Origin of the sequence: Prevotella micans F0438 (assembly GCF_000243035.1) — a bacterium.
GTDB lineage: Bacteria > Bacteroidota > Bacteroidia > Bacteroidales > Bacteroidaceae > Prevotella > Prevotella micans.
In genome coordinates this window covers 704,219-761,889 of the sequence record NZ_JH594521.1, presented here as the reverse complement: position 1 = coordinate 761,889, position 57,671 = coordinate 704,219, and the positions used below count along the sequence as shown (strand labels likewise).

At 46.3% G+C, this 57,671-nt stretch carries 46 protein-coding genes, 1 tRNA gene and 1 other RNA gene (1 of these 48 cut by a window edge); 18 read left to right on the top strand and 30 right to left on the bottom strand.

What is annotated here, in order from left to right:
• The 7 genes from HMPREF9140_RS03140 to HMPREF9140_RS03110 all read left to right on the top strand — a co-directional run.
• Positions 1-617, top strand: partial view of a hypothetical protein gene (locus HMPREF9140_RS03140; protein ID WP_006951694.1) — the 3' portion only. The gene continues 547 nt to the left of window position 1, outside the view; the window shows 617 of its 1,164 coding nt (coding positions 548-1,164); its start codon lies off the left edge, out of view; its stop codon occupies positions 615-617.
• A gap of 42 nt (positions 618-659) precedes the next feature.
• On the top strand, positions 660-1,124 hold the full coding sequence (locus tag HMPREF9140_RS03135; protein ID WP_006951693.1) for a hypothetical protein: 465 nt from the start codon (positions 660-662) through the stop codon (positions 1,122-1,124).
• 366 nt (positions 1,125-1,490) lie between these two features.
• Positions 1,491-2,210: a cell division ATP-binding protein FtsE gene (locus tag HMPREF9140_RS03130; RefSeq protein ID WP_006951692.1), complete on the top strand. Its 720-nt coding sequence runs from the start codon at positions 1,491-1,493 to the stop codon at positions 2,208-2,210.
• Between the two features lie 19 nt (positions 2,211-2,229).
• Positions 2,230-3,558, top strand: a complete 1,329-nt coding sequence (locus HMPREF9140_RS03125; protein WP_018571916.1) for an aspartate kinase — start codon at positions 2,230-2,232, stop codon at positions 3,556-3,558.
• The gene (locus HMPREF9140_RS03120) at positions 3,555-4,739 is read left to right on the top strand and encodes a glycosyltransferase family 2 protein (protein ID WP_006951690.1); all 1,185 of its coding nucleotides are present in this window, start codon (positions 3,555-3,557) and stop codon (positions 4,737-4,739) included. Before HMPREF9140_RS03125 ends, HMPREF9140_RS03120 begins: the two co-directional genes overlap by 4 nt.
• Before the next feature lie 3 nt (positions 4,740-4,742).
• Positions 4,743-5,882 carry a glycosyltransferase gene (locus HMPREF9140_RS03115; protein WP_006951689.1) on the top strand — a complete coding sequence of 380 codons (1,140 nt, stop codon included), beginning with the start codon at positions 4,743-4,745 and terminating at the stop codon, positions 5,880-5,882.
• Positions 5,883-6,747: 865 nt separating this feature from the next.
• Entirely contained in the window at positions 6,748-8,949 is a 2,202-nt protein-coding gene (locus HMPREF9140_RS03110) for a sodium-translocating pyrophosphatase (RefSeq protein WP_006951688.1), read from the top strand.
• Between the two features lie 511 nt (positions 8,950-9,460).
• Here HMPREF9140_RS03110 and HMPREF9140_RS03105 read toward each other — a convergent pair.
• The 8 genes from HMPREF9140_RS03105 to lysS form a co-directional block, all read right to left on the bottom strand.
• Entirely contained in the window at positions 9,461-11,875 is a 2,415-nt protein-coding gene (locus HMPREF9140_RS03105; protein WP_006951687.1) for a TonB-dependent receptor, read from the bottom strand.
• Between the two features lie 265 nt (positions 11,876-12,140).
• Positions 12,141-12,548, bottom strand: a complete 408-nt coding sequence (gene folB / locus HMPREF9140_RS03100; protein WP_006951686.1) for a dihydroneopterin aldolase — start codon at positions 12,546-12,548, stop codon at positions 12,141-12,143.
• 74 nt (positions 12,549-12,622) lie between these two features.
• Positions 12,623-15,187, bottom strand: a complete 2,565-nt coding sequence (locus tag HMPREF9140_RS03095; protein WP_006951685.1) for an adenosylcobalamin-dependent ribonucleoside-diphosphate reductase — start codon at positions 15,185-15,187, stop codon at positions 12,623-12,625.
• A 591-nt stretch (positions 15,188-15,778) separates the two neighbouring features.
• Positions 15,779-18,595 (bottom strand): M6 family metalloprotease domain-containing protein, encoded by a 2,817-nt coding sequence (locus HMPREF9140_RS03090; protein WP_006951684.1) that lies wholly within the window; start codon positions 18,593-18,595, stop codon positions 15,779-15,781.
• Positions 18,596-18,691: 96 nt separating this feature from the next.
• Complete coding sequence (locus HMPREF9140_RS03085) at positions 18,692-19,459, bottom strand: HAD family hydrolase (RefSeq protein ID WP_006951683.1); 768 nt, start codon at positions 19,457-19,459, stop codon at positions 18,692-18,694.
• Positions 19,460-19,731: 272 nt separating this feature from the next.
• A complete protein-coding gene (locus HMPREF9140_RS03080) occupies positions 19,732-21,090 on the bottom strand; it encodes a glucose-6-phosphate isomerase (RefSeq protein ID WP_006951682.1) in 1,359 nt (452 codons plus the stop codon).
• Between the two features lie 7 nt (positions 21,091-21,097).
• Positions 21,098-22,093: an NAD(P)H-dependent glycerol-3-phosphate dehydrogenase gene (locus tag HMPREF9140_RS03075; RefSeq protein WP_006951681.1), complete on the bottom strand. Its 996-nt coding sequence runs from the start codon at positions 22,091-22,093 to the stop codon at positions 21,098-21,100.
• A 115-nt stretch (positions 22,094-22,208) separates the two neighbouring features.
• Positions 22,209-23,948, bottom strand: a complete 1,740-nt coding sequence (gene lysS / locus HMPREF9140_RS03070; protein ID WP_006951680.1) for a lysine--tRNA ligase — start codon at positions 23,946-23,948, stop codon at positions 22,209-22,211.
• Between the two features lie 259 nt (positions 23,949-24,207).
• Here lysS and HMPREF9140_RS03065 point away from each other — a divergent pair, with 259 nt between their 5' ends.
• Positions 24,208-24,705 (top strand): zinc ribbon domain-containing protein, encoded by a 498-nt coding sequence (locus HMPREF9140_RS03065; RefSeq protein WP_006951679.1) that lies wholly within the window; start codon positions 24,208-24,210, stop codon positions 24,703-24,705.
• Between the two features lie 2 nt (positions 24,706-24,707).
• Here HMPREF9140_RS03065 and tsaA read toward each other — a convergent pair whose 3' ends face one another.
• The 10 genes from tsaA to rnpB all read right to left on the bottom strand — a co-directional run bounded on the left by tsaA (position 24,708) and on the right by rnpB (position 32,033).
• Complete coding sequence (tsaA, locus tag HMPREF9140_RS03060) at positions 24,708-25,364, bottom strand: tRNA (N6-threonylcarbamoyladenosine(37)-N6)-methyltransferase TrmO (RefSeq protein ID WP_006951678.1); 657 nt, start codon at positions 25,362-25,364, stop codon at positions 24,708-24,710.
• Positions 25,365-25,477: 113 nt separating this feature from the next.
• Complete coding sequence (locus tag HMPREF9140_RS03055) at positions 25,478-26,143, bottom strand: hypothetical protein (protein ID WP_006951677.1); 666 nt, start codon at positions 26,141-26,143, stop codon at positions 25,478-25,480.
• A gap of 54 nt (positions 26,144-26,197) precedes the next feature.
• Entirely contained in the window at positions 26,198-26,986 is a 789-nt protein-coding gene (locus tag HMPREF9140_RS03050; protein WP_006951676.1) for a glycosyltransferase family 2 protein, read from the bottom strand.
• Positions 26,983-28,257 (bottom strand): glycosyltransferase family 4 protein, encoded by a 1,275-nt coding sequence (locus tag HMPREF9140_RS03045; RefSeq protein WP_006951675.1) that lies wholly within the window; start codon positions 28,255-28,257, stop codon positions 26,983-26,985. Before HMPREF9140_RS03045 ends, HMPREF9140_RS03050 begins: the two co-directional genes overlap by 4 nt.
• Positions 28,258-28,291: 34 nt before the next feature.
• Positions 28,292-29,143, bottom strand: a complete 852-nt coding sequence (locus tag HMPREF9140_RS03040; RefSeq protein WP_244858979.1) for a DUF6261 family protein — start codon at positions 29,141-29,143, stop codon at positions 28,292-28,294.
• Positions 29,144-30,319: 1,176 nt separating this feature from the next.
• Positions 30,320-30,390, bottom strand: a tRNA-Cys gene (locus HMPREF9140_RS10455).
• Positions 30,391-30,483: 93 nt separating this feature from the next.
• Entirely contained in the window at positions 30,484-30,672 is a 189-nt protein-coding gene (locus HMPREF9140_RS10130) for a FeoB-associated Cys-rich membrane protein (RefSeq protein WP_006951672.1), read from the bottom strand.
• An 18-nt stretch (positions 30,673-30,690) separates the two neighbouring features.
• Positions 30,691-31,101, bottom strand: coding sequence for a YkvA family protein (locus HMPREF9140_RS03035; RefSeq protein WP_006951671.1), 411 nt, complete (start codon positions 31,099-31,101; stop codon positions 30,691-30,693).
• Positions 31,102-31,140: 39 nt separating this feature from the next.
• Positions 31,141-31,566 carry a hypothetical protein gene (locus HMPREF9140_RS03030; RefSeq protein ID WP_006951670.1) on the bottom strand — a complete coding sequence of 142 codons (426 nt, stop codon included), beginning with the start codon at positions 31,564-31,566 and terminating at the stop codon, positions 31,141-31,143.
• A 74-nt stretch (positions 31,567-31,640) separates the two neighbouring features.
• Positions 31,641-32,033: RNase P RNA component class A (rnpB, locus tag HMPREF9140_RS10020), an RNA gene on the bottom strand.
• 295 nt (positions 32,034-32,328) lie between these two features.
• On the opposite strand from rnpB, the gene HMPREF9140_RS03020 reads away from it, so the two are divergent.
• From HMPREF9140_RS03020 to HMPREF9140_RS03005, 4 genes are all read left to right on the top strand, one after another.
• The gene (locus HMPREF9140_RS03020) at positions 32,329-33,798 is read left to right on the top strand and encodes a trypsin-like peptidase domain-containing protein (protein ID WP_006951669.1); all 1,470 of its coding nucleotides are present in this window, start codon (positions 32,329-32,331) and stop codon (positions 33,796-33,798) included.
• Between the two features lie 208 nt (positions 33,799-34,006).
• Positions 34,007-34,828: an outer membrane protein assembly factor BamD gene (locus tag HMPREF9140_RS03015; protein WP_006951668.1), complete on the top strand. Its 822-nt coding sequence runs from the start codon at positions 34,007-34,009 to the stop codon at positions 34,826-34,828.
• A gap of 25 nt (positions 34,829-34,853) precedes the next feature.
• Complete coding sequence (locus tag HMPREF9140_RS03010) at positions 34,854-35,189, top strand: DNA-directed RNA polymerase subunit omega (protein ID WP_006951667.1); 336 nt, start codon at positions 34,854-34,856, stop codon at positions 35,187-35,189.
• Between the two features lie 9 nt (positions 35,190-35,198).
• Positions 35,199-35,651 carry a DUF4293 domain-containing protein gene (locus HMPREF9140_RS03005; protein WP_006951665.1) on the top strand — a complete coding sequence of 151 codons (453 nt, stop codon included), beginning with the start codon at positions 35,199-35,201 and terminating at the stop codon, positions 35,649-35,651.
• An 85-nt stretch (positions 35,652-35,736) separates the two neighbouring features.
• On the opposite strand, the gene HMPREF9140_RS03000 is transcribed toward HMPREF9140_RS03005, so the two are convergent.
• The 8 genes from HMPREF9140_RS03000 to HMPREF9140_RS02965 form a co-directional block, all read right to left on the bottom strand.
• Positions 35,737-37,035: a DUF2851 family protein gene (locus tag HMPREF9140_RS03000; RefSeq protein ID WP_006951664.1), complete on the bottom strand. Its 1,299-nt coding sequence runs from the start codon at positions 37,033-37,035 to the stop codon at positions 35,737-35,739.
• Positions 37,036-37,157: 122 nt separating this feature from the next.
• A complete protein-coding gene (locus tag HMPREF9140_RS02995) occupies positions 37,158-38,915 on the bottom strand; it encodes a M6 family metalloprotease domain-containing protein (protein WP_006951663.1) in 1,758 nt (585 codons plus the stop codon).
• An 815-nt stretch (positions 38,916-39,730) separates the two neighbouring features.
• Positions 39,731-40,504 (bottom strand): lysophospholipid acyltransferase family protein, encoded by a 774-nt coding sequence (locus HMPREF9140_RS02990; protein ID WP_006951662.1) that lies wholly within the window; start codon positions 40,502-40,504, stop codon positions 39,731-39,733.
• On the bottom strand, positions 40,501-41,667 hold the full coding sequence (locus HMPREF9140_RS02985) for a metallophosphoesterase (RefSeq protein WP_006951661.1): 1,167 nt from the start codon (positions 41,665-41,667) through the stop codon (positions 40,501-40,503). The genes HMPREF9140_RS02990 and HMPREF9140_RS02985 overlap by 4 nt, the downstream gene beginning before the upstream one ends.
• A 10-nt stretch (positions 41,668-41,677) precedes the next feature.
• Complete coding sequence (locus HMPREF9140_RS02980; protein WP_006951660.1) at positions 41,678-43,021, bottom strand: dihydroorotase; 1,344 nt, start codon at positions 43,019-43,021, stop codon at positions 41,678-41,680.
• A gap of 3 nt (positions 43,022-43,024) precedes the next feature.
• Positions 43,025-43,867, bottom strand: a complete 843-nt coding sequence (locus HMPREF9140_RS02975) for a DUF4369 domain-containing protein (RefSeq protein WP_006951659.1) — start codon at positions 43,865-43,867, stop codon at positions 43,025-43,027.
• Positions 43,868-43,969: 102 nt separating this feature from the next.
• Positions 43,970-44,401, bottom strand: coding sequence for a hypothetical protein (locus tag HMPREF9140_RS02970; protein WP_006951658.1), 432 nt, complete (start codon positions 44,399-44,401; stop codon positions 43,970-43,972).
• Positions 44,385-44,621, bottom strand: coding sequence for an FtsB family cell division protein (locus HMPREF9140_RS02965; protein ID WP_373852565.1), 237 nt, complete (start codon positions 44,619-44,621; stop codon positions 44,385-44,387). Before HMPREF9140_RS02965 ends, HMPREF9140_RS02970 begins: the two co-directional genes overlap by 17 nt.
• A 307-nt stretch (positions 44,622-44,928) precedes the next feature.
• Here HMPREF9140_RS02965 and rsmI point away from each other — a divergent pair, with 307 nt between their 5' ends.
• Positions 44,929-45,639: a 16S rRNA (cytidine(1402)-2'-O)-methyltransferase gene (gene rsmI, locus HMPREF9140_RS02960; RefSeq protein WP_025073378.1), complete on the top strand. Its 711-nt coding sequence runs from the start codon at positions 44,929-44,931 to the stop codon at positions 45,637-45,639.
• Between the two features lie 21 nt (positions 45,640-45,660).
• The gene (locus tag HMPREF9140_RS02955) at positions 45,661-46,575 is read left to right on the top strand and encodes a Cbp1 family collagen-binding glycoprotein adhesin (protein ID WP_006951655.1); all 915 of its coding nucleotides are present in this window, start codon (positions 45,661-45,663) and stop codon (positions 46,573-46,575) included.
• A gap of 727 nt (positions 46,576-47,302) precedes the next feature.
• Here the strand turns inward: HMPREF9140_RS02955 and HMPREF9140_RS02950 are convergent.
• Positions 47,303-50,317, bottom strand: a complete 3,015-nt coding sequence (locus HMPREF9140_RS02950; protein WP_006951654.1) for a PEP/pyruvate-binding domain-containing protein — start codon at positions 50,315-50,317, stop codon at positions 47,303-47,305.
• Positions 50,318-50,585: 268 nt separating this feature from the next.
• Here HMPREF9140_RS02950 and gdhA point away from each other — a divergent pair, with 268 nt between their 5' ends.
• Entirely contained in the window at positions 50,586-51,923 is a 1,338-nt protein-coding gene (gdhA, locus tag HMPREF9140_RS02945) for an NADP-specific glutamate dehydrogenase (protein WP_006951653.1), read from the top strand.
• A gap of 110 nt (positions 51,924-52,033) precedes the next feature.
• A complete protein-coding gene (locus HMPREF9140_RS02940; RefSeq protein WP_006951652.1) occupies positions 52,034-52,789 on the top strand; it encodes a septal ring lytic transglycosylase RlpA family protein in 756 nt (251 codons plus the stop codon).
• Positions 52,790-53,272: 483 nt separating this feature from the next.
• Here the strand turns inward: HMPREF9140_RS02940 and HMPREF9140_RS02935 are convergent, their stop codons facing one another.
• From HMPREF9140_RS02935 to HMPREF9140_RS02925, 3 genes are read right to left on the bottom strand one after another with little or no spacing between them, the layout of a single operon-like run.
• Complete coding sequence (locus tag HMPREF9140_RS02935; protein ID WP_006951651.1) at positions 53,273-54,064, bottom strand: TatD family hydrolase; 792 nt, start codon at positions 54,062-54,064, stop codon at positions 53,273-53,275.
• 7 nt (positions 54,065-54,071) lie between these two features.
• Positions 54,072-55,043, bottom strand: coding sequence for a polyprenyl synthetase family protein (locus tag HMPREF9140_RS02930; protein WP_006951650.1), 972 nt, complete (start codon positions 55,041-55,043; stop codon positions 54,072-54,074).
• A 17-nt stretch (positions 55,044-55,060) separates the two neighbouring features.
• The gene (locus tag HMPREF9140_RS02925; RefSeq protein WP_018571923.1) at positions 55,061-55,855 is read right to left on the bottom strand and encodes an energy transducer TonB; all 795 of its coding nucleotides are present in this window, start codon (positions 55,853-55,855) and stop codon (positions 55,061-55,063) included.
• Positions 55,856-55,991: 136 nt separating this feature from the next.
• Here HMPREF9140_RS02925 and porQ point away from each other — a divergent pair, with 136 nt between their 5' ends.
• Together porQ and cmk are read left to right on the top strand one after the other, a co-directional pair.
• Complete coding sequence (gene porQ / locus HMPREF9140_RS02920; RefSeq protein ID WP_006951648.1) at positions 55,992-56,936, top strand: type IX secretion system protein PorQ; 945 nt, start codon at positions 55,992-55,994, stop codon at positions 56,934-56,936.
• Between the two features lie 10 nt (positions 56,937-56,946).
• Positions 56,947-57,651: a (d)CMP kinase gene (cmk, locus tag HMPREF9140_RS02915; RefSeq protein WP_006951647.1), complete on the top strand. Its 705-nt coding sequence runs from the start codon at positions 56,947-56,949 to the stop codon at positions 57,649-57,651.
• Positions 57,652-57,671: the final 20 nt, after the last annotated feature.

Genomic DNA, 57,671 nt, shown 5'->3' with positions numbered 1-57,671 from the left:
TCTACACTCTCTGCTCCGGTCTTGATAAATATTACAAAGATTGCGACGAGCGCGAAAACCATGGCGATGTGGTCAAGCACTATATTGCCATGTGGACCTATTTCGCCTCCATGTATGGTGGAACATGGCAAAGTTTGATGAATAACGACCTCAAATCAGGCGTTTTCCAAGATGTACAGGGTCGTTTGCGCTGGAATGACGACCAGATGATTGTTGCATTCGGAATGAATGAAGACGGCACACTGAGCACTCCGGTCTACACGAAGAACTTCAAGACACAAGCTCCTACGCCGTCCACCAACCAGATTAAACTTGAAATCAAATCAGTGGCCTATCGCAAAGTGATACTCAAAGCCACCACTACCAATAACGATAGCTATTATCTCGGTGTGCAACCGGCCAGCTATGTCGACAGATTCTCAAGTCGCGAGGAAATGATAAACCACCTCTGCTACGAGTCGACAGTAGAAAACCAGAACTTCAACGGCGACACCGAAACCGAGTTCAATCCCTTTAAACCCGATCAAGATTATTATGCAATAGCCGTCGGACTGGATGACAACGCCCCCTCAACCGCGCCTATCGTTATAAAATTCCATCATCCTGCCAAAAACTAACCCCTCGTGTAATTGATGAAAACAATTCAAAAGAAAAGACAAATGAAAAAGATTATAGTTTTAGCAATGGCTGCATTGGTTTCAACTGTATCGTTTGCCCAGACAGACAACAATGAAATCATACGCATACACAAAAAGGACAACACGCAAAAAGGCGTACTCCTCAATCAAATCAGTAACATCACCTTCGAGAAAATTGAAAAGCTCGAAATGACAGTTGATGTAGAAACTGTCACCGATAAGGAAATGATAATTGACTTCCAAATGCCCGCAAAGTGCAAAAAATGGTATCTCAAAATTTCGAACGAAGAACTAACCGGAACCGAATCCGAAATCAGAAAAAATATCATCGAAGCACATAACAATGAGTTTACCTCCGGACAGTATCTGAAGTTTCAGAATGTTACTCCGTCGACCGACTATTATTTTTACATGCTTTTGTTCGACGAAGACGACATGCCTGCAGGTATAACAATGAAAAAAGTCACTACTCCCGCAGCTCCCTAAATAGCAGGGCCCACAACGGGAAAAACATACTAATTGTCTCCAACTGCTGAAAAAATCATTTGGTGACTCACAGCTCCAAAGTGAGCAGGTGCTCCGAAGCCTAAAAACTTCGCGAGCACTTTTTTTGTAAACTAAGCACAAGCATTATTTAATGGAAAGAATATCCAATTAAGCCAATAAGTCGCAAAACAAATTTGCATCGACCTCGCAGGATACCTGCAAAAGCAAAATAAATTTACATACCATACCGTAGTTCCAGTTGGAGCCGGATGTACGATAGGTTTTTATATCGAGTTCGCGGTAATTCTGTAACTTTGCGTGCGGTCGTTAAGACCATAATCACCATCCTATAAAACAGAAAATAAAATGCTAGTAGACTACAGAAAAGTAAACATATACCAAGACGAACGTAGGGTATTGAAAGACGTAGATTTCCAAGTGAACAACGGCGAGTTTATATATCTCATCGGCAAAGTGGGATCGGGTAAGAGTTCGCTGCTGAAAACAATATATTGTGAGCTTGACCTTGACCGGGATGATGTCGAGAAAGCCGAAGTGCTGGGACATTCGCTCACGCCTATAAAACGAAGTCATGTTCCGTCGCTGCGCAGGCAGATGGGCATAATCTTCCAAGACTTCCAGCTACTGCACGACCGCACGGTGCAGAAAAATCTAGAATTTGTGCTCAAGGCAACCGGGTGGCAAAATAAAGCCGAAATGGACCAACGCATCGACGAAGTACTGCATGAAGTAGAAATGGTTGAAAAGACTCACAAAATGCCCAGCGAACTTTCGGGCGGCGAACAACAACGCATTGCTATCGCACGCGCACTGCTCAACAAACCGAAGATGATTATAGCCGACGAGCCGACAGGAAATCTCGACCCGGAAACAGCAGCAAATATTGTTCGGATTCTGAAAACGGCAAGCAACGACGGAACAGCCGTCATCATGTCGACCCACAATATTCACCTGCTCAAACAATTCCCCGGCGAAGTTTATCGGTGCAAGAACGGTGAATTCCATCGAGTAACTAGCAGCCATGACACCGATGACCTGATTGAAAACGATTCGATTAACGAATAAGCACACACCAGTCAAATAAATGAAAGTAATGAAGTTCGGAGGCACCTCAGTTGGCTCTCCGGCACGAATGAAAGAAGTAGCCCGGCTCGTGACCCAAGGTGGCGAGCCGGTTTTTGTGGTGCTTTCGGCCATGAGTGGCACAACAAACGAGCTAGTCGAAATGTCGAATCGGCTCTACAAGAAAAACACTGAAGGCGCCCACGAAATAATCGATAATCTCGAACAGAAATATCTTGTCCACATCAACGAGCTCTATTCCACGGAAGAATACAGACATGCTATGCGCCTGTTTCTAAATGAAAGAATGAACTATCTGCGCTCGTTCACTGACGACCTCTTCACATCGTTTGAAGAAAAAAACATCGTAGCGCAAGGCGAGATTCTTTCAACCACAATGATTACAAATTTCCTTTGCGAACAGGGTATTAAGGCCGCGCTGATTCCTGCGCTCGATTTTATGCGAACAGATAAGAACGCAGCCCCCGACCAGTTCTACATAAAAGAAAAACTTGCGACGATAATGACCAGACAGCACGACAAGCAAGTTTACATAACACAAGGATTCATCTGTCTGAACGCTTATGGCGAGGTCGACAATCTGCAGCGAGGCGGATCAGATTACACTGCATCGCTCGTTGGAGCCGCTCTGCCTGCCGACGAAATTCAGATTTGGACCGACATCGATGGTATGCACAACAACGACCCTCGCGTGGTTGAAAACACCGCTCCCGTTCGCCAGTTACACTTCGAGGAAGCCTCCGAACTGGCCTTCTTCGGAGCGAAGATTCTTCATCCAACCTGCGTTCAGCCGGCAAGCGTGGCAGGCATTCCCATAAGGCTCAAAAACACCATGCAACCCAACGCTCCGGGAACGATAATAAACAATCATCTTGAGCACGGTAAGGTCAAGGCCGTAGCAGCGAAAGATAACATCATTGCCATAAGGGTGGAATCGAGTCGTCGACTAGGTTCGGCGAGTTTCCTACGCAAAGTGTTCGAGGTGTTCGAAAGCTATCAAACACCCGTCGACATGGTTGCAACCAGCGAAGTGGGCGTATCGATGACTATCGAAAACACAAATCGACTGAACGATATACTCGACGAGCTAGGCAGCTATGGCTCCGTAAGTGTCGAAAGAAACATGTGCATAGTTTGCGTGGTGGGCGATCTAAACCGAAACACCCTCGGAAACATAGCCCTCATAACAACCGCGATACAGAGAATACCAGTACGAATGATTAGCTATGGCGGCAGCGACTACGCCATTTCGTTCCTCATCAGCCAGGATGATAAGGCCGAAGCACTGCGGTCGCTTTCGAAAGTATTGTTCCAAAACAAAGAATCATGACAGACCTTTATAATTTCCTATTCGAAAACATAACCCTGGGCAACGCCGTTCTGGACGGCCTAACCATTCTTATTCTGGCAGTAACACTTTTGATTGCGCTACTGTCATGTTTCCTCAACCCATTCTTCCGAGCCGGAGTCCGAGCCGAAGAAGAAACTCCTGCCCCAGCCCGGCCATTGTCGATTGTTCTCACGCCAATCAACGACGCCATCGTGCTTGAGAAGAATCTGAAACACTATCTCGAGCAAGATTATCCCGAGCCTTACGAAGTGATTGTTGTAGCCCCGCAGGAAGACAAGGAAACGGCCGACATCCTGAAAAGATATGCCTCGAATCCGAAGCTCTACACAACATTCGTACCGCAATCGTCGCGCTACATGAGTCGCAAGAAACTCGCCATTACACTAGGTGTCAAAGCCGCAAAACACGAGTGGGTTGCGATGGTCGACATAGCCTGCCATCCGCAATCATCAGCCTGGCTCGCATCGCTCGTCGCCCATTGTCACGACGGGAAGAACCTCGTGGTAAGCCACACGAAATACGACTACGACACGCCCGACTTCCGTCGCTTCGAGCGCATATACACCGACCTCTACGTTCAGCGCGAATATCGTTCCGGACGACCCTACCGATGCACCGACGGCGCCCTGCTGTTCCGCAAAAACGAATTCATAGACGAAGAAGGATTCCGCGGAGACCTAAAATATCTGCGAGGAGAGTTCGACTTCATGGTCAACAAATACGCCAAACGCCACTCGCTCGCCATCGACACATCCGACGACGGAACACTCATCGAAGAAACTCCAACCGATAAAGAATGGCGCAACCGACACCTTTTCTACATGGAGAATCGTAAACACCTCGAACGCAGTCTCCGCCATCGAATCCGATTCAACTTCCACCAAATAGCCATGCGCCTCGGTTATCTCTCCGTCTCGGCCGCCCTAGCTTTCGCCATCCTAACAGAACGATGGATACTCGCTGCCGGAGTCGGAATCATCATGTTGCTCATCTTCATCATCAGAACCACCATTGCCCGCAAAGCAATCGAGCGTGCCGACGAAAGCATCCCAGCCGGAAAAATTGTACCCTACGAATTGCGCATCCTCTGGCACAACATCGCCTGCATGGTCAGATACAGACGTGCCGACAAGAACGACTTCATATCGCATAAAATCTAAAACATGCGCATCCTTCACTACATCGACAAAATCGAGCCCGGCAATTTACTCTCCGACCATCTGCTTCACCAGGTCGAAATAGAAAACTCTATAGCCAACTCGAAAATCGCCTGCCGGAAGGATAAATTCTCTAAGATTCTCAAAGAATTTCAGCCCGACATCGTGAACATCCACACCTGTTGGCAACACGCGAGCGCCCGACGAGCAAATCGAGCCCGAAGCCAAGGAGCAGCCGTGATTATTTCGCCCCACTGGGAACTATCCGAACTTAGCCGAACAACCGAGCGTTACATATCCAAATTCTTCAAGACACAGCTCTATCAACGCCGAATGATTCGGCAGGCCGACGCCCTTCTCGTCTCATCGGAACACGAACGCACCCAACTCCACAAACTCGGCTGGAACAAGCGTATCGACGTCATCCCCGCCCCCGTTTTCCACCACCACATAAGCGACAAAGAAACCATCGAACAACTGGCCGCATTCCAACAAAAAATCAGCGACACCCGCTACCGGTTATCCATGACACCCAAAGAACTCCAAGCCGTGACCAGTCTACTACACGCCGGAATAATTGAATCGGAAATGAAACTCGACGAAAATCGACTCAAAACTCTCCGCAACCTCCTACCCGACCAGTGGAAACGCATAATGCTCTTCGCAGCCGACGAAGAAATTGCCGACATCATCGCCCTCGGAGCCCACCGCCTCCACCTCCAGACACCCGACATTACCCGCGTAAACCGCTATCCCCTTCGCCACAGCAAGCAACGCGGTTCGCTCAACGACGAAAGCCTAAACATCGAAAATCCATTCATCAAAGAACGCCTCGAAGACATCACCCTCGACCACGAAACCAACATAAACAGCATAGCCACAATGCTCATAAACGCCAAACGGCTCATCCGCAAACGCCGATTCTCCCTACGCCACCTCTGCGACCTTTACAGAGCCGTGCGCTATCTCGATTACGACGAGTACCGCCTCAAAAAAACACTCTCCAAAATGATGATTCTCCGGTTCGCCCAACGAATCACCAGTATCCTCGCCAGCGAACTCCTTCTCGAAGAAGGTTTCATGCCCCTCATCCCCCGTAACGACCGCAAAACAACCCACATCAAAAGGATTATGTCAATCGTCTAACCCGAAAGAATCAACTCGGGCGCCAGCCCGCATACAGGGATAGCCCCGTGTCTGTCCGATACTCCTGCCAATTCGGTCTATCGACCGCATAACATATCTTCGTCTTGTTCGGACGTGGTATTAATTCTGTACTGTTCGAATGGGCGGACAGACACGGGGTCTGTCCCTACATGCATCCTATCGGCCGAGCGGGAGTCCAACCTAAACCAAGGTCTCGTAATACTTTCAGCGCCACAAAAACTTTCTCCGAAAGCGAGCCCCAGTATTCTTTCCTTCAATTTCCTGTATATAAAACCGAGTCAACTTCTCGAGCATCTAATCCACACCCATTTGAAACCCAGCCGCAGATTCTATAGCATTATCATAGTCCTATTATAATGTAAAAACAAATTATTTCATCTATCATATTACTACGATGGTGTAAAAACAAATTTATTACATCATCGTAGCGCTATTTTGATGCGTAAATAAATTAGATGCATCATCGTAGCACTATTTTGATGCATTAATAAATCAGATGCATCATCGTAGTGCTATTTTGATGCGTAAATAAATTAGATGCATCATCGTAGTGCTATTTTGATGCATTAATAAATCAGATACATCATCGTAGTGCTATTTTGATGCATCAAAAATTATTTTACATCAAAATAGTGCTACGATAAATGAAAAATAAAGTTCTCTCGGTTTCCACAAGGTTATGAAGACTCAAAATAAACGGTGGCTCATCATCAACCAAGAGAAAAAGAGACCGGAAAAGAATTTTGTGAACTTCTACTGGGATGAAATATAATAATCTCAATCGGGAGACGTTGTTTGTGCGGTATAATTCTTATGTTACTAACCAATTTAAATATTTAAATCTATGAATATTCCAGAAGTATTTTGGATTGTGCCCATTGCATCGGTAGTGGCGCTGGGCATGGCGTTGTTCTTCTTCTCGGCGATGATGCGCGAAGAAGAGGGAACAAAGAGAATGATTGAAATTGCGACACATGTTCGCAAGGGCGCAATGGCCTATCTTAAGCAACAGTACAAGGTTGTTGGCATCGTGTTCGTAGTGCTTGCGATTGTGTTTGCTTTTATGGCTTATGTGCTGAAGGTTCAAAATCCATGGGTGCCGTTTGCGTTCCTTACGGGCGGATTGTTTTCGGGGCTATCAGGCTTTTTCGGAATGAAAACGGCTACCTATGCTTCGGCACGTACGGCTAATGCGGCTCGAAAGGGACTGGATGCGGGTTTGCGTGTGGCTTTCCGCAGCGGAGCCGTGATGGGTCTGGTAGTCGTTGGACTCGGATTGCTCGACATCGCGCTGTGGTTCTTGGTGCTGAGCGCGGTTTATGGCGACCAGGATATGAGCTTGATTACCATCACGACAACAATGCTCACCTTCGGAATGGGTGCCTCGACACAAGCATTGTTCGCCCGAGTGGGCGGCGGAATCTATACCAAGGCTGCCGATGTGGGCGCTGATTTGGTAGGAAAAGTTGAAGCGAATATTCCGGAAGACGACCCGAGAAATCCAGCGACGATTGCCGATAATGTGGGCGACAATGTGGGCGATGTAGCCGGTATGGGCGCCGATTTGTATGAGAGCTATTGCGGCAGTATTCTTTCTACTGCGGCTCTCGGAGCCACTGCCTTTGCGCTGAATGCCGACATGCAGCTGCGAGCCGTAATTGCACCGATGGTTATTGCAGCCGTAGGAATATTCCTGTCGCTCATTGGCGTCTTCATGGTTCGAACTAAGGAAGGCGCATCGATGCGCGATTTACTCCGGTCGTTAGGTTTGGGTACCAACGTTAGTGCGGTGCTCATCGGTGTGGCTTCGTTCGCTATTCTCTATTTCCTGAAGATGGAAAACTGGCTGGGTCTATCGTTCTCGGTTGTCACCGGACTGGCCGCCGGAGTAATAATCGGACAAGCCACGGAATACTACACCTCGCAAACCTATCGCCCCACGCATGGCATAGCCAAAGCCAGCGAAACGGGTTCGGCCACGGTTATCATCAAAGGCATCGGCACGGGCATGATTTCAACCTGCATACCGGTTCTCACCATTTCGGTGGCCATCATGCTAAGCTATCTATGCGCAAACGGATTCGACATGTCAATGAATGCAAGCTCGATTAGCCACGGACTCTACGGAATCGGTATCGCAGCCGTAGGAATGCTTTCAACCCTGGGCATCACGCTGGCTACCGATGCCTACGGACCAATTGCCGACAACGCCGGTGGTAACGCCGAAATGAGCGAGCTCGGACCTGAAGTAAGACAGCGCACCGACGCACTGGATGCACTGGGCAATACCACCGCGGCCACAGGAAAAGGATTCGCCATCGGAAGCGCAGCATTGACAGCCTTGGCATTGCTGGCATCGTATGTTGAGGAAATCAAGATTGCGATGATTCGGATGGTCGACGGCGGACGGCAGTTTGTCGATGCAGCCGGTAATGTGTTCGACCCATCGAAGGCCACGATGCCCGATTTCATGCAATTCTTCCAGGTAACACTGATGAACCCTAAGGTACTCGTTGGAGCCTTCATCGGCGCCATGGCAGCGTTCCTGTTCTGCGGACTCACGATGGGAGCCGTTGGTCGGGCAGCTCAGTCGATGGTCGAAGAAGTACGTCGGCAATTCCGCGAAATAAAGGGTATTCTCGAAGGCAAAGCAACTCCCGACTATGGCAGATGCGTGGAGATTTCAACCCGTAGCGCACAGCGCGAGATGATTGTTCCAAGCTTGTTGGCCATCGTTATTCCCATCGTTACGGGGCTTGTGCTGGGCGTTGCCGGTGTGTTAGGATTACTTGTTGGCGGACTCGCTGCCGGCTTCACTCTGGCCGTGTTCATGGCTAATGCCGGTGGTGCGTGGGACAATGCGAAGAAGCACGTCGAAGAAGGCAACTTCGGCGGAAAAGGTTCAGACTGTCATCGTGCCACCATCGTGGGCGATACGGTTGGCGACCCATTCAAGGACACCTCCGGGCCGAGTCTGAACATATTGATTAAACTAATGTCTATGGTTAGCATTGTCATGGCCGGGCTAACCGTCGCTTTTCTTTAGGCCATCCTCCATTTCCATCCCGTAGAAACATTTGTCTGCGGGATGGAAACTTTTTCACGTTCATTCATCATAGACCACGTAAGCTCTAAAGCAACGCGAGTTCGGTTTAAGAGGAGTTCCCTATCTGCCGAGCAGAGGGGAGGTAGGCAGGATTAAGCCTCAAAGAAAGCGATGGATAATAAACCGAACTTACATCAAAGTAAGACTAGACAAGTTCTGAAGTAGGACTAGACAAGCTCCGAAGTAGGACTAGACAAGCTCCGAAGTAGGACTATACAAGCTCCGAAGTAGGACTATACAAGCTCCGAAGTAGGACTAGACAAGCTCCGAAGTAGGACTAGACAAGCTCCGAAGTAGGACTAGACAAGCTCTGAAGTAGGACTAGATATACACCTATCCTACATCAGTCCGGGACTGATGTAGGATGACATCGGGACTGATGTAGGATCAGTCCCGATGTCATCCTATTTCGGAACTATTGCCGCCTGATAAAATTAGAAAAGGTGGATATTTAGAAATCGATGGTTAATCGGGCGTTGAGCTGACGGCCGGTGAGATAGTTCGGCACGGCAAACTGTTGACCGGTTACATCGGTTACCCAGTAGTAGGAGTTCACGTTGTTTATTCCGAGCAGGTTGAGGCAGTCGAGACCTAACCACATATTGCGGATGAGCGAGGGCTTTGAACTGTCGGTGTTATCGATGAGCCGATAGCTCATGCCGATGTCGACCCGTCTGTAGACCGGAGCGCGGAACGAGTTATGCTCGAGTTCGCGATGTGGTGCCGAGAAAGGCAAGCCATCGGCATAGGCCACCTTGAGCGACATGCGCCAGCGGGTTGTACCGGGGAAATAATCGGTGAAGAAGAGGTTCACGGCAAATCGCTGGTCGGTTGGTAGCGGAATCGAGCGTCCGTTCAGCTTCATTCGCGTATTCATGATGCTGAACGTAAGCCACGAGTCGGCACCTGGCACAAATTCGCCATAAAGTTTAAGATCCAGTCCGGCAGCATGCCCGGTAGCTTTATTGTCGCCATAGTAGGTTACCTTGACATTGTTCACCGAGTAAGGAATGAGGCGTGCGAGTGCCTTATAATACAGCTCGGCCGAGAATTTGAACGGTCGGTTAACCATTCTGAATCGATAATCCATCGACGCAATGAAGTGCAAAGAACGTTGCGCACGGATGCGTTTGTTGAGCAAGGCATAGGTAACCCCGTTCACAACCGTTGTGTCGCGCAATTCTTTGTAGAAAGGGGCCTGATAATAGAGTCCGGCGGCAAGTCGGAAGGTTAGGTCGCGATTCCATCCGGGGGTTATGGTGAGCGATGCACGTGGCGAGAAGAGTGTTTCGCCGTTGAAGTCCCAATGCGATGCCCGGATACCATAGTTCAGGATGAAGAGCGTAGGAACCGAGTCGCGCGACTGGAATCTCCATGTATCTTGCAGATATGATTCAATTCTTTTAGCGTTGAGCCTGTTCTGCGCCCTAAGCGAGTATATTAGCTCGAGGTTGGATGGCGTGTAGGGAATAGTGTAGCCAGCGGAATCGCGGTGTTCGTATTCGGCTGCGCTCTCCTTAATCCGCTCGAACTTATAGCCCAGCGCGGCCTCGATGTCGTGTTTCGCAGTTCGATGTCTAATCATGAGTTTCAGGTTTCGTACGTTGGCACTAAGGTAGTCGCGCGAGTGCTGCATGTATGTTCCCACGCCAAGATTCTCGGATGTTTCGGTCTGCGTGAGCCAGTATTGCCCCTGTATATCATATCGTTCTTGCTCCTTTGTCGAGAACGCCGACGCGAGGAGCGATAGGTCGGTTTTCGATGTAATATGGCGCGTTATTCCGATTGAGCCGAAATAGGTTCTGAAGAGGTCTTTTTCTTTTCCGTCGAAATAAACCTTGAACGATTTCACGTTGTAGAGTGTTCCGAAATTAGTTTGGCGGTCTTCCGGTTCGAATTCATATCGGTTATCGGATATGTTTCCGATTATGTCGACCTGCCACCGTTTGTTCGGACTCCAGGAAAGATATGTTTGATAGTCGATGAACGACGGTCTGTATTCTCCACGTGTTTGCAGCGAGCCCAGCAAATAGCGGTTTGTTTTATAGCGCAGGCCATTGGTCCACGTGAGCGTTTTTGCTGCCAAGCCTAGATATGCGCTTGCTCCGAGGAGCGATGCCGATATCGACGCCTCGGTACGTTTGGGGCGCTTGTATGTTATGTCGAGTGCCGAGCTCATTTTGTCGCCATATTTCGCTTCGAATCCACCGGTTGAGAATCCCACTTGCTCAACCATGTCGGGGTTTATCACAGATAGTCCCTCTTGCTGTCCGCTTCTCACGAGGAAGGGGCGGAACACTTCGATATTGTTTATATAGACCGAGTTCTCGTCGAATGTTCCGCCACGTACGTTGTATTGCGACGACAGTTCGGAGTGTGTCGACACGCCAGCCTGCGTTTGAATCATTTCTTCGACGGCATTGCCCGATGTAGATGGTGCTTGTTTAGTGGTTTTCAGATCGAGGTTCTCAGTTGTTCCGTGCCGACGTGTTTTCCCTTCGACTACCACTTCCTGGAGTTCGTTGTCGTCGGCAAGCTGTATAAGTAGGGTTTGTTTTCCGCGTGGTTTTCTCAGTACACGTGTTTTGGTTTTGTAGCCAATCATGGAGAATCTCACTACGACAGAGTCGGCACTTTCAAGCTGCATATTAAATTCGCCCTGCAGACTGGTCATAGCCAGCTTGCCCTGCGACACAACCATGACCGATGCCAATTCGATTGGGCTACCGTCTTTGTCGGTCACCTTACCTTGCAGAGTGAACGACTGTGCTCCGGCCTCCTCGACAATAATGAATATGATAGAAAGTAGTATGAATCTTAAAGCATTTCTGTAATCCATGCCCCCTATAACGCCTCTCCGTTTCATTTATTGCGCCATGAGCAGGTTCGGATAGTCACGGAACGGGCGGGACAGCGAATCATTCCTCATTGGGACATCATTACAGGTCGGACAGAGACGGGGTCTGTCCCTACATGTAGCCTACCGAACGAATTTGAACTTTTACAAGTAACGCTGTGGAAACAGGGCGAGCTCCTCCTTGTTCCGAGACCTCGGAAGTATCACCTTTTTCGTTTTTCTCTCCTTCAGAGGATATCTTTCCGTTTTTACATTCTTCCCTCCAGGGGGGGCGCTACTTTCCCGTCTCGGTGTTAGTATAAGGCTCTAGTTGAGTTCTTTTAAGATGCAATTCCACGCTCGCCCCGGCACAATCGGCCCCCATTGGCGGATTCAGTTTTGTTAGTGTCAAGTCGATTGATTCTATCTTCGGATATTGTTCTTCGAGCGCATGGACGATGTTACCCGCTGCATGTTCGAGTAGTCTTGTTGGGCGAGCAATAGTTTGTCTTACGGTTTCAAAAACATCAGCATAGTTGAGCGTGTCTTCAACATCGTCGGTTTCGATAGCGCGAGTAAAGGGATAACCCAGCCGGAGGTCAAGAAGATATTCATTGCCCACCTTGCGCTCTTGTTCGCCCACACCGATAAAGGCATGGAAACGAACCGAACGCAAGTGAATGTATGTTGATTGGAGTTTCATAATCTGTCAGTTTATAAAAATCGACTGCATCGGGGGAAGATGCAATCGATTTGAATTTTATATGAATGGGAATTTCATCCACATTTCGAGGCGCCACAGCTGGTGCAGATGAGGCAACCTTCTTGATAAACGAGCGATTCGTGACCGCAAACAGGACATTGCTGACCGGAAACGCGTGTGCCATCAGAGACATATTTCTTCAGTGCACGCTCCACACCATTTTTCCACGTATTGATGCTTTCGTTTTTGAGCTGTAGCGAACCGACGAGCTTTATTACATGCTCGATGGGCATTCTGTAGCGCAACACGCCAGAGATTAGCTTAGCATAGTTCCAATATTCGGGATTGAACTTTTCGGATAGACCTTCGACTGTGGTTTTATAACCTCGTTTGTTTTCAAACTGGAAATCGTAGCGACGACTGCCATCTAGATTGGTTTGCTTGATTATCTTGCCTTTCACAACGCTCTTGGGAAGAGCTATACCCTCATCGTCGTCTTGAAGACCGGTGAAGATTTCATAGGGCCGTCCGTCGAGCAAGCCAACGAAGGCAACCCATTTCTCTTTATTGTTTTGGAATCTAACCACATCGCAATCCAGCACCTGCGGCCTTTCGTCAATCACCTGCGGAAATGGCGGCGGGGTATGATGTTCTTCGGCTTGGGCAAGGTCTTTCTTTTCTTTCTTCTTTGAAACCGAAATCATGACGCCCGAACGCGAGCCGTCGCGATAGATTGTGCAGCCTTTACATCCACTTCGCCAGGCCTCGATGTAGAGTTTATCCACAAGGGCTTCGTCGACATTGTTGGGCAGATTCACGGTGACGGAGATAGAATGGTCTACCCATTTCTGAATTTCACCCTGCATGCGAACCTTCATGAGCCAGTCTACATCGTTGGCGGTTGCCTTGTAATAGGGTGAGCGTTTCACGAGTTCGTCTATCTCGTCCTGGGTGTATTTACGTTCGGTATCGATGCCATTAATCTTCATCCAGTCGAGGAATTTGCGATGGTAAACGATGTATTCCTCGAACGAATCGCCCACTTCGTCTACAAAGTCCACGCGCACATCGGAGTCGTTCGGATTAACCTTGCGACGCCGCTTGTAAACGGGCATGAACACCGGTTCGATGCCGGAGGTTGTTTGAGTCATGAGCGATGTTGTGCCGGTTGGCGCAATGGTGAGACAAGCAATGTTTCGTCGACCGAACTTCTGCATGTCGGCCGCGAGTTGCGGGTCGGCCGCAAAGAGTCGGTTAATGAACGGATTCTTAGCCTCGCGAGCGGCGTCGTATATCTCGAATGCGCCACGCTCTTTAGCCATCACAACCGACGACCGATAAGCATTCAGCGCAAGTGCCCGATGAACGCTCACGGTAAACTCGGTGGCCTCGGCAGTGCCATATCGCAACCCCATGGCGGCAATCATGTCGCCCTCGGCGGTTATTCCCACGCCCGTTCGTCGGCCCATTCCGCTTTTGCGTTTAATCTTCTCCCAGAGGTGGAACTCGGCACTCTTTACTTCCTCGTTCTGCGGGTCGTGCTTGACTTTGTTCATTATGAGGTCAATTTTTTCCATCTCGAGGTCAACGATATCGTCCATGATACGCTGCGCGAGCGCAACATGCCTTGCAAACTTGTCAAAATCGAATCGGGCCTTATCCGTGAATGGATTTTCGACATACGAGAATAGGTTTATCGAGATGAGCCTACAGCTATCGTAGGGACAGAGTGGAATTTCGCCGCACGGATTTGTCGAAACCGTTTGGAAGCCCAGGTCGGCATAGCAATCGGGAATGCTTTCGCGCAGAATGGTGTCCCAAAACAGCACGCCCGGTTCAGCGCTTTTCCATGCATTGTGAACTATTTTTTCCCACAGACCGCGGGCCGAAATGTCCTTCTCAACTTCGGGCTTATCGCTTCCGATTGGGAACTTTTGCCGATAGCTCTCGTCGGCTATGGCGGCCTGCATGAACCGGTCGGTTATCTTCACCGAAACGTTTGCGCCAGTTACTTTTCCCTCCTCCATCTTTGCGTCGATGAAAGCCTCCGAGTCGGGATGGTCGATGCTCACCGAAAGCATGAGCGCCCCGCGCCTACCATCCTGCGCAACCTCGCGCGTACTGTTGGAATATCGTTCCATGAACGGCACCAGGCCAGTCGACGTAAGTGCCGAATTGTTAACTGGCGAGCCTTTCGGTCGGATGTGACTCAAGTCGTGCCCCACTCCTCCGCGCCGCTTCATGAGCTGCACCTGTTCTTCATCGATTCGCAATATTGCGCCATAAGAATCGGCGTTACCGTCGAGCCCGATAACAAAGCAGTTCGAAAGCGAAGCAACCTGATGATTATTCCCGATACCGGTCATCGGACTGCCGGCCGGTATGATATACCTGAAATGGTCTAGTAGTTCGAACACTTGTTCTTCGCTAAGTGGATTGGGGTATTTATTTTCGATTCGCACAATTTCCTTTGCAATTCGCCTGTGCATATCCTCGGGCGAGCTCTCGTAAATATTACCGAAACTGTCTTTCATGGCATACTTGTTCACCCACACGCGAGCAGCAAGTTCATCGCCGTCGAAATATTTCAACGAAGCCTCGAATGCCTCGTCGAACGAATAAATTTTCTTTTGATTCATGTTATGGAATGGTCTTGTAATTTTTGAACGCGAAGATACAAAGACTTTCCATAACACCGCTCCCCCTACCCCTCACCGTGGAACAACAAGAACACAAATGGGGTGTGTGGATATACATCTACCTCGGAAAATTGACATAAAACAACTGTATATGTATTTCTGCCATGGAAGAAAGACAGAAAATCTTATTTTACGTGAGTTCGGTTTAAGAATCTGCTTAAGCCTCCGAGGAGTCAATGGGTAATAAACAACGGATGCCAATTCGGGCGTTAGCCCGCATGTAGGGACAGACCCAGTGTCTGTCCGCCTCAATGCCAATTCGGTCTACCGACCGCATAACATATTTCGTCCTGCCACGTCAGGGGGCGGACAGACACGGGGTCTGTCCCTACATGCGGGCGGAACGCCCGAGTGGGAGTCTCTATCAAACCGAACTCGCATTTATATTGGATGGTATAACATCCATTCGTATCGATAGGAGGCGAATATTTCTCTCGATTTATTTTTCTCGATTCGCCACTAAACACAATGAACCCCCAAAGTTCGGTTATGAACTTTGGGGGTTCGTGTGATTTTATATCCCGGTGGGGATTATTTCACGAGGACTTTCGAGCCTTTCGTGATATAAATTCCGCGCTTAGGATGGGATACTCTGCGGCCCTGCAGGTCGTAGTAGACTTTCGGGGCAGAAGATTTGGAATCGGTTATACCGGAGATGCCGTTGGTGCCACGGAAGAACTTATTCCAATAATCGGCCGCAACGTAGAGGGCCTTGGATGCCTCGGGAACGTTGAGCTTACATTTCGTGAAGTCAATGTCTGCGAATGGGTCGGCAGTTGCTTTAGCTGGAGTTGCTGCGAGAGCATTTATCACAAGAAGATTAGCTGAACTCAATGAGTTCTTGCCGAGCTTGAGCAGAGCTTCAGACAGCGTTAGGTTGCTCAATTTCGTTGCTTCGAATGCGTATGATGCGATGCGGGTAACCATCTTTGGAACCGTGTAGCTACCGGTCTTGGCTGCGGGATAGCAAATGAGGGCAGGTTCTCCCTTGCTTACGCTTTTCACGGTTACGGTAATTGAGTCGATAACCGTGTTTGAAGTGCAATTGAAGGTTACGTTCTGCGAATTGCCTGTCCATACTTTAGAATCGATGGTTCCTGTGTTTGCAGTCATGTTGAATTGTGTAGCTCCGAAGCTTGCGCGTGTTACCGAACTGCCCTGTGGAACTGAAAGGATGATTGAACCTCCTCTGTATATGCGGAGGGTTATCTTTCCGTTATTCTTCATCAGTTTTGTCTGACTGCGTCCGTCGGTGGTTGTCAGGGTTATGTCGTCCTGTTCAATCGGGGATGTTATGTGTCCTGCCGACGGGTTGGAGGTTTCGGATACAGGGAGCCCCCATTCGTTTTTGTTGAAGTTGAACATCGAGACGTCTGTTTTGCTTGTTTGCCAGTTTGAGCCGTCGTATTCTGCACTGCGAATGAAGAGAGCATCGTCTATCGTCTGATAGTATTGGCTGCCTTCTTCAACGCTGAATTTTGTCATTGCGCTTGTTCCGCGGAAAGCATTGGGTGCTATTTTGCGGATGCTTTTGGGTATCGACACCGAGGTTAATGTCGTGTAGCCTGCAAATGCGCTGTCGGCAATGGCAACTACTTCGTAAACCACATCGTCTATTGTTAGTGTGTTGGGTATATTCACGTCGGCCGAGTATTCGCCGCTTTGTTTGCGTATAACTGTGAACTCGCGGTTGTCTACGTATTTATAGTCTATCCCGCCTTCGGTGATTTTGTCGCCTATTTTGTATGGAACGTGTTTTCCATCTTCAGTGATGAAGTTGAACGTTATTGTTTTGTCGGCGTTCTTTTTGATTTTGAATATAGGCATGGATGTGAGCGTACCTCCTCCGTAGAGCGGCAGGTATTTAATTTCGTTCACTCCGTTGCCGTAGAGATTGGTTTGCGAACCACCGTATTGCAGAGTTTGTTTATCGGCTGTTACGATGTGTGCCCGTTTATTTGTTCTAACGTTATTGAGAATGTTTCCCGACCATGATCCGGCGTTATATGCAATGTGTGTGAGCATGAGTCCGCTTCCATAGTTATTGCCATCTGCGTCTGTTTCGGGATACCATGTTCCGGGCTTACGATTTTCAAGAATATAATATTCGTTTGTCACTCCGGGGCGACGGAACATCACGGCCAGATTGCCTTCGGTTGCATCGTGAGGCGTGAGCGTTACGCTTTGTGCTTTGGTGAGCTCTGGAATATCGAGCCAACCAAGGTATGAGCGCTCATAGGCTGTGTATCCCATCGGGGCGCGTGCTTTGTTCACGTATGGGCCTGTGTCCATTATTGACCAGTTGCTGAATGGGTCGTCGCCTCTGTAGGAATAATTAGTGCAATAGAAGTCGGGCAATCCGAGTGCATGTCCGAATTCGTGGCAGAAAATTCCCATTCCCATCAAGGCTCCGTCGTTATATAGTTCGTTTCCTACGAAGTATGAATTGAAGTGATTGGCCCCGATGTTTTTGTTGAAGTCGCTTTCGCATGGCCAAACATAATTTGCACCTTGTCCGCCTTCGGTTGCTTCGCCCCGACCGGCATATAGTATACTTACTAATTCTACGTTTCCGTCTTCGTCCTTGAATTTGCTGAAGTCAACTCCTTTGGCTTCGGCCGCTCTTACGGCGTCGACCACCATTCCGTCTACGTTTTTATCGTTTCCGTTTCGGTCGTTTGCACCATAGTATTTATAGCTGTTAGCTAGGGTTACTATTCCTACTATTTCGAATGTGGGTTTGAACATTCCGCGGCTTTGCGCAATGAAGAAGTCGCGCGCTGACCCCACGCAATATGTTTCGTCATGATAGCCTTCTTCGTTGTAGTAGCGGGTCATTTTGTCGATGGTGGTTGTTGATTTGAATTTCAAATCGGAGAATTCAACCATAATGACTGGTACTTTTCTTTCACCAAGACTTTTCACGGCACCCATTCCTGATTTGTTATATTTTCCTAGTCCGTCGGGGGTGGAGCCGATGATTGCTTTGTTTGGCGCCCGGCGTGCTACAAGCTCATTGAGTTCGCTCAAGCGCGATTCAACGTTATTGGTGAGAAGGAATGTTTTTTCTGCCTCGGAGCGTTGGTCGGCGTTATGCGCTATGAGTGTAGATGGTACAAGGCGTCCGTTGCTAAACATGGCGTAGCATAGGTCACCTGCGTCGTTTTTCACTAGCACCTTTCCGTCTTCGGTGGTGTAGAAGGCAACGTGTCCGTCGCCATTAATGTAAACCATTACGGTTGTACCGTCGCTCTGGTTCATTGGCCAGAGTTTTGGCAGCGGCCGTATGGCTTGTACTTGCGTTGCTATTGCAAGCGCAAGTAAAACGAGAGTAATTACTTTCTTCATTGATTACGGTTTGTTTGCTGATTTAATTTTTAACTGTGTTTTTGGAAGTTCACAAAAGTAGAGATTATTTTATAGGGCGGTGGGGGGTGCTTTTTACTATTGTGTTTTTTTAATATTCATCTTATCCGTCTGTTTATATTTTGCTTCTGCGATGAGCGTGGGCCAGTCGACGAACAATTTCTCAATAGATGGATAGAGTAGTTGGGGATTTTTTTCGAGCAGAATTTCATTTGAAAGTGGACCGCTGTTCACAGCGATTGTAAAACAGCCTGCATTTGTACCTGCTTGAATACCAAGGGGGGCATTTTCGATGACGATTCCTTCATGCGGAGCGAGATTTCCGGCTTTTCGTAGGCCGGCGAGATATGGGTCGGGGGCCGGTTTGCCATTTTTGACGTCGAAGGCTGTGGTAACTTGCTCGGGGGTGATGAATTCGTGGAAATCGGAGAGTAGTCGGTCAATGAGTTGCCTCTGTGCGCTTCCGGTGACAATTCCTATTTGCAGTCCTTCTGATTTGATTGCGTGCATTAGTTCTTTCACTCCGTTGAATATTTTCGGTTGGGGCATTTGGTGAAAATATTCGGCTTTGAGCTTATACATCTGTGCGGCTTCAGTTTCGGAGAGTTGCTTGCCGAGCAGTTTTTGAGCGTAAATTCGGATTGTATCCACTCCTTTGGCTCCTTCGGTTGCATAGGCGTCTTCCTCGGTGAAGGGAAGGCCAAAATGACCCATTGCTTTTGTCCATGCGATTGCATGGTTTGGCATTGAGTCGTATAGCACTCCGTCCATGTCGAAAAGCACAACTCGCGGGTTGAAGGATTCGTGCGAGTGTTGATTGTAGTTCTTGATTATTGTTTGGAACATAATTTTGTTGTGGAATGTGATTTGGGGTGTGTATAGGAGAGATACGGGATGTTATATACTATATAATGTATCGGTTTTCGACATACGCATCTTTACGAGAGCCTATCTCGCATTGAGAATTTAGCCATGCAATACGCAGGAGCAAGACACGCATTGAAAAATCAGCTACGCAATACGTAGGAATCGAAAAAAGGGAGTTGCCGATTAGATGATAAACGATTCTCCCCTCTTTTTCTTGGTGAAAAGAGAGGGGAGAATACCATCCGGATTTTTTATTTGCCTTCCGAAAGGCGCTGCTTGATTGCTTGGCTCTCACTTTCGTAACCAGGCTTGTCAAGTAAAGCAAACATGTTCTTTTTATAGGCTTCGACACCCGGTTGGTTGAAAGGATTAACGTTTTGCACCAATCCGCTGATGCCGCAGGCTTTTTCGAAGAAATATATGAGCTGACCGAGATAATATTCATCAAGTTTCGGAATGATTATCCTGATGTTAGGCACACCGCCGTCGACATGAGCAAGGCGCGTACCGAGTTCGGCCATTTTGTTCACTTGGTCTACTCGTTTCCCTTCGAGAAAGTTCAGTCCATCGAGATTTTCGTCGTCGTGCGGGAAAAGGAGTTCGCGATTGGGAGTTTCAACCGATAGAACTGTTTCAAATATTGAGCGCTCACCCTCTTGAATCCATTGTCCCATAGAGTGCAGGTCGGTTGTGAAATCGCATGCGGCAGGAAATATGCCCTTATATTCCTTGCCCTCGCTTTCGCCGTAGAGCTGTTTCCACCATTCAGCCATGAAATGAAGCTTGGGGTGGAAATTAGCCATGATTTCAATCTTCTTGCCGGTTTGCGTGTAGAGGGCCTGTCGAACGGCAGCATATCGTGCGGCTATATTTTCAGCGAACGGAATGTTGATATCGGTCTCTTTCTCCATTGCGCAGGCGCCTTTCACGAGAGCTTCGATATTGAATCCGGCAACGGCGATGGGTAGAAGTCCAACAGGGGTGAGCACGGAGAATCGGCCGCCTACGTTATCGGGAATTACAAATGTTTTATAGCCTTCTTTGTTGGCAGCTGCACGAGCAGCCCCTTTGTGCGCGTCGGTTATGGCAACTATCATGTTTCGGGCTTCGGCCTTTCCGAATTGTTGTTCGCATTGCTTTTTCAGGAGGCGGAACGCGAGGGCGGTCTCGGTAGTGGTGCCTGACTTGGAAATGTTTATTATTCCGAATCTTTTATCCTTCAAATATTCCGTTAACTCAGCAAGATAGTCTTCACCAATATTGTTTCCGGCAAACACGATGGTTGGATTCTTACTGTCGGACTTGAGCCATGCGAAACTGTTACCTAGGGCTTCTATTACAGCTCGCGCCCCGAGATAAGAGCCTCCGATCCCGGCCACGACAATCACCTCGCACTTGCTGCGAAGAATATTTGCAACGTCTTGGATTTCGGAGATGAATTCAGGAGTGATGCTTGATGGAAGATGGAGCCAACCTAGAAAATCGTTACCCTGACAGGTGGCTTTTTCTAGTGCTTCTTGCGAGGCTGCAACTTGTGGTACATAGGCCTCGATGGCGCCCGGGGTTAGAAACTGGGCAGCTTTTGTGATGTCTAACTTAATACTTTCCATAATCGTTTTATCTAAATGAATCTGTTAAAAGTTTTATTTCGATTTGCGGACTGATGCGCTCGTAGAGGATGTTGTAAACGGCGTCGAGAATTGGCATGTCGACGTGCAGATGGCGATTGATCTCTTTCATGCACTTTGTACCGTAATATCCTTCGGCTATCATTTCCATTTCCATCTGGGCCGACTTCACGCTGTAGCCTTTTCCTATCATTGTTCCAAATGTTCGGTTACGACTGAAGTTGCTGTAGCCCGTGACGAGCTGATCGCCAAGATAGACACTGTCGGTCATCGACCGTTGAATGGGATTAATTGCGTTCAGCAGGCGTTCCATTTCCTGCATAGCATTAGACATGAGTACGGCTTGGAAATTATCACCATAATTCAGTCCGGAACAAATTCCAGCTGCGATTGCGTAGACGTTTTTGAGAACCGATGCGTATTCGATTCCGATAACGTCAGGCGACACTTTGGTTTTCACGTAATGTGACGCGAGAGCCTGCGTCATTGCCTGCGCTTTCTCGGTGTCTGTGCATCCCACAGTGAGATAGGTTAATCTTTCCATTGCCACCTCTTCGGCGTGCGACGGACCTCCGATAACGGCCAGATTTTCGTCAGGCACGCCATGAATTTTTCGGAGATATTCGGTGCATACAAGATTTTCTTCGGGTACGATTCCTTTTATGGCTGTGACGATGAATTTGTCGCGCAGTTTCGCCTTGGTTTTCTTAAGTAAGGATTTGAGATAGGGCGAAGGGGTGACAAAAATGAGCGTATCATAGTCCTGAATGAGTCTATTGATATCCGACGACAGGGTTACTTCGTTCAAATCGAAGTGCACACTTGTTAAATAAGCCGGGTTGTGTTCCAACCGACGAAAATCTTCAATTTTATCGTCGTGCCTGAAAAACCATCCGATGTGGTGCGTGTGTTCAACCACAATTTTGGCTATGGCCGTGGCCCAGCTTCCGCTTCCGATGATTGCTATGTTTCCGACATCGTACATTTTCTCTCGTTGAAACTTTTAAACTTAAATGAGTTCGGGCTATCTCTCTTGTTGCGGTTTGTTTTGCCTGAACTCCTTGGAAGATGTTGGGTGATGCGTTATCCTTTCATTACTATCAGTTTCGGCTGACTGCTGTTTCAATCCATTTTTGGATGGTGTCGAGCGATGGTTTCTCGTATTCGAGTTTGTATTTCTTGTTTATCTCGCCCAATTTCTGCTGTAAACCTTGTGCTTTCTCGTCTTTTATGTTCTGGATGAGATTGAACCCGGCTTTTCTTAGAACATAAACCCAATTCTCTGGTACTCCAATCTCTGCCCATTCCTTGATGCTACTTTGCGGAATTTTCGATTCTGGTTTCATCTGGGGAAATAGCATAACTTCCTGGATATATTCTTTGCCGGTCATGAGCATTACGAGTCGGTCGATTCCGATTCCGATTCCCGACGTGGGCGGCATTCCATATTGCAGGGCACGCAAGAAATCCTGGTCGATTATCATAGCTTCGTCGTCGCCGTTATCGGCCAGTCGCATTTGTTCGATGAAGCGTTCTTCCTGGTCAATTGGATCGTTGAGCTCGGAATAGGCGTTTGCCAGTTCTTTACCGTTCACCATTAGTTCGAACCGCTCGGTTAGGCCTGGCATAGAGCGATGTTTTTTGGTGAGTGGCGACATTTCAACGGGATAATCAGTGATGAATGTGGGCTGAACGAACGTTTCTTCGCAAAATTCGCCGAATATTTCGTCAATAAGTTTGCCTTTCCCGAAACTCTGGTCGATTGTTACCATCTTCAGCTCGTTCACGGCTATGTTGCGTATTTCTTCTTCAGATTTTCCATAGAGGTCGAACCCGGTTTTTTCTTTTATTGCCTCGAGGATGGGTAATCGGCGGAAGGGTGCTTTGAAACTTATAATAGTCTCGCCAACCTGTACCTCGGGACTACCGTTTACGGCTGTGCAAATTTGTTCTAACAGTCGTTCGGTGAAACTCATCATCCAATTGTAGTCTTTATACTGCACATAGAGTTCCATACAGGTGAACTCAGGGTTATGGAACCTATCCATTCCTTCGTTTCTGAAGTTCTTTCCTATTTCGTAGACACCTTCGAAGCCTCCTACGATGAGTCGTTTCAGATAGAGTTCGGTAGCTATTCGCATATACATGTCTACATTCAGCGCATTATAGTGTGTTACGAACGGCCGCGCACTAGCTCCTCCGGGGATGCTTTGCAGTGTTGGTGTTTCCACTTCGGTATAGCCGGCCTCATCGAAAAACCGACGCATAGTTCGCAGTACGGTTGCGCGTTTTTCGAATGTTTCTTTAATGCCTTCGTTAACGGCCAGATCGACATATCGCTGGCGATAGCGTTGTTCGGGGTCGTCAAACTTATCGTATGCCACACCATCCTTATATTTCACTATCGGCAGGGGTTTGATACTCTTGGATAGCAGTGTGATTTGCTGTGCATGAATAGAGATTTCGCCCATCTGGGTTTTGAACACGAAGCCTTTTATGCCTACGAAATCGCCTATATCGAGGAGTTTCTTGAAAACAGTATTATAAAGTTCTTTATCGTCGCCGGGGCAGATGTCGTCGCGAGTAACGTACACTTGTATGCGTCCACGACTGTCTTGAATTTCAGCAAACGACGCCTTGCCCATAACTCTGCGGCTCATCAATCGGCCGGCAATGGTAACTTCACGCTGCTCACCTTCAACAAATTCACTTTTTATATCTATGGAATATGCATTAACCGGAAATTCTGCGGCAGGATAGGGTTCTATTCCGAGTTTACGAAGCTCCTGCAAACTCTGACGGCGCACAATTTCCTGTTCTGACAGTTCTAAAACATTCATGTTTGGGATTAAATTGGATGTTATTCTGTGTTGTGTGATGCAAAAGTACTAAATAATTTCAGACGGCAGCCCGTATTCGCCTAACCTCCGAGCTGGCAGAAACTCTGCCACCAGAATCTCCAGCAACACATCTACATATTCTTAAGCCGATCTCACATTACACATATCCTCCACCATACCTTCCCCCGAACCGGAAGAGCATTTTTGATTAGTCGTGGCTTTTGGTGTAACTTTGCCCGCAAATCAAACCGAAAAATGTATGAAATGCCCGGAATGTAACACTGAAATAAACAAGAATCAGGAAAACTGCCCCAATTGCGGCGCACCGATTCACAATAACCAAGACGAGGAACCAACAATCGGAAAAGGAATGGTGATTTTCATTATCGTTGGAACCATTTTCCTGATTGCTTTCGGAGCATATTACTATAGCATGCACAAAAACGACCCAGACATAACACAAACGGCAATCGAACCCGACTCGAACCTCGCAGAGAAAAACGCACCCAAACTAGATACCATCAAGGTTGACACCATCTCGAAAGACTCCATAGACAAACAGGAAAAGAAACAGGCTGAGAAGATTCTCAATAGCGTACGCGGACGGTATCGCAGTGAAAAAAATGCAGATGGTGACAACGATGAACAATCTGAAACATCGGAAACCGAGGCCAAACCAAAACGAAACAACAACGAAGTCGTAGAAATGGCACCCGTGATTCAGAATCCGAAAGTTGAATCGGTAGAAACCGAATAGGTCTACACTACATCAACAACCGTCAACAACCCATCCTCAACCCTGAACTGAATATCCCTGCCCACAAAAGGCATCCCATACACACGACCTGCATCCTGCTGATAGCTCGGACGCGGGTCGTTTTTCAATACAGCCTCCAGTGCACGGACATCTGTCTCGGAAAACAAACGGCGATACTTCTCCGGAATTTCAACCCGAAGCAGCGACCAAGCATGACTGTCGGTGAACCCTCCACGAGCCGAAGGATGACTATCGACCGAGGGAAGATAGGGTTTGATATCGAAAATCGGAGTGCCGTCCATCAAATCGGCTCCCGCAACATGGATGCCCTCGGGAGCTATTCTCACAATGCGCACCGATGACAATCCCAATCCATTAGGACGGAAAGGGGAACGCGATGCAAACACGCCTACCCTAATGTTTCCACCGAGTCGCGGAGGGCGAACCGTGAGCTTTTCGGAGGAACGAATGGCCGAAAATCCCCAAATCAACCACAGAAAATCGAAATCTTCCAAACCTCTAATCGCTTCCGGCCGATTATATTCCGGTTTCAGCACGATTACTCCTCTCAACTCGTCGACCACGCCGCTCTGTCGCGGTACTCCAAACTTGCTCGTGAGGGGCGAACGAAAAAAAGCTATAGGCGAAATTGTTTTCATGCGGCAAAGGTAGGTTCACTCGTCCAACAACAGGTGCTATTACGAGAAAACCCGACTCTCGGTTTGCCTTGAAACCGAAAGTCAGGCTATTTATCATTGCGCAATCTCTTGGATTAGCTCTCTCTGAAAGCTTTCTTGGCTGCCTTGCCTGCGCGATTCACGTTGCGGGCAAATTTGCGACTGCCTTGTCCCACACCTTTGCCTACTTTCTTAAAGAATTGACCAGCCGATTTCACTTTACGCGAAACAAACTGACCGGTTCCGGAGGCAGCTTCACTTAAACCATCTTTGATTTGCTTGGCTTCAGATTGCCGACTGCAGTTTGTTTGCTTATCACATTGTGTACCATTCTGCCTGTCGCATGCCTTAGTATTCTGACAGTTGGCGTTTTGCTTATCACATTGTACACCATTCTGCTTATCGCATGCCCTAGTATTCTGACAGTTGGTATTTTGCTTATCACACTGTACACCATTCTGCCTGTCGCATGCCTTAGTATTCTGACAGTTGGCGTTTTGCTTATCACACTGCGCGCCATTTTGCTTGTCACATGCCTTACCTTTCTGGCAATTGGTGTTTTGCTTATCACACTGCGCGCCATTTTGCTTGTCACATGCCTTATCATTCTGGCAATTGACCTTCTGCTTATCGCAACATTCTTTTGTTTCAGTTTTCGAACAATTGCTCTTCGCGCAGCTTGTGGCGTTGGTTTGCGCATTCATCACTGCTGAAAAACTCAATGCAACCATCAGTAGGGCTGCTCTCATTACCTGTTTCATTGTTTCAATCTTTTTTTTACGTTAAACATTTGAAGATTTCGGAAGCCAATGCACTTATGCTCGCCTCCGTATTATTTTTCTAATCACGAACCAGAGATGGAACATCAGCGTTACAGGCATTCCATAGTGCCGGTTCATTATTTTGAAGCGTTCTTTGAGAGATTCTTTGTGGTGGATGGTGGTCTGGCCTTCCTGCATGTAGTTTGCTACGACGGCATGTATGTTTCTCAGCAGGAGATGGCGACGCTGTCCTTCTTTCATGATTTTGATACACCAATCCACGTCGGCCGAGTATCTATATTCGGTGTCGAATGGAATCTCGCGGGCTATGTCAGTACGGGCGTAGAAGGCTTGATGACAAACCAGCATTCCGTGCCTGAACGATTTCCACGTTAGCTGCTCGGGAGGAGAGAGTGGACGATGATAGAGAAAGTTACCTTTCGCGTCGATGATGTCGGTATTGCCGAACAGCACAGCAGGAAGGTCTTCGCCATCGCCTGCTTCAGCTGCGAGCATAACGTGTTCGAGAGTATCGTTTTCGGGCAAACTGTCGCCTGCATTGAGGAACACTATATAATCGCCCTGTGCTTTGTTGAGTGCTTTGTTCATGGCGAAATATATTCCATCATCGGGCTCGCTGGTTATTTTGATTTCGTGTCCATTATCGTTTTCGTCCGACAGTTTCTTATAGTCTTCGGCTATCCGGAGGGTGTCGTCGGTCGATGCTCCATCGATGATAAGGTGTTCGATGTGCGGATAGTCTTGTTGCAACACGCTATTGAGCGTTGGCTGCAGCACTTTCTGAGCGTTATAGGTTATGGTGACGATTGAAAATGTGATCATTTCGACTTGTTTTTCTTGGTTATTGCCTGATAATATACCTCGATGTATTGCTTTGCAACGGACTGTTGCGAGTAGTTTCTATGTACTTTCTGCAGAGCTTCCCGAGATAGTTCAGCGTAGTTGGCCTCGTTGAGAACCCAATCCATTCCCTGTGCCAAATCGTTTGTATCGCGTTCTCGGGCAACGTATCCGTTAACGCGATGGTCTATCATTTCAGGGATGCCTCCAACCTCGAAACCCACGCATGGAACGCCACATGCCATCGCCTCCATTATAGTGTTCGGCAGATTATCCTCGAGCGACGGCAAAACGAACACATCGGCAGCGTTGTAAACGTTTATTATCTGCCGAATATCTGAAACATATCCCAGCAAATGTGTAGGCAGAGCAAGTTGTTCAGCGAGCTGTTCGGCATCCGAACCGAGTATGGCTATCGTAATGTTTTGCTTCATTTCGGGATGCCGAGCTACCAGCTGTCCGATAGCTTTGATGAAATAGTCGATACCTTTCCGCTTATCGGTAACCCGTTGCGAGACGAAGAGAATTATTTTGTTCTTCTCAGGCAGTCCGAGCATTTTGCGCGCCATCAGTTTATTTTGCGGTTTAAACACCTCGGTGTCTATCGGATTTGGGATGCTCGTAACCGTTTGTCCCTTGAGCAACGAACTCTGCCGTGCCTGTTCGCCAAGCCATTTGCTACATGTTACGAAGCTGATTTGATTTCCGTCCAGCGCCTTCTTCTTTCGCCGCCATACAACTTCCGACAGGTCGTTTGCATGACCGCCGCCGGGCAGTAGCATACAGTTTCCGCACCGGTTCATGAACCCCTCGCAGCCATGTGCATAATGGCAAATCGAACTCGCCGGCCACAGGTCGTGCATCGTCCACACAACCGGCTTGCCCGATTCGAGGATTCGCCTTATCCCTCCAATCGACAGCATCCCCTGGTTTATCCACGAAAGATGAATCAAGTCGGCCTCCCGAAATTCGACAAGCTTCGTTATGTCGGTTCCGACGTTGGCGATGTCTAATTCAAAAAGATGCCGGCGCGAGAAATTCAGTTTGCAGAAGATGCACCATCTTTCCCACAGTTTGCTCCATTTCGTTTTGAGAGTTCTCGGCAGTTCGATAACGGTTGAGTCGTCCACGGTTTTGTCGCGCACGAGCATCCGCGCCTCCACGCCATTGTTGTTGAGTGCATCTTTGAGTCGGTTGGCCGCCAATGCAGCCCCTCCGGTTTTCTGACTTGTATTGATGATTAGAACTCTCATTACTTGTTTTTCTGCGGGCAAAGATAGAACGATTTTATGGAATGCCGCCCGTTGCATCCGGTCCATCGCGCCCCTCTCCATAGGACGTCATCTCTTCTCCCGACTCGTCATATAATTCGTCGCCGGGCGATATTCTCTCTCTCGGTCTATCGTAATATCCGCCGTCAGATGGTGATACTTCCGCCCCCTTTGCAACCAATTTCGAGGAAGAAGAATCTACCATTTGGGCCGATGCATTCAACTCTCCAGACGCCAACGAGTCCGATTCTGAATCATTTTCCGATGAATCCACATCCGAAGATGCCAACGAAGTCGAATCCGAATCGAGCTCATCTGCATCCGATTCCGCCTTCTTTCGCGCCCGTCTTTTCTGCGCTATACTTTCATTATAGCTCCGTCTGAAATCGCCCACAAGCTGGTTAATCTCATCCACCAACGCCTCAATCGACTGCCGTTCTGCCTCGGTCTCGGCAAATGCGTGGGCCGCCGCAATCTTATTCAAAACGAACGCATAAACCTCATCCATCATCGGCCGAACCTTATACGTGGCCGTGTACAATTTTCTGGCGTCCGCTCGATGAAGCCACGCTGCATCGTACTCCCGACTCACCTTTTCCAGATCATCGACCGCCACCTTTATTCCAAGCCGTTTCAAATCGGCCTCTTTCTCGCGGAAAGCCGACACCATGCTACAAATCATAGAACTTTTATGTTCACGACCTCGAGCCTGCAAGCCCCTAAACCGACGCACAATGACCTTCAGTCGCTCGGCCGAATCACGAATCTCAAGACTTCGCGAACCACACTGCGTACGAATCACATTGAAAATATAAGTCACCAGCTCCACCCTCTGCGCATCGAGCGTTCCCAACTTCTGAGTAAGCATAACGGTGTTCGTCTTTGGCCCCGTTATCATTGCCATATCAATGAGCCTCCGCCACTCGGCCATCACCTCATCGCTTATGTGCAGACGAGCGCGATCAATTCCCCCAATGAAATCATACATGCGATCGTGAAACGCGATGTAGTATCCATTGGTAAACTTAGAGCTGTGACTGCCTCGAAACTTAACCTTCTTCGGTAATTCAATTGTCATTCCCATATCACCTACTGTTTAATTATCCGAAACGCATCTATTTTACCACTCCGAAAGTCATCCGCCCCTTCGTCACGTTTCGTTTCTGGACTGCAAGTTAATCATTTTCTTTTTCATTGCGTTACTGAAGTATTCATTTTACAATTATTATTATTTTATTTATAACTATAAACACTAGATTATATTAAAATATCTTTTCCGGAAAGTACTGAAATATCCAATTATATAAAAACAATACTTACAGAAATTCCGTAAAGACTATTTTGCTATAAAATAGTCTTTCAGCATATTCCATAAATATATTTTTATTACAAAACAACATTTCAGTATATTCCGTAAATAATATATATTAAAGATAATCCTTACGGAATCTATTGAAAATATATTTTAAACCAATACAGTAAATAAATAATATCTTGAATAAATGATTTAATCAAAAATCATTCTTCAAGAATATACTCGAAATGTATTTATATCTAAAATAATAATTATGGTATATCCTGAAGATATGATTTAAATCAAAAAAGTATTTCTGTAATTTACGTAAAACATATTCTAATATGATACTATATTCTAGTAAGATATAGAAATAATATTTTAAAGTAATATAGTTATTAAGTAATCTACTGAATAATATATAAAAGACTGATGGGTGTGACACACACACTTATTAGACTTACACCAATACTTTGCAACTGCAAAAACACTCCTACTCATCCAATAACCCACACAGCTAAATTTCAAAACACACATGTATCAAACATGCCAAACCATATCTTATGTGAGTTCTATATAAAATAAACTCAGACCAGAACGTGCCACTCTCCAATTCCTGCCAACTTGAGCGATAGATAACCTGCATGTAGGGACAGACCCCGTGTATGTTCGATACACACGCCAACTCGGTCTACCGACCGTATAACAAAAGAGAGCATATTGGAAAACCAATATGCTCTCTTTGAGAAGAGGTGCCTAGCGGAATCGAACCGCTCTACACGGTTTTGCAGACCGTTACCTAACCTCCCGGCCCAGGCACCATGTTTATAAGAAATTATGTGAAGATGTCTTTCACGGGTTCCCTATGAACGAATGCAAAAGTAAGAACTAAAATCAGCTTCCACAAGCTTTCATCAGATTTTGTGGTGACAAGCGGGCTTCATCATCCCCGTTCGATGCTGGTTTTTGAGCAATTCCTTACGCATGGAACAGCCTGTACATCCGTGACATGGATTGTTGTTTGTGAATGTTTGTCGGAGTCTGCGGATGACGTATATCATAGCCATCAGCAGCACGACACCGATGAAAATGTACTGCCACATAGAAAAAGAGGGGAGTTATTAAACCGGGGTATCAGATGGATCTTCTGTGAAAAGGTTACCGATTACGGCTTTTGCTTCGTCTTCGTCGAACCAGGCAGTGAGTTTGTCGTAAGCTTTCTTTTTGATGTCTTCGCTCACGTCGCCCCATATTTTATGCAGAACATAGATGAGCACGGCTAAATCGTCACCGAGTCCGGCAATTGGGATTGCGTCGGGCATCACGTCGAGCGGAGAGATGAGATAGCCTAGGGCGCCGATGATGATAGCCTTGTCTTTGACCGACACTTTGTCGCTCTCGAGTGTGTAGTATAAGATGAGCGCTGCATAAACGAGCTTTGCTCCGGCCCGCTTGGCTATTCGTTGAATCTTGTCGATGAATGCTTTTTGCGAGAACTTACTCTTGTACTGTTGAAAATCGGGTAGTTCCATAGTTTATGAATTTTAATTGTGTGATGTATTGTTTTGTTTTCAGAAAGCCAGCACCTTGTCTACATAGTCCTTAGCCTGTGGGTAGTCGCGGTTGACGTTTCTTATTCGGTTACGCACGAGGAATTTCATCAACACTCGATAGACAACAAATAGTACAATACCTATTCCAATGGCCAGTAGAACATTGAGAAATCCTTCAAAAGGAAGCTTCTCTTCAGGAAACGCCGAGATAACAAGGATGGGTAATGAAAGGAGTATTCCTGCGACGGTGTATCTGGAACGCTCCGTGCCCTCACTGTCGAGTGCAGCTTGATAGTAAAAAAGGTAGTCGGCGAGCTCCTGTTCATCCATTTCTGTAGGCATCTGTGGGAAACCGGGCTCATCGTTGTGATTTCTGATTTTATTTTCAACCCTGTGCTGGAAATCGTCAAGGGTTGTAACATAGCGTTCTTCCAAATCTTTCATTATTTACGAGTGTTTGATTTATCACCATTTCTCCCCTGCCGAATGATTGGCAGGGGAGGTTGGTGAACTAAAAAAAGAGCAGTGTTCCTATAAGCCGGGTTCTGTTTCTTTCTCTTACGAGGAAGATGCCTGTCATTTATCTAGCCACCAGGTTGCCCTAGATGGTCAATAGCATTCTACCCTCCGTTGTGACAGTGCTCAGGCGGGTCGCCTTCAAACAACGGTTTACATGAACTTACAGCTCCTGACTGGCACGGCCAAACGATCGCCCGTTTGCCGGTGGTCTCTTACACCGCCTTCTCATCCTTACTGCCTTTCAGCAGCGGTTCTTTTCTTCTGCCTACATCTATTGTCGCCAATAGCTTCCCTTTCGGAAGCAGGATACCCTATGCTGCCCGGACTTTCCTTTGATGAAAATAATATTGATAACAAAAATCTAATCATCAACGACAGAGCCGGAACACTGCTTTTGAGGTTTGCAAAGATAGGGTTTACAAGAATAATGCCCAAATACGCCCTTTGTACTTCCCTCTGTATAGGGCATTTCAATAAAACGAATGCAAATTTCAGGAGCAATCTAATTAAGGGCCGTTAAGCTGAAAATTTGAACTGTTAAATACGAATAAAGAAAACCGACAGATTGTCAGGAGCTGTTCTTTTGACTCTATTTTTGCAACCGATTCAAGCAACAACTTGCCTGAATAGTAAGAATAGCTATCATGGTTCAGGTTAACAAAAATCATCAATAACAATTTGTTTAATATGAATAAGACATCAAAGTATCTAATCATTGCTCTGTGCGTCGTTGCACTGGCATTCTCAACAGGAGCTTTCATCAAAGTGTATGCAGCAAAGACTCCTGCAGCAATCCCCGGGCAGCCGGTCGATCTAACCTTCGCTGCCGAAAAAGCACTACCGGCAGTGGTGCACATCAAAAACACTCAGAATTCAAAGACACAGACCGTTGAAGTGCCCGACGATCCGTTCGGATTCTTCGACCCATTCGGATTCTTCGGAAACCCGAATCAAGGTAACGGAGGAGGAACGCGCAGACAGCAAGTACAAACCCCCAAAAGAGAAGGAACTGGCAGCGGAGTAATTATCTCGACCGACGGTTACATCGTAACGAATAATCATGTGGTAGATGGAGCCGACGAAATTACCGTGACCTTGAACGATAACCGCGAATTCTCGGCACGTGTCGTTGGAACCGATAAGAAAACCGACCTCGCCCTGCTCAAAGTCAATGCTAAGAATCTGCCAGCCCTACCAATCGGCGACTCCGACAAACTCAAAGTGGGAGAATGGGTCATTGCAGTTGGCAACCCGTATAATCTTAGCTCAACCGTGACCGCCGGAATCGTCAGCGCAAAATCGCGTGGACTCGGTGCATCGCAAGATGGTATTGAAAGCTTCATTCAAACCGACGCTGCCATAAACCCCGGTAACTCGGGCGGGGCACTCGTAAATACACAAGGAGAACTCGTTGGAATCAATGCTATGCTCTATTCGCAAACAGGCTCGTATGCCGGCTACGGATTCGCCATTCCAACCGTCATTATGAACAAAGTTGTAGACGATATAAAGAAATATGGAAGCGTGCAACGCGTTATGCTAGGCATTGAAGGTGGCGACGTGCTGAACTATATCAACGCGCAAAAAGAAAATGGTAAGGAAGCCGACCTAGGTACAAACGAAGGAGTGTATGTGGCCAAAGTGAAAGACGACACTAACGGCTCTGAGCTCGGACTGCAAACTGGCGACGTGATTATAAAGATCGACGGAAAGAAAGTAAGCAAAATGTCTGAACTCCAACAGGCTCTCAACAGCAAACGCCCGGGTGACAACGTTTCCATAACCTATCTAAGAAAGAAGAAAGAAATCACTAGAACCATAGCCCTCAAGAACGCTCAAGGAACAACAAAACCGATTGAGCAAGCCGATATCGATGTCCTCGGCGGACAATTCCGCCCAGTGACCGATGCCCAGAAGCAGCAGCTCAACATCAACTATGGACTCGAGGTAATCAAAGTGAATAATGGCGCCCTCAAACGTTCGGGCATCAACCGCGGTTTCATAATCCAGCGCGCCAACGACGAAACGATAAACTCTATCGACGCTCTTCAGAAAGTGGTCAAAGTCGCATCTACAAGCAAAGACCCCGTACTCTACATCCAGGGCGTTTATCCAACAGGTAAGAAAGGTTATTTCGCAATTCAACTCGTTGAGTAACTCTCTCCTCTGTTTAAATATTATCAAGCATCTCTACCTAACTTATCGTATCGAAAGTGAATAAAGGCAGAGATGCTTTTTGTGTTTTAGTCTTTAAATAAAGTTCGCTCAATGAACGCTCAGCCTACATATCTCGCAAGAGACTGTGGAAAGGGCTGCTTCTTTAGTTTATGTATTAATGTTTACCTTTGCGCCGTAAACTTATGATATGAAAAAAATTCTCATAACCCTTTCTACAATATTGCTCCTAACGGGTTGTGCCGAGGAATATAACATGGTCTATCGAACGACAGACTACGACTATAAATATGAATTTGCAAAGGAATGTTTCGCACGTGGGAAATACACTTTTGCCGTTCCGCTCCTACAAGAATTAATCACAATCGAGAAAGGAACCGACAATGCCGAAGAATGCCTGTTCATGCTCGGTATGGCTGAGTTCGGAATGAAAGATTATGAGACGGCGTCGGAAATTTTCAAGAGATATTATCAAACCTATCCACGTGGACGATATGCCGAAATGGCTTCCTACTATATCGGGCTAAGCCTATATGAAAGTGCGCCGGAACCACGGTTGGATCAAACACGAACCGTTACCGCAATTGCCTCATTTCAGGATTACATGGACCTCTTTCCCAGCGGACGAATGAAAGAGCAGGCACAGCAAAGATTGTTCGAGCTGCAGGATAAGCTAATCAAAAAGGAATATCTCAATGCAAAGCTCTATTATAATCTCGGATCGTATTTCGGCAACTGCACCAGCGGCGGTAATAATTACGAGGCCTGCATAATCACAGCACAAAATGCACTGAACGATTATCCCTACAGTAGTCTGCGCGAGAACTTTGCGGTTTTAGTAATGAAAAGCAAATTCGAACTTGCACAAATGAGCATAGAATCGAAACGTTTGCAACGCTTCCAAGATGCCGAGGACGAATGCTATGGATTCATCAACGAATATCCCGACTCGAAAGAAAGAGCAACAGCTGAACGATATATTGAGAGGTGCAAGGAAATAACGAAAGATTAAGAATTAAATATTAGGTATATAAATAATGGATTACAAGAAATCAAAATCGCCCGTCAATACCGTCACACGCGATGTGCAAGAATTGTGGAAAGACACGGGCAATGTTTATGAAAGTGTGGTTATCATTTCGAAGCGTGCTAACCAGATTTCGGCTGAGATAAAGCAAGATCTCAGTAAGAAACTGGCCGAATTTGCTTCATATAACGACTCATTGGAAGAGGTATTCGAAAATCGCGAGCAAATCGAAATAAGTCGCTACTACGAAAAACTTCCAAAACCGGCTCTGCTGGCAACGGAAGAGTTTCTCGACGGTCAGATTTACTGGCGTGACCCCTCGAAAGATAACGTCGAAAAAAATTAACTCCCGAAAATGCTACAACGCAAACAAACCATATACCTCCTCCTGGCTCTGGCTACCATCGTTGCTTGCCTATGCTTGCCAATAGGTTCGTTTGAGCCAAAAGGAATGGGACTTAGCAATGTGATGACAAATCTTTGGATTGTCAGAGCTGATGGTGTAACGGCATTCGACCCATGGGTACTGTTTGCCATTTTGATTGTTTGCTGTCCTACAGTACTCTTCACTATTTTCGATTATCGCAACAGGCGTCGACAGGCTCGTTTCTGCATATTCGTAATGCTGCTATTAATTGGTTGGTGTGTACTATACGCTGCTTTTTCGCAGCTGTTATTCAAGGATATGATTTTTCATGTTGGTTTTGCATCAGCCTTTCCACTGGTGAGTTTGATTCTACTGTGGTTGGCACGTAGGGCGGTTTTAGCTGATGAGGCATTGGTTCGAGCAGCAGATAGGATTAGATGAATTGTTCTTGGAATTTTATGTTATCATAATTTTTATTGGGATTGGTCGGGGACTCTTAATTAGGGTTCCCGATTTTTTTGCCCATTCATTTTGGCGAGGCAAGATATTTATAGCCAATTCGACAACGAAGGCAATCCTTTCGGTCACAATATTCGTTCTTGAGCTGTATAAGCGCTTGCGAATCGGCTGCACTACGAATGTTTATGCCTAGTTCGCGCCACATCCGCACTATTCTATTATCTTCCGCACCGATTGAGTCAAGAAAATCCATCGCCCGTTCGGCTAACTTATCGTTGCCGTTGAATCTGCCGTAAGCAAAGAACATTGGCGCAACCGTATTAACAATCATAAGCCGTCGAGACGTGAGTGACAATTGCTTGATATTTGTACGCGACGGTGCACCAAATGAATAATGAGTTTGCCAATAGGTTGTAACTCGCGTGTCAAGCAACTCGATAACCTCGTCGATGGTTTTACACTCGATAAGAGTCTGCAATCCTGTACCGCCCTTTGCATAGAGATAGGCTAGTTGCGAGATTCGAATGTGCGGGAAGTTCTGTGGTCGGAGTCGAAGGAAATGCCAGTGCGACGCATCCATCGGCGATAGATTTAACCTATGCGAAAAATTGCAATACTCACTCTGTAATAACATAAAATATTCGTCTTCCAAAGTTGCCGCCCTATTACGTTCATGCACTGCACCGATGTCGAGTAAACCAGCCTGCCCCATGAAAATCGCCTCGATTTGGACAAGATTATCCCGATGGTATGCCAGATTATTCAACGATATTCGTTTGCCCCATTCCTCGAAAGCATCACCATTTATACCGAATCCGAAATTGCGGGCCAGCGTTATAAAGTACACCGACTCCCAATCGCCGTTGCACACCTCAAGCCTCCGCTCTATTGTCTGTGTACGCTGTTCCAATCGTTCTATTTGCAAAGCATTCAGCCACGAATGCATCATGATTTCTGGCAGAGTAGAAATGATTTTATGACAGGGAGGATATTCATCGTTCGTGATTAGTTCTTCATAGTTACGACGAACGTACTCAGGCACTTCCAACTTAAGCTGTGGTAGCTGATTGCCCAATGCCGTTTGAATGTCGGTATCTATTTCCGACGCGACATGCAAAATCACGTTATTATAGCATGCATCCGTGTGATGATTATGCCTGAACCAATCAGACGACCGCTCATGAATCTCGACATTGCCAACCCACAATGTTCCACCGATTTTTATTTTAGCATTGAAAAAATCGGGCCCATTGTTGCGATTATATAGTCCCACATCAATGACTTCAACCAGCTCGCCATTAGTAGTTTTCAGTTCGTTAAGTGGAAAAAGTCTGTGTTTCCAAACGTAATGAATGAATTTTTCCATTTTGGTTTCAAGGTTATCTTAATTAATTCAGGGCAAAGTTAAGGTATTAACAACAGCAGAGCTTCGACAGTATTATAATTCTGGTCGAAGCCCTGCTGAATACTAGAGAAACGAACGCCCGTTTATTTCTTAACGAACTTCTTGTTTCCCCGAATATAAATACCTTTCGGAAGCACACTACTATCAAATCCCACGAACCTTCCATCAAGTGTGTAGAATCGATTATTGTCGAACTTCTCGATAGTTGTATTATCGATTCCCGACGGAGTATTATTCAAGAAGTTGAAAGTTATAACTCCTGTTGAAACATCCTCATTGATATTTAGAATAGGTTTTTGAAGAGTACTCTTATTGAGCGTAACATTGGTGAGCGAATTCACGCCGGATGTTCCAGGGAATGGGTCACCGGCATGACTATCTAGGAATTCATTCGAAGTATAATGTCCGTTCGGATTGCCCGAAGTCTTAACGTCATAGGCTGTGATAAGCAATCCATCAGCCGGCACAATTGTCATACCCGGTCGACCAGGAAAATCATTCACATGATCGTTCATATTAACCTCTGTCAGTCCATAGTCAACTCGATAAACCAACAATCCATGTCCGCGCATCTTCGACGCCCAACCCGTATTTTGAATATTGTGTAGAATTAGATATTCGCCTTCATTTGCACTGTTCACTTTCCGAGCTTCGCCCGATTGTAAAGTCACTGCAGCAGGCGTATCACTAAGTGTTTGAATCTGCTGCCATCCCATCACCTCTTTCTCCCATGGAGTGTAGGGTGTGGGCGTATAACCATTATCAGTGTATTCGCCATTGTCCATCAAATCCCAATATTCCATAGCTTGATTATTTATCTGCGCACCTGCATTGTAGGGATAGAAATCGGGTAGCCCCATGGTGTGCGAGAACTCGTGGCATGCAAGACCAATTCCTGATATGCGCTTGTTGGGCGGCGACTGGAATTTACGGGTAGGCGAATAATTAAGCTCACTGGTGACACAGTACCGATTAATCGTCTTGCCGCCTATCTGGAACGAGCTCCCCATACCGGCCTTGGGCCATATATCATCGCGGTTGCCGCTCGAACCTTGCGAATAGCCAGCATATACAATCATAACCAGGTCGACATATCCGTCGTTATTACTATCATAGTCTCCAAAATTAACCTGCGAATTAACCGCCGAACTAGCATCACGAATCAACTCATCGATACGCGAATCCTTAAAACTGCCCTCGTCATGACCATAATAGGCAGATGGTTTATTCAGTGTCACCGGACCTACAACATCGAACTGCGGCTTGAATTTACCACCGCTCATTTCGTTAAAATATCGACCCACGCTACCGTGATTCCGCTGTTCATTAAGAGTGTAGTTGGGCATCACACCCGTTGCGTTGAAGAAATCGTTGAAACTGCGCTGTGGATTAGGACTCGAGAACGTTGTGTCTGAAAACTGAACCAAAATAGTCAACACCTTAGGAGTTCCCGTATGCGGGAAATAGGCAACCCAGGGCGAACCAATTCCAATTTTACGATGCTCTTGCTTTTCGGCTACAGCATAGAATCTTTCAGGTCTCTGTGCTCTGATAAGTCGTCGTTCGGCCATACTTCTGGCATTAGTTTCATGCGCCAACATAGCCGACGCCTTCAGCTCACCGTTTTTCTCTACGCGAGCCACATAGAAGGCTCTTCCAACCTGTGTAAGCAACACACCGTCGATGGTTGTTTGCCAACTGAAATGTTCATCGCCATGTTGAAAAACCGTGAGCTGAGTACCGTCAGGTTGCACAAAAACAACCGGCGTAGGATCGGCCTTTACTGCCCGCCCCACAATTGCACAGGCGAGAAAACAAAGCATAAGTAGATTTTTTTTCATTGCTGAATATTATTTTTTTATATGAATGATTTCTCGGGGAGATACACTGAAAAGTGACACCGCAAAGTTAACGATAAGCCCTGGAAAACATTCTATTTATATACGAAGTCCCTTCTATTTATATACGAACTCTCTTCTATTTATATACGTACCCACTTCTATTTATATACGTATCCCATTCTATTTACTCCCGGAGCTCCTTCTATTTATATACGTACTCTCATTGTTTTCTTAACCGAGAAATTGAATTATCATCATGATGAAAAATTAGTTTCATCATGATGATACAAACGTTTCATCGTGATGATAAATTTGTTTCATCACGATGATAATTCAATTTCTCCAGTATGTCTATGATACAACTCCCTAATATAAATAGAAGGGAGTACGTATATAAATAGAATGGAATACGGAAGTAATCGCATTGCAATACGGACGTAATCGCTACTTAATACGGGAGTAAATAGAAGTGAGTTCGTATATAAAGAAATTTATTCGCACACGTATGCAATTCCAAGGGCACGCGGAAAGTGTATTTTCATAGATGGGATTCTAGTCGATTATTAAATCGCTCCCTATATATATCAGGGCGAGCTGCGCCGATTGTTGATAAGGTTTGCTTTTCCTCTCTTGTTTGTTTTATTATATCCTTTTTCTTATGGTTCCGTCTGACACGGGACGAACAAAGAAAGCATCTGAACGGTATCCATGGTGCAATGGATATATGTTTAGGAGAAGAATACGTGAAAAGGTGTATTAATCAAGTCATTTGAACAAACATATTGCAAGAAGAACGAAGTTTGAGTTGCTGATTCTTACTGGTCAGGGTTCTCTACATAACCTTGATATTCGGGAGTAAGAGAGGACATAACCGTATCGTAAGCTTCGGCTATAGTTTGTTTTTCGAATTCGGGGCCTTTTCCTTTCGGGAATATTGGTTCGTGAATGGTTAGACTCAATGGATGCCATGACGGACACCGCCAGTCGCGAGTACGCGGCATGACGTTGAAAGTACCGTTGATGGTTAGCGGACAAACGGGAAGCTGAAGTTCGTCGGCAAGGGCAAAAGCACCGCGTCGAAACTTGCCCATGTGACCCGTAAAGCTACGTGCACCTTCGGGGAACACCACAAGAGACATACCTTCTCGGAGAGTTTCGCGTGCCGTGTCATAGGTTTTTTTGATTTTGCTTGCTCCGCTTTTATCGACAAAAATGTGATGGGCGTAAGCACAGGCTGTTCCGACAAGGGGAATCTTACGGATACCTTTTTTCATCATCCATTTAAAGTTTCGTCCAAGGAATCCGTAAATAAGGAATATATCGAACGCTCCTTGATGATTGCTCACGAAAACATAGCTCTGTCCGGGTTGTAGGTGCTCGCGGCCTTCGACGCGGACAGGCAGGAAGAGGATTCTTATTGTTAGCCACGACCAGCATTTTCCGGGATAATAGCCCCAGAAATGACCATTCCCTATTGCACATCCGATGGTTGTTGTTAGAGCTGTTATTATGGATGCGATCAGGAATATTGGCATGAAGATACAGATTGTGTAGATGGCGTAAAAGGCTCTTGCGATTGGAGATTTCATTGCTTGTGTAGTGTTATTACTGTTATTTCATTGGGCATGTTGAGTCGGAAAGGAACCATACCGCCTAGTCCTGCTGTGACGTATAGGTGTCGTTGGTCTTCTTCGTATAGCCCATGGTCTTCTTTCTGGGTGAATTGTGTGGGACGGAGGCCTAGGATTTGCATTTGTCCACCGTGGGTATGCCCGCAGAGAGTTAGCTGGGCATTAGTTCTGCGGAGTATATTGCGTCGCCAAGCCGATGGGTCGTGTTGGAGCATGATAGCGAACGATTTCGGATTGATTCCTCGAATAGTTCGGGTATAGTCGGCTTTACTGGGATAGGGCGGTTTACCGTCGTTCTCTGTTCCTAGGATGACGACGGAATCTTTCTTATCCTTCGATCTGATGATAATGTTATCGTTCAAGAGTGGGTGCCATCCCATCTGTCGTTGAATGGTTATGACTCGTTGTCTGATTGTGTATTCCTTGTCGGGATCGGTTTTGAAATATCCGGCATAGTCGTGATTACCCAATACAGCAACAGTTCCTTGCATTGGCGAAAGGAATGGTTTCATTATCTCAATTTCACTAGGGTGCATGTTTTGTAAATCGCCGGTGAAACAAATGAGGTTGTGATTGATTCGGCGGATAGAATCCATTTCGGCTTTCAGGATTCGACTGCGCCAGCCTTTGAATGTTCCTAGATGGAGGTCAGAAACGTGTATAATTGTATAGCCGTCGAATGATGCGGGGAGATTCTTATAAGTTAGGTCCATTCGGTTAACTTTTATACGACTGACTCCGGCAGTTATACCATATATGTAAACGCAAATGCTTAAAGCACCTAAAATGAGACCCGCATAATGCTCGAATTTACAGCTTGTTCGTACAACAAATCGGCGCAACAATAGGCCGACGATGGAGCAAAGCACATATATGCTTTTAGAAAAGGTACATACTACGAGTAGAAAGAGATAGACATTAAGCCATGTTAGATTCAGCGGAGCAAAGTTGCGTTGAAGTGACAGCACACAAGTGAATATCATGATTACAGCGCTAGAACCCCACATAAGTACGTGCATTGGCCAGGAATGTTTGTGGGGTTTGCGGAAGAAACGAATGTAGATATAGAGATCGGAAAGGATGATTGTTGCGAGGAGAAAAATTGCGATACGAGCTACCATATATTATAGTCTAATTGCGGAAAGTTATTTGTTCACCGCGATAATCGGGATTGAATGTCGTGCCATTAAGTAAGTGATAACCGTTACAGAAAGTGTGGATTACTTTCCAACGATATTCATGGCCCAACATTGGACTCCATTTACACTTGCTAACGATTGTATCTTCGGTTACTTGCCAAGGATGCTCACAGCTAACAATAGTTATATCAGCCTTGTAACCGGGACGGAGAAATCCTCTTTCATTCACTCGAAACAGCTTAGCTGGAGCATGCGACATAAGTTCAACCAATCGTTCAATGGTTATGACTCTTTTGTCGACTAGTTCCAACATTGTAACCAGCGAGAATTGAATCATCGGCATTCCGGAAGCAGCCCGACAACATCCCCCCTGTTTCTGGGAAAGAAGATGCGGAGCATGGTCGGTTCCGACGGTTGAAATCTTACCATTGGCAAGCGCCCTCCGTAAAGCATCGCGATCGGCTGCTGTTTTCACTGAAGGATTGCATTTGATGAGGGCTTTCTTGGTGAGATAATCTTCGTTTGTGAATACAAGATGAGCAATCACTGCCTCCAGCGTCACAAGCTTACGTACTTCAACATCGTCGATTAGCGATAGTTCTTTGGCTGTCGACAAATGAGCGATGTGTAATTGTGTTCCAAATCGTTTAGCCAATTCAATAGCCAGCTTTGAGGAGTGATGGCACGCATCTGCATTTCTTATCTCATAATGATGAATCACATCGGGGTCGTCACCATATTTTTCTTTGGCAATTTTCATGTTGGCGGTAATCATCGCGGAATCTTCACAATGAGTCATCACTGGTAAATTAAGAAATGCAGCTGTCTGGAATATTTTTTCGAGGGCTCTGCTATTATCCACCAACATATTTCCAGTGGAAGCTCCCATAAAAACTTTTATTCCGGGTATAATATGCGGATCGAGATGCTTAAACAGACTGCTGTTTTGGTTTGTTGCGCCAAAGAAGAAGCTATAGTTTATGTGGCTATCGCGTACAGCCATTTGAATTTTCTCATCAAGTGTTTCGAGCGTTGTTGTCATGGGATTTGTATTGGGCATATCGAAAAACGATGTAACTCCTCCCATAGCTGCAGCACGACTTTCACTTTCAATATCGCCTTTGTCTGTCATACCCGGCTGACGAAAATGTACGTGCTCGTCAATAACACCCGGCAGAACAAAACAACCCGTGGCATCGACTCTTTTGTCGTAATTGCCACGGGGAGGTTCGGTTGAGAATATTATTTCGCTTATCCTGTCGTCCTGTATAACTACAGAACCTCTGCAAACCTTTCCTTCGTTTACAATGGTTCCGTTCTCAATGATTGTATTCATTACTTATTCGGTTTGAATGGAATCGCCTGCTCTTTCAGCCGGAGTTGGAGGTGTCACTGATTGGTTGTCGGTTGGAGAGGTACTAGTGGTTTCAGCCGTTCCATTCATTTCATTTTGTGTTTGCTGAAAGTTCGTGTAGAAATCTTTCACCTGCGGATCGTTCTTGAAACTGTCAGGAGCTTTCATCATTATGAAATCAATCCATGATGAAAGCTGATTCACTGCATTCAGATAAAGATAATCGTTCATCCATGAGGGGTATGCATCGGGTGTCGTATCGTAGGTTATGCGTGTAAAGAACCCCCACGGGCCTAGTATATTTTCAAAATTGTCTGTAACGAATTTCGTGAAAAGTTTGTCTCCGCTGGCATATACTTGCAAAGCCTGTTTTAGTAATCTGGAGTTCACTTCGTTTTCATCCTGCCCGTTCATTATTGCCGCGCTTTCCTCATGGTCGAGTTCTATGTATTGATTGCGAATCTGGGTGAACTTAATCCAGAAGTCGTTTATCTTGTCGTTCAACGGCGTTCCACTCACCTGTTGCTGCGTGTTGTCAAGCCGAAGTTGTATGTTTCCCTGTTCAAGCACAATGGGAAACTGCAAATTAACATCGTCCATGAATATTTGTGCTACTCTCACCGAGTCAATATTACCCTGGAATATGAATCGCCCATGTACAACGTCGCACGAGTCTATTGTTTTTAGCGTATCAGCGCTATTCACTTTGAGATATAATTTGCGCCCGTCAAGGCTCGAAACATTCGATGTTCCTTGAATGTCGTATGAGTTTGCACACGATGTGAGAAATAAAGAGAAAGAGAGGAAGGCGTAGAGAACTTTTGTCATAAACAATATGTCTGCTTGATGGTCGGCAAAATTACAGGCTAAGCCTCGTGTACCGAAAGTTTTTCATTGTATTTAAAAATATCATTCGCCTTTTAGTGTTTTTTATCCGCACTTCTCGTTCTCCTTTTTAAGCTCATAACTAATCCTGTGCGTGACATATATTTCCAGTATCGAAGCCACCAACAAAAGTACAACCCAGTTATGATGGAAGATGTTTATATAAAGCGAATAATTCGATGCTGACCCACTGAACAACGATTCCAGGAAATGGTATGAATCCTCAACCATGAATCCACCCGCCAGAATAAAGCATACACCAGACAATCCAAGTATCTTTCGCAATCTGCGAATGGTTATGTTGCTTCCCTCATAGCTCTGTCGCATCTGTATTGACACAAAAAGTCCGGCACCCAGAAGCATAGACCAGCACACAACATTTTGCATGATAAAAAACACATAAAGTCCGGCGCTGAGAACCATAATCAGTCCGCCTAAAAGAAGAAGAGTAATTTCGGTTCTATTCAGTTGTTTCATTTTGCGATTCATTTTCCACGGGATTCTCGTCATCGCTCAACACGAAGATATCTTCATCGTCGGTTTTCATGAAATACCGTTCACGAGCAATCTTTGCAATCGTTGTCGGATTGAGTTTCATCTTATTGAGCAGTTCCATGTCGTGTCTATATTGATTATTGTATTTCTTAATCTCAGCTTTCATGTCTTCAATCTGATTGGCGTATTCAAACCGACGCATAAAACTGTTCTCGTCAACAACGCCTATAATAAGCCCGCCGAGCACTAAGACAATATAGTATTTAAACCTGCTGAGAAAGTAAAATAACGAGTGTATACTTATTCTTTTCACGTCCTAGAATGACTTATCGTTTGATGTCGTGCAAAAGTATGGAAAAGAAAACGCCCTCTAAAATATTGCCAAAGAAAGATATTGTAATGTAGCTTAACGCCCCTTAACCGCTTCAATTCGCGTTGAGTAAAAAAAACTAATTTCTATTAGGGCTTTCTTTCTCTTCGACCCTTTTACGATACATTTGCAGCCGTTGATGAGTACATTATATTTAGTTCCGACACCTGTGGGCAATATGGAAGACATAACCCTCCGAGCCCTTAGAGTTCTAAAAGAAGTCGACCTTGTGTTATGCGAAGATACACGCACATCGGGCATACTTCTGAAGCACTTCAACATAAAGAACAAACTAATGTCTCATCATAAATTCAACGAACATGGCACAGCTGCTGGAATAGTGGAACGATTGAAAGCCGGGAACTCCATCGCCCTAATCTCCGACGCCGGCACCCCAGGCATCAGCGACCCCGGATTCTTTCTCGTACGCGAGGCCATCAATGCAGGCATTGCAGTACAAACACTTCCAGGTTCAACAGCATTTGTACCGGCACTCGTTTCGAGTGGTATTCCTTGCGACCGCTTCTGCTTCGAGGGATTCTTGCCGCAGAAGAAAGGACGCAAAACACATCTCGAAAACTTGCAGAACGAAGAGCGAACAATGATTTTCTACGAATCACCATATCGGATAGTCAAAACGCTCGAGCAATTTGCCGAAGTTTTCGAACCCGAACGCCAAGTGAGCTGCTCCAGGGAAATATCGAAGCTACACGAAGAAACTGTACGCGGAACTCTCCAAGATGTTGCAGAACACTTTCGCAAGGCAGAACCAAAAGGTGAATTCGTGATAGTTCTGGCCGGAAAGCAACGCAAGAAAACAATCCACATCAATAATCAAACAAATAAGTAAAACAACTTAATTTAAAGAATTATGAAAAAACTCTTTTTATTAGCAGCCTGCGCAGTCATGACACTCGCATCCTGCAATCAGTTCAAGAAAGCCGTTAACTCAACAAACGACGTTAAAAACGACTCACTACGTGCCATCATCGACGCACGCGACAACGAAATCAACGACATGATGGGAACCCTCAATCAAATACAACAGGGATTCTCGGAAATCAATGCTGCCGAAGACCGCGTGACACTCGTCAAAGATGGTGAAAGAGCCGACAAGGCAACACAAATCAAAGAGAACATTCAGTTCATTGCACAAAGAATGAAGGAAAACCGAGAGCTCATCGCAAAACTGCAGCAGCAGCTTAAAGACACCGGATTCAGAGGCAGTGAAATGAAAAGAGCTATCGAAACTCTCACAGCACAACTCGTCAAAAAAGATGCAGAACTCAAAAAACTGCGTGCCGACCTGGAATCGAAGAACATCCACATCAAGGAGCTCGACGAAACTATAACCGGACTTAATACTGACGTTTCGAACCTCAAAACAACCAACCAGAACCTCAGCAACGAAAAGCAGGCTCTGCAAACTGAGAAAGAAAATCTTGAGAGCGAAAGCAATCAAAAGAGCGAAACAATATCGACTCAAGAAAGGCAGCTCAACACTGGATGGTATATTGCCGGTTCGAAAAAGGAACTCAAGAGTCAAGGCATCCTCGAAGGTGGAAAAGTTCTTCAAGGCAACTTTAACCGCGGAGCATTCAACAAAATCGACATCCGTACTAACAGAGAAATCAATCTCAACAGTCGTAGCGCCAAGATTCTCACCTCTCATCCCGGAAGCAGCTACAGTCTGAATAAAGGTGCCGACGGCAACATGATACTTCGTATCAACGACCCGCAAACATTCTGGAGCACCAGTAAGTATCTCGTAATTCAGGTGAAATAACCCTCCGAATCCATAAAGGTTAACTCAAGAGCCCGGCAAGTTTTAATGCCGGGCTCTTTTTTTGATTAGAATAATTACTGGGCGAGTTCGGTTTAATAGAGCCCCCCACTCGGGCATTAGTCCGCATGTAGGGACAGACCCCGTGTCTGTCCGCATCTCTCTGCCAATTCGGTCTACTGGCCGCATAACATATTTCGTCCTGTCGGACGGGGCGGACAGACACGGGGTCTGTCCCTACATGCGGGCCTTCCGCCCGAATAGGAATCCATTGTTTATTACCCATTGGCTCATCGGAGGCTTAAGCAGACATCTCAAATCGAACTCACGTAATTATTGGGCGAGTTCGGTTTAATAGAGACCCCACTCGGGCGTTAGCCCGCATGTAGGGACAGACCCCGTGTCTGTCCGCATCTCTCTGCCAATTCGGTCTATTGGCCGCATAACATATTTCGTCCTTGTCGGACGGGGCGGACAGACACGGGGTCTGTCCCTACATGCGGGCCTTCCGCCCGAATAGGAATCCATTGTTTATTACCCATTGGCTCATCGGAGGCTTAAGCAGAACAGACCCTGTTTCGCATCAGCGGGCCAGACGTCGCCTCAAACAGACCCTGTTTTGCATCAGCGGGCTGGAAGTCGCCCCAAACAGACTCTGTTTTGCGTCAGCGGGCCAGACGTCGCCTCAAACAGACTCTGTTTTGCACTACAGAGTTCCGGCGAGTGAGAATTAGTTTTCTTCAGGCAGTAGGATAACGGCTTGCTGTTTTTTCCCGTCCATCATAATTTTCAGCGGGGAAGGGAAACGAACGTGACGAATAAAATGGGTTTCTTCTTCAGCTGGTAGAGCGTCGAGAATGGTTCGGCGGCACAAACCATCGTCTTTAAAAGGATTAATCGTAAAATAGCCAACACCGAAAGAGGTGAGATTCTGAAAAAAATGGGTGCCTTGACTGGAATCGATTTGATAATTGGGCAAGCCTTCCTCGACAATTACCCGAGCAGCCGAAATGTGCGACCATTTCACGGGTACGCCTAACCACGGGTCGCTCGACCCCCAGCGACCAGGCCCGATGAGAATATAGTTTCGGTCGGTATCCAGAAACTTTCGGTTAATTTGTTCGATTTCGGCTGCGATGGCTGGATTGTTGGCACCGGAGAAGGTTTCGTTGACCTTTATATATATAACGTCGGCTACATCGTCGGATATTCCATGGCCAAGCGAACTGTTACTTCGAAGGAGGCATCGTGCGTCGGGAATGGTTGAGAGGTCTTCGGAGAGGAGTTGCTGTGAGTCGACAATTGGGCGTATCTGCAAAAGATAGAGCGTGCCTTTGCCAACAGAGTCGATATTCACGGCAAACTCTATTTCGACAGGGCGACGCATGGCTTCAGAGCCGTGTTTCATGGCTGTTCGGAGAAGCTGGGCAAGAGGGAAAACATCTTGCTTTAGCACTCCGGCGAAAGAGATTATTTTTCGTCCGCCGTCGTATATTCCGTCGTATATCGCGTCGTCGTTCGGCTGATATGTTGAAGCGATATACTGTAGGGCTCCGTCGGATTCGGCGTCTTTAAGGTTAAGACTAACGATGTTAAATCCGTCGTCGACCTTGAAATTGTCATCGATGTTCACCGTGTCAAGAGCATAAAATTGAGTTTGAGTTTGCTTGAGAGCCGTTTTCATCTCGCTCATTTGCAGTATGTGATTCGGATGGTAGGGTGAGACGCGGAGTGTTTGTCCGCCGTCGACAATATATTTTCCCAATCCGAGGGCGAGAGAAGCTATTCCCTCTTCGGCTTTCTCATCGCCTATGGGATAGTAGTTCAGCGAACGTAGCACACCGGAGATGTTCGGATAAAAATGATTGGCATGTTGCTTTCCGGCCACTTCCTGAAGAATAACAGCCATCTTCTCCTGGTCGATTACGTTGCTCGTTGCGGTCATATAAGTCTTTGAATCGCTGTAGTAAACCGATGCATATACGCTTTTTATAGCCGACGTGAGCATATTAAGCATAGCATGGTGGTTGTCAGTGTAAGGAATCATGTAGGTTGAGTATATCCCGGCGAAAGGCTGATAATGACTGTCTTCGAGCAACGAACTCGAGCGTATGGCTATCGGCGCACGCGTTGCTCGGATAAAAGCCAAAAAATCGTCGTTGAGCGCTTCAGGCAGTCTAGCCTGCAGAAATGCTTCCAGAATACTATCGTTGTCGGCATTGGAGAGAGCTATTTGATATAGATTATTTCTCTCCATAAAGCTGTCGAATATGTCGGTGCACAATACCACGGTTTTAGGAATCTGTACCTCCACACCGGGAAATCTATCGAAGTCGGGCTGCCGTTTGATAACATTATCTAGGAAAGCCAGTCCGCGCCCTTTTCCACCGAGAGAACCGTCGCCTATTCGAGCGAAATGAGCGTAGCGGTCGTATTTATTTCTGTCGAACACTGCCACAACACCGTGGTTTTTCATACGCCGATATTCCACGATGGCATTGAAGATTATCTGCCGATGCCGATCAACATCCTGCAGCTTGTGCCACGTTATGTTTTTCAGAAAGGCCGACACAGGGAAGATAGCACGTGCGGAGAGCCAACGACTAACGTGGTTGCGGCTGATGTGATAGAGCATTGAGTTGTTTGGAATACTGAAAATATTGTCTTGCAACTCCTTTAAATTCCTCACACGCTTAACCTCTTCGTGCGTTACAGGATCTCGGAAGATGAAATCGCCGAACCCCATGTGTTCTTCGAGCATGTGGCGTAGGTCTACGCTCATCTTCTTAGAATTCTTGTCTACGAAACGGAATCCTTCTTTCTCGGCTCTAGCCCTATTATCGCTTTCGGAACTTTCTATAATCAATGGCAAATACTCATTGTCGTGCCTGATAGCACGAAGAAGTTTCAGTCCGGCATCCGGGTCTTTCTCGTTCTGTGGCGGGTTACCGAGGAATGTATTCAGGCTCTTTTCGTTTCTGTCCATCGGGAATCGCACGTCCGAAATCACCCCCAGCACATTGTCTTTAAATTGCTCGTAGATTTGCCAGGCCTCTTTATAGGTTCGAGCCAACACCACTTTCGGTCGCCCTCGCATTCTTAGCGACGCCTCGTGTTTTGTAAGCGCCTCGGTTGCGAAGTTCTGACTTTGTGTAAGCAAATAACCATAGAGATTCGGTAATATGGAAGAATAGAAACGAATAGAATCCTCGACCAACAGAATCATTTGTACACCAACCTGGCGGATGTCATTCTCGAGATTCATCTTGTCCTCAATCAGTTTGATTATGGATAGAATAAGATTCGTGTTGCCAAGCCAGCAGAAAACATAATCGAATATACTCAAATCCTCATGCTGCATTCGCCTGGTTATTCCATGCGAAAACGGCGTCAGAACCACACAGTGAATGTCGGGAGATATATTCTTAATTGCCCGTGCCACGTCGAAAGCATCATTGTCGGCATTTCCTGGCATACAAATAACCAGGTCCACATCAATCGTGGTAAGAATCTTCTCAGCCTCTTCAATAGTGGAAACCTGCGTGAAAGTGGGCGGATAGCGAAGTCCCAGCTCCATGTATTCATTGTATATCTTCTCCTCGATTCGCCCGTCGTCTTCCAGCATGAAAGCATCGTAAGGATTAGCTACGATGAGCACATTATATATACGCCACATCATAAGATTGACGAAACTCACGTCTCTCAAATAGAATTTGTTCCAATTATCGGGATTCTGTTCTTTCATTTACAATTACTTAAAGTTCCGGACAAAAGTACTATTTAATCCCTCCTTGCCGTCCCATTTGTTCGTCAAACAATCATGGTAGTTGTTGTTTTGCGAGTCGTATTATTCAAATGAAAACATTACTGCAAAAACGCGTCTTAAACGGCTAAAATAAATGGCGTGAGAATTTTTGGCTGTTCGATTTTATGTAAATACATTTGCCACGCGTAAAAACGTAAGTGGATAATTCACAACGTCTAACATAAACAACAACAAACATTTTTTATCTATGGAAGTTGAAAAAATCATGCAAGCCCTGGAACAAAAACATCCAGGCGAGTCTGAGTATTTGCAGGCTGTTCGCGAGGTGCTCATCTCTGTAAAGGACGTTTACAACCAGCATCCCGAATTTGAAAAGGCAAGCATCATCGAACGCATCGTTGAACCGGAGCGCATCATCACGTTCCGCGTTCCATGGGTCGACGATCAGGGTAAGGTACAGGTGAACATCGGTTACCGAGTTCAGTTCAACGGCGCTATCGGCCCTTACAAAGGCGGATTGCGTTTCCACGCCTCTGTTAACCTCAGCATCCTGAAGTTCCTTGGCTTTGAACAAACATTCAAAAACGCGCTTACAACCCTGCCCATGGGCGGCGGTAAAGGCGGTTCCGACTTCTCTCCACGCGGCAAGAGCGACGCCGAAATAATGCGTTTCTGCCAGTCGTTCATGAACGAGCTCTATCGCCACATCGGCCCGGATGAAGACGTTCCTGCAGGCGACATCGGCGTGGGCGGTCGCGAAATCGGATACCTCTTCGGTCAGTACAAGAAGCTCACCCACCAATTCCAAGGCATGCTCACCGGCAAAGGCATGGAATGGGGCGGTTCGATTCTTCGTCCTGAAGCAACCGGCTACGGCGCGCTCTACTTCGTTCATCAGATGATGCAAACCCACGGTATCGACATCAAAGGCAAGACCGTTGCCCTTAGCGGCTTCGGAAACGTAGCCTGGGGTGCTGCCAAGAAAGCAACCGAACTTGGGGCTAAGGTTATCACATTGAGCGGTCCCGACGGTTACATCTACGACCCCGACGGCATCAGCGGCGATAAGATTGAATACATGCTCGAGCTTCGCAACAGCGGTAACGACGTTTGCGAACCTTACGCAACCAAATATGCCGGTTCTAAATTCTTCAAAGGTCGCAAACCCTGGGAGCAGAAAGCCGACATCTATCTTCCGTGCGCCACTCAGAACGAACTCAACGGCGAGGATGCCGATAAGATTCTTTCTTACAAGCCTCTCTGCGTAGCCGAAGTTTCGAACATGGGTTGCACGGCCGAAGCAGCCGAGAAGTTCACCGCCACGAAGACACTCTTTGCTCCAGGCAAGGCAGTCAATGCCGGCGGTGTGGCCACCTCAGGTCTTGAGATGTCGCAAAACTCTCTCCGCTTGAGCTGGAGCCCTGAGGAAGTCGACGAAAAGCTGCACTACATCATGCGCTCCATACACGAGCAGTGCGTGAGATACGGCACCGAATCCGACGGCTACATCGACTACGTTAAAGGAGCTAACATAGCAGGCTTCATGAAAGTGGCTAAGGCTATGCTAGCACAAGGAGTAGTATAAAACATAGAAAAATAGAATTCACTTCGATTCTCCCACAAAACAAACTATAGGGAGAATCGAAGTTTTTTTAACCCAAGGCGAAAAGAAGATGCCTGACAAAACAGTTTTTTATGGATAACATCAGAACACTCTTAGTAGCAACATCCATTATTCTTGTCCCTAACGCTACATCGGCACAGGAAAACAAGCAGATGGCCGGTAAGGCTTCTTACTACAGCAACGGGCTCCATGGACGGAGGATGAGCAACGGCGAACGCTACGACAAAAATGGCTACACCTGTGCCCACAAAACCCTCCCTTTCGGAACTCAACTGCGCGTAACCAATCCTCGAAACAACCGTTCTGTGGTAGTTCGAGTAACCGATCGCGGCCCGTTCGTTAAAGGCCGTATACTCGACCTTTCTTATTCGGCAGCCCGCGATTTGGGCATCCTCTCCAGTGGCGTGGCCTACATGAAAGTTGAAATTCTTCCGAAAAACAAGCCCACCGAAATTCCATTCGTAGCCGAACCTTCCACTATCGAAATTCCCGAAATTGAATACGGAATGGCCGGAGTGTGCTATGAATTCATTCCTGAATGGGAGAAGCCAGCCGAACTCGACCAACCTAAAACAATAGCTCGAAAACCACAACCTCGTCAGCGTCCGACTGTTGCCCAATCAAACACAAAGAAAACCCCTGCCCAACCACAAAATAAAACACAGAGTCTTAAAAATGAACCTCCGACCAGTACTCCACCATCAACCGCTAAATCACAGCCTCAGAAACCTCAATCCTCCAAGCCCGCAACATCCCAAGAAAAATCTTCAAGCATTTGGAGTAACTTCTTCAATCGGGTAAAAGAAGGAGTTTCTGGCCTTTTCTAGCCCTAATAGGTAACACAAACTCTAATTTTTTATCCCGTACGTCTCTTTCGAGACGGTCACCATTATTATTTCTATTCCCTACGGTATAGAAAAATTACATGAGTGTTTACAAAATCATTGCGTCAATGACGCAAGGGCAAAACAAAACTGTTTCAGGTTTGCGCCAATGACGCAAGGGCAAAACAAAACTGTTTCAAGTTTGCGCCAATGACACAAGGGCAAAACAAAACTGTTTCAGGTTTGCGTCAATGACGCAAGGGTAAAACAAAACTGTTTCAAGTTTGCGCCAATGACGCAAGAGTAAAACAAAACTGTTTCAGGTTTGCGTCAATGACGCAAGAGTAAAACAAAACTGTTTCAGGTTTGCGCCAATGACGCAAGAGTAAAACAAAATTGTTTCAGGTTTGCGAAACCTCCGCAAACAATATAGGCGAACATGTTCTAACCCGTGTAAAAGCATCATAATTTTTTGTGGAGTAGAAATCATAGTGTGCCGAATATTCGGGCAACATTTTGATTGGTTTGGTGTTCGAGTTCGGAGTCGCTGACACCATAAGCCTGGGAAAGAGTGTGGAGAACCTCAACAACAAAAGCACTTTCGTTGCGCTTACCGCGGTGAGGAACCGGAGCCATGTAGGGACTGTCGGTTTCGAGTACTATTCTGTCAAGAGGCACAGCTGCGGGCAGGTCGGTACGCAGTTTACTACTTTTGAAAGTACTCACGCCACCTATTCCGAGCACGAAGTTATCGAAGGCCAGAAAATCGGCAGCTTCTTTTTGATTTCCAGTAAAGCAGTGGAATACGCCACCGGGGAGTTCGTTTTTATAAGGACGCATGATGCCTAGGAGTTCGTTTTGAGCTTTGCGACAGTGAATCATGAGCGGTAAACGTGTTTCAACACTCCAACGAACAGCTTCTTCAAAAGCTCGGAGTTGTTGGGTTTCGAACTCGCGCGACCAATAGAAATCCAGTCCCACTTCTCCCACAGCAATGAAGTGCGGTACGGTAGTAGAAGCAAGGTTTTCGAATAGTATACGGTGCATTTCGGCAAGAATCTCTTCATAATCTGCCCGCACTTCTTCAGGATGAAGACCTATCATCGGATAACATATCCCTGGATAATTCTGGCTTATGCTAAGCACTTTGGAAACGTTTTCGAGATTTATTGCAGGAAGAAATATTTTTTCAACTCTGGCTCTAGTAGCGTTTGATATGACTTCGGGTAAATCGGCTGCAAATTCTTCACCGTCGAGATGTGCGTGGGTATCTATCATGAGAGAATTATCTTTTTCGTTTCAACATTCGGTCAAGGTAGTTTCTTAGCTGCATTTTTTGTTTTTCGGGCAGATAAACCGCGTTAAGATAGTCTTTACTTAGGTCGAAATAATAATCGATTTTAGCTTTTGCCAGTTTATCGATTTCAAGTTTGTTGTAGAGGCGGGTAATTGCGCGGATTTTCCGATTGTCGTCGTTTGTTTTGCTAAGCCATTTGTTGAGTTGGAGACGTTGTTCTTCGTCGGCGAGATGAAGTGCATTAATGAGCATGTAGGTTTTTTTGTTGGAAACAATATCGCCGCCTATTTTCTTTCCAAATACTTTGGAATCACCGTAGACATCGAGATAGTCATCCTGAAGCTGAAAAGCAAGTCCTATTTGTTCGCCCGCTTTGTAAAGCAAATCAGCATCCTCTTTGGGTGCGTGAGCTAATATTGCTCCCATTTTCATAGCACAGGCAAGAAGTACGCTGGTTTTTAGGCGTATCATTTCTATGTATTCCTGTTCGGTTACGTCGTTCCGCGTTTCAAACTCCATATCGTATTGCTGTCCTTCACCTATTTCGAGCGCAGTTTGTGTGAACAGTTCGAGCACTTCAGGCAAAAGTTGCTGTTCGCATTGCGCCATTCGTTCATATGCCAGAACGAGCATCGAATCGCCAGAAAGTATGGCCATATTTTCGTTCCATTGGCAGTGCACTGTCGGTTTCCCACGTCGAAGAGGCGCTTTGTCCATGAGATCATCGTGCAAAAGAGTGTAGTTGTGATAGGTTTCCAGGGCACAAGCCGATGATAGAATCTGCTCCGGATTGTCTTTGAAAAGATTATAACTCAGAAGCATCAGAATAGGACGAATGCGTTTTCCGCCAAGCGAAAGCACATAGCGTATAGGGGCGTAGAGACTTTCAGGCTTGCGATTATATGGCAGTGTGTCGATATAATGATTAACCATTCCGAGGAGTTCGTTGGCTGTGTACATAATATGCTTAAATCGATTTAGAGTTTAAATACTATCGGGATTTCTACAAGCGACCGGCACGGTTTATTCTTACTAATTCCCGGTTTCCAGCGGCCCATCGTGGTGAGCACTCGTAGAGCTTCTTGCTCCATGAATGGGTTGGCTGATTGCTTAATTTTTATGTCACTCACCGAGCCATCGATATTCACAATGAATGTAACACTCACCTTTCCTTCTTTTCCTGCTGTTTTTGCAGCGTCCGGATATTTGAGGTTCTTCGTGAGCCATTTCATGAATTCCACCCATCCGCCAGGCGGTGTGGGTGTATCTGAAAGGATTCTCTTGCTCACCTTATCATCATATCGTTCGATGGTTTCGTCGGATTTGTCATCGGTCATTTTGTTTTTAATCTCTTTATCCTCTTCTTTCACTTTCGATTCCTCGGGTAGTTCGGTTGCCTGGGTACTCACCACAGGCACGTCGTTCATCTGCGGAGCAGCGGTTTTCTTGTCGTTCGAATCCATATTCCCAGCTGTTTTAGGCGTCACTCTAGGCGGATTTTCTTTCCGTTTCAAATTCAGTAGGTCGTCTATCGTCGGTTTCCGGTCGTCTTTCTTCTGCGCCATATCCTGCTGGTCTATCGCCGGAAGCATATCGAGATTCTGAACTACAAGATTCTTTAGCAGGTCAACCTTTTCATCATTGTCGACGCTGTCCGTGTCGGAATATTCCATAGCGACAAAGAAAAATGACAGCGCAATTATCAGTCCTAAAATAAAACCGATCCAACGCTTGTTCTCGAGATTCGCTTTGTTTGATTTTTTTATTTCCAAGACTTAAAAATGAGGGAGAAAAATGAAGGGAAAAACAAGTAGCTCGAAGCCTTTGATAGAGCCGCCTTTTTCACATCGCAAAAGTAAGAAGAACTTAGGGAAAAGTGTATCTTTGCCCCTAAAATAAAGCGTTTAGATGAAAAAGACAATCCTTGTTTTTCTTCTTGCAATGTCATCTTTTCTGGCATTTGCACAAGAAAGTCAAACCGAATATAACTTCCTCAAAATTCCACTCAGCGCCCACGCAGCAGCATTGGGAGGCGAGAATATTTCAATCATAGAAAATGACCCCTCGCTCATATTTTCAAATCCTGCTCTAGCAGCATCGGTCAGCGACCTAACCATCGGCCTCAATTACATGAATTACATGAAAGGAGCTAATTATATGGGAGCATCTTTCGTCAAAGTCGCAGCCGAAAAAACTACTATCGCCTTCGCAGCACAATACATGAACTACGGAAAGATGAAAGAATATGACGCCAATAAAACAGAAATTGGAACTTTCTCCGCCAGTGAAATGGCCATCGAAGCCATTCTGGCCTACGAGCTTGCCAACAATCTCGTGGGAGGCATAACCGGAAAATTCATCTCCTCTAACATAGGGCAATACAACAGTCTCGCAGTAGGCGTAGACCTCGGCCTCAACTACTTCAATCCCCAAAAAGAATGGTCGCTCTCCATCGTAGCCAAGAATCTAGGTGGACAAATAAAAGCCTACGAAGAAGATTTCGGTCGAATGCCTTTCGACCTACAGCTTGGTGTGAGCAAAACTTTCGAAGCACTGCCAGTTAGAGCCTCGGCTACACTCGTCGATATGACGCACTACAATTATCGCTTCGCCAACCATATCTGCCTCGGTGCTGACCTCCTGCTTTCGTCAAATATATGGCTCGGTATCGGTTATAACTTCCGCAAAGCCGACGAAATGAAAATTGGAACCGGTGACAATCAAAGCGCACACGGAGCCGGCCTCAGTTTAGGAGCCGGTATTAATCTCGAACGATTCAAACTCAACTTGGCCTACGGAAAATATCACGCCTCGACAAGCTCCATCATTGTAAATCTTGCCTACTCACTTTAGAAATATCAGCATGAAAAAAATAATTATTGCAATTGACGGATTATCGTCATGCGGCAAAAGCACCATGGCCAAAAATCTCGCGAAGGAAATAAGCTACCTATACGTAGACACCGGTGCAATGTATAGAGCCGTAACATTATATGCCCTACGCCACAATCTCTTCAATCACGACGGCAGTGTGAATATCGACGCTCTTGAACGCCACATTAATCATATCAACATCACTTTGCACCTGAATAAGTCAACCGGTCAACCCGAAACCTATCTCAATGGTCAAAATGTTGAGCACGAAATTCGTAGTATGGAAGTATCCGAGCACGTCTGTTTGATAGCCGCAATTTCCGCCGTTCGACATGCCCTAGTTTCGCAACAGAAAGCCATGGGAAAAGAAAAAGGTATCGTTATGGATGGACGCGACATCGGAACTGCCGTATTTCCCCAAGCCGAACTAAAGATATTCGTAACCGCCTCTCCCGCCATCCGAGCTCAACGTAGATATGACGAGCTCAAATCCAAAGGAATACAAGCCGACTATAATACTATTCTAAAGAACATTGAAGAGCGCGACTATCTAGACTCACATCGCCAGCTCTCTCCCCTTCGCAAAGCCACCTCTGCAATAGAGCTCGACAATAGCCAGCTCACTATGGAGGAACAGCAGAACTGGCTTTTGGACCAATTCAACAAAACTATCCACTCACTTTATCGAGATTAGTCACTCTCTGCTCTTTATCT

Bases quoted from the DNA above. Each gene is read 5' to 3' on its own strand.
- HMPREF9140_RS02970 (WP_006951658.1), bottom strand. From the start codon at position 44,401: ATGAAACAACTGAATAGAACCGAAATTACTCTTCTTCTTTTAGGCGGA.
- HMPREF9140_RS02995 (WP_006951663.1), bottom strand. From the start codon at position 38,915: ATGAAAAAAAATCTACTTATGCTTTGTTTTCTCGCCTGTGCAATTGTG.
- HMPREF9140_RS03020 (WP_006951669.1), top strand. From the start codon at position 32,329: ATGAATAAGACATCAAAGTATCTAATCATTGCTCTGTGCGTCGTTGCA.
- HMPREF9140_RS02985 (WP_006951661.1), bottom strand. From the start codon at position 41,667: ATGGTAGCTCGTATCGCAATTTTTCTCCTCGCAACAATCATCCTTTCC.
- HMPREF9140_RS03045 (WP_006951675.1), bottom strand. From the start codon at position 28,257: ATGAGAGTTCTAATCATCAATACAAGTCAGAAAACCGGAGGGGCTGCA.
- HMPREF9140_RS03005 (WP_006951665.1), top strand. From the start codon at position 35,199: ATGCTACAACGCAAACAAACCATATACCTCCTCCTGGCTCTGGCTACC.
- HMPREF9140_RS02935 (WP_006951651.1), bottom strand. From the start codon at position 54,064: ATGATAGATACCCACGCACATCTCGACGGTGAAGAATTTGCAGCCGAT.
- tsaA (WP_006951678.1), bottom strand. From the start codon at position 25,364: ATGAAAACAATTTCGCCTATAGCTTTTTTTCGTTCGCCCCTCACGAGC.
- rsmI (WP_025073378.1), top strand. From the start codon at position 44,929: ATGAGTACATTATATTTAGTTCCGACACCTGTGGGCAATATGGAAGAC.
- HMPREF9140_RS02955 (WP_006951655.1), top strand. From the start codon at position 45,661: ATGAAAAAACTCTTTTTATTAGCAGCCTGCGCAGTCATGACACTCGCA.
- HMPREF9140_RS03115 (WP_006951689.1), top strand. From the start codon at position 4,743: ATGCGCATCCTTCACTACATCGACAAAATCGAGCCCGGCAATTTACTC.
- HMPREF9140_RS03080 (WP_006951682.1), bottom strand. From the start codon at position 21,090: ATGGAAAGTATTAAGTTAGACATCACAAAAGCTGCCCAGTTTCTAACC.
- HMPREF9140_RS02980 (WP_006951660.1), bottom strand. From the start codon at position 43,021: ATGAATACAATCATTGAGAACGGAACCATTGTAAACGAAGGAAAGGTT.
- lysS (WP_006951680.1), bottom strand. From the start codon at position 23,948: ATGAATGTTTTAGAACTGTCAGAACAGGAAATTGTGCGCCGTCAGAGT.
- HMPREF9140_RS03055 (WP_006951677.1), bottom strand. From the start codon at position 26,143: ATGAAACAGGTAATGAGAGCAGCCCTACTGATGGTTGCATTGAGTTTT.
- HMPREF9140_RS02950 (WP_006951654.1), bottom strand. From the start codon at position 50,317: ATGAAAGAACAGAATCCCGATAATTGGAACAAATTCTATTTGAGAGAC.
- HMPREF9140_RS02990 (WP_006951662.1), bottom strand. From the start codon at position 40,504: ATGAAATCTCCAATCGCAAGAGCCTTTTACGCCATCTACACAATCTGT.
- HMPREF9140_RS03110 (WP_006951688.1), top strand. From the start codon at position 6,748: ATGAATATTCCAGAAGTATTTTGGATTGTGCCCATTGCATCGGTAGTG.
- folB (WP_006951686.1), bottom strand. From the start codon at position 12,548: ATGAAACTCCAATCAACATACATTCACTTGCGTTCGGTTCGTTTCCAT.
- HMPREF9140_RS03125 (WP_018571916.1), top strand. From the start codon at position 2,230: ATGAAAGTAATGAAGTTCGGAGGCACCTCAGTTGGCTCTCCGGCACGA.
- HMPREF9140_RS03010 (WP_006951667.1), top strand. From the start codon at position 34,854: ATGGATTACAAGAAATCAAAATCGCCCGTCAATACCGTCACACGCGAT.
- HMPREF9140_RS03015 (WP_006951668.1), top strand. From the start codon at position 34,007: ATGAAAAAAATTCTCATAACCCTTTCTACAATATTGCTCCTAACGGGT.
- HMPREF9140_RS03090 (WP_006951684.1), bottom strand. From the start codon at position 18,595: ATGAAGAAAGTAATTACTCTCGTTTTACTTGCGCTTGCAATAGCAACG.
- porQ (WP_006951648.1), top strand. From the start codon at position 55,992: ATGAAAAAGACAATCCTTGTTTTTCTTCTTGCAATGTCATCTTTTCTG.
- HMPREF9140_RS03035 (WP_006951671.1), bottom strand. From the start codon at position 31,101: ATGGAACTACCCGATTTTCAACAGTACAAGAGTAAGTTCTCGCAAAAA.
- cmk (WP_006951647.1), top strand. From the start codon at position 56,947: ATGAAAAAAATAATTATTGCAATTGACGGATTATCGTCATGCGGCAAA.
- HMPREF9140_RS03075 (WP_006951681.1), bottom strand. From the start codon at position 22,093: ATGTACGATGTCGGAAACATAGCAATCATCGGAAGCGGAAGCTGGGCC.
- HMPREF9140_RS02930 (WP_006951650.1), bottom strand. From the start codon at position 55,043: ATGTACACAGCCAACGAACTCCTCGGAATGGTTAATCATTATATCGAC.
- HMPREF9140_RS03135 (WP_006951693.1), top strand. From the start codon at position 660: ATGAAAAAGATTATAGTTTTAGCAATGGCTGCATTGGTTTCAACTGTA.
- HMPREF9140_RS03050 (WP_006951676.1), bottom strand. From the start codon at position 26,986: ATGATCACATTTTCAATCGTCACCATAACCTATAACGCTCAGAAAGTG.
- HMPREF9140_RS03065 (WP_006951679.1), top strand. From the start codon at position 24,208: ATGAAATGCCCGGAATGTAACACTGAAATAAACAAGAATCAGGAAAAC.
- HMPREF9140_RS03130 (WP_006951692.1), top strand. From the start codon at position 1,491: ATGCTAGTAGACTACAGAAAAGTAAACATATACCAAGACGAACGTAGG.
- HMPREF9140_RS02940 (WP_006951652.1), top strand. From the start codon at position 52,034: ATGGATAACATCAGAACACTCTTAGTAGCAACATCCATTATTCTTGTC.
- HMPREF9140_RS10130 (WP_006951672.1), bottom strand. From the start codon at position 30,672: ATGTGGCAGTACATTTTCATCGGTGTCGTGCTGCTGATGGCTATGATA.
- HMPREF9140_RS03095 (WP_006951685.1), bottom strand. From the start codon at position 15,187: ATGAATCAAAAGAAAATTTATTCGTTCGACGAGGCATTCGAGGCTTCG.
- gdhA (WP_006951653.1), top strand. From the start codon at position 50,586: ATGGAAGTTGAAAAAATCATGCAAGCCCTGGAACAAAAACATCCAGGC.
- HMPREF9140_RS03085 (WP_006951683.1), bottom strand. From the start codon at position 19,459: ATGTTCCAAACAATAATCAAGAACTACAATCAACACTCGCACGAATCC.
- HMPREF9140_RS03000 (WP_006951664.1), bottom strand. From the start codon at position 37,035: ATGGAAAAATTCATTCATTACGTTTGGAAACACAGACTTTTTCCACTT.
- HMPREF9140_RS03040 (WP_244858979.1), bottom strand. From the start codon at position 29,143: ATGCTTACTCAGAAGTTGGGAACGCTCGATGCGCAGAGGGTGGAGCTG.
- HMPREF9140_RS03105 (WP_006951687.1), bottom strand. From the start codon at position 11,875: ATGAAACGGAGAGGCGTTATAGGGGGCATGGATTACAGAAATGCTTTA.
- HMPREF9140_RS03120 (WP_006951690.1), top strand. From the start codon at position 3,555: ATGACAGACCTTTATAATTTCCTATTCGAAAACATAACCCTGGGCAAC.
- HMPREF9140_RS02965 (WP_373852565.1), bottom strand. From the start codon at position 44,621: ATGCGTCGGTTTGAATACGCCAATCAGATTGAAGACATGAAAGCTGAG.
- HMPREF9140_RS03030 (WP_006951670.1), bottom strand. From the start codon at position 31,566: ATGAAAGATTTGGAAGAACGCTATGTTACAACCCTTGACGATTTCCAG.
- HMPREF9140_RS02975 (WP_006951659.1), bottom strand. From the start codon at position 43,867: ATGACAAAAGTTCTCTACGCCTTCCTCTCTTTCTCTTTATTTCTCACA.